The sequence below is a fragment of the Marinobacter sp. 2_MG-2023 genome, from assembly GCF_030546935.1.
Classification (GTDB): Bacteria; Pseudomonadota; Gammaproteobacteria; order Pseudomonadales; family Oleiphilaceae; genus Marinobacter.
Genome location: NZ_JAUOPH010000004.1, coordinates 574,384 through 632,054 on the forward strand (window position 1 = coordinate 574,384; position 57,671 = coordinate 632,054).

49 protein-coding genes (2 of these 49 only partly in view) are annotated in these 57,671 nt (G+C 55.1%); 21 read left to right on the forward strand and 28 right to left on the reverse strand.

Translation table 11 applies throughout. The annotated features are described in order from the left end of the window. The 9 genes from Q4501_RS13305 to Q4501_RS13345 all read right to left on the reverse strand — a co-directional run. On the reverse strand, positions 1–702 hold the 5' portion of the coding sequence (locus tag Q4501_RS13305) for an ABC transporter substrate-binding protein (protein WP_303596725.1). Its footprint begins 375 nt before the window's first position; the window shows 702 of its 1,077 coding nt (coding positions 1–702); it begins with the start codon at positions 700–702; its stop codon lies off the left edge, out of view. Positions 703–814: 112 nt separating this feature from the next. Beyond that, positions 815–1,318: an ureidoglycolate lyase gene (locus Q4501_RS13310; RefSeq protein ID WP_303596726.1), complete on the reverse strand. Its 504-nt coding sequence runs from the start codon at positions 1,316–1,318 to the stop codon at positions 815–817. Beyond that, positions 1,315–2,337 carry an allantoicase gene (gene alc, locus Q4501_RS13315; RefSeq protein WP_303596727.1) on the reverse strand — a complete coding sequence of 341 codons (1,023 nt, stop codon included), beginning with the start codon at positions 2,335–2,337 and terminating at the stop codon, positions 1,315–1,317. The genes Q4501_RS13310 and alc overlap by 4 nt, the downstream gene beginning before the upstream one ends. Then, on the reverse strand, positions 2,334–3,284 hold the full coding sequence (gene puuE, locus Q4501_RS13320) for an allantoinase PuuE (RefSeq protein WP_303596728.1): 951 nt from the start codon (positions 3,282–3,284) through the stop codon (positions 2,334–2,336). The genes alc and puuE overlap by 4 nt, the downstream gene beginning before the upstream one ends. Beyond that, positions 3,281–3,970, reverse strand: coding sequence for a TetR/AcrR family transcriptional regulator (locus Q4501_RS13325; RefSeq protein ID WP_303596729.1), 690 nt, complete (start codon positions 3,968–3,970; stop codon positions 3,281–3,283). The genes puuE and Q4501_RS13325 overlap by 4 nt, the downstream gene beginning before the upstream one ends. Before the next feature lie 69 nt (positions 3,971–4,039). Beyond that, positions 4,040–4,816 (reverse strand): outer membrane protein OmpK, encoded by a 777-nt coding sequence (locus tag Q4501_RS13330; protein ID WP_303596730.1) that lies wholly within the window; start codon positions 4,814–4,816, stop codon positions 4,040–4,042. A 62-nt stretch (positions 4,817–4,878) separates the two neighbouring features. Then, complete coding sequence (locus Q4501_RS13335) at positions 4,879–5,799, reverse strand: ABC transporter permease (RefSeq protein WP_303596731.1); 921 nt, start codon at positions 5,797–5,799, stop codon at positions 4,879–4,881. Between the two features lies 1 nt (position 5,800). Continuing rightward, entirely contained in the window at positions 5,801–6,907 is a 1,107-nt protein-coding gene (locus Q4501_RS13340; RefSeq protein ID WP_303596732.1) for an ABC transporter permease, read from the reverse strand. Beyond that, complete coding sequence (locus tag Q4501_RS13345; protein WP_303596733.1) at positions 6,894–8,429, reverse strand: ABC transporter ATP-binding protein; 1,536 nt, start codon at positions 8,427–8,429, stop codon at positions 6,894–6,896. The genes Q4501_RS13340 and Q4501_RS13345 overlap by 14 nt, the downstream gene beginning before the upstream one ends. Before the next feature lie 238 nt (positions 8,430–8,667). On the opposite strand from Q4501_RS13345, the gene xdhA reads away from it, so the two are divergent. The 7 genes from xdhA to Q4501_RS13380 are packed head-to-tail and all read left to right on the forward strand — an operon-like array spanning position 8,668 to position 16,773. Further along, positions 8,668–10,131 (forward strand): xanthine dehydrogenase small subunit, encoded by a 1,464-nt coding sequence (gene xdhA / locus Q4501_RS13350; RefSeq protein ID WP_303596734.1) that lies wholly within the window; start codon positions 8,668–8,670, stop codon positions 10,129–10,131. After that, on the forward strand, positions 10,124–12,478 hold the full coding sequence (gene xdhB / locus Q4501_RS13355) for a xanthine dehydrogenase molybdopterin binding subunit (RefSeq protein ID WP_303596735.1): 2,355 nt from the start codon (positions 10,124–10,126) through the stop codon (positions 12,476–12,478). Before xdhA ends, xdhB begins: the two co-directional genes overlap by 8 nt. Beyond that, on the forward strand, positions 12,478–13,341 hold the full coding sequence (xdhC, locus tag Q4501_RS13360) for a xanthine dehydrogenase accessory protein XdhC (protein ID WP_303596736.1): 864 nt from the start codon (positions 12,478–12,480) through the stop codon (positions 13,339–13,341). Before xdhB ends, xdhC begins: the two co-directional genes overlap by 1 nt. Further along, positions 13,338–13,838 carry a 2-oxo-4-hydroxy-4-carboxy-5-ureidoimidazoline decarboxylase gene (gene uraD, locus Q4501_RS13365; protein WP_303596737.1) on the forward strand — a complete coding sequence of 167 codons (501 nt, stop codon included), beginning with the start codon at positions 13,338–13,340 and terminating at the stop codon, positions 13,836–13,838. The genes xdhC and uraD overlap by 4 nt, the downstream gene beginning before the upstream one ends. Beyond that, a complete protein-coding gene (gene uraH, locus Q4501_RS13370; RefSeq protein ID WP_303596738.1) occupies positions 13,835–14,179 on the forward strand; it encodes a hydroxyisourate hydrolase in 345 nt (114 codons plus the stop codon). The genes uraD and uraH overlap by 4 nt, the downstream gene beginning before the upstream one ends. Positions 14,180–14,202: 23 nt before the next feature. Then, complete coding sequence (guaD, locus tag Q4501_RS13375) at positions 14,203–15,567, forward strand: guanine deaminase (protein WP_303596846.1); 1,365 nt, start codon at positions 14,203–14,205, stop codon at positions 15,565–15,567. Between the two features lie 3 nt (positions 15,568–15,570). Beyond that, positions 15,571–16,773, forward strand: a complete 1,203-nt coding sequence (locus Q4501_RS13380) for a urate hydroxylase PuuD (RefSeq protein WP_303596739.1) — start codon at positions 15,571–15,573, stop codon at positions 16,771–16,773. A 59-nt stretch (positions 16,774–16,832) separates the two neighbouring features. Here the strand turns inward: Q4501_RS13380 and Q4501_RS13385 are convergent, their stop codons facing one another. Beyond that, positions 16,833–17,870, reverse strand: a complete 1,038-nt coding sequence (locus Q4501_RS13385; protein ID WP_303596740.1) for an isopenicillin N synthase family oxygenase — start codon at positions 17,868–17,870, stop codon at positions 16,833–16,835. Positions 17,871–18,408: 538 nt separating this feature from the next. Between Q4501_RS13385 and Q4501_RS13390 the strand changes: the two genes are divergently transcribed. Further along, positions 18,409–19,770, forward strand: a complete 1,362-nt coding sequence (locus tag Q4501_RS13390; protein WP_303596741.1) for an amidohydrolase family protein — start codon at positions 18,409–18,411, stop codon at positions 19,768–19,770. 68 nt (positions 19,771–19,838) lie between these two features. Here the strand turns inward: Q4501_RS13390 and Q4501_RS13395 are convergent, their stop codons facing one another. After that, a complete protein-coding gene (locus tag Q4501_RS13395) occupies positions 19,839–20,906 on the reverse strand; it encodes a BMP family ABC transporter substrate-binding protein (protein WP_303596742.1) in 1,068 nt (355 codons plus the stop codon). Positions 20,907–21,296: 390 nt separating this feature from the next. On the opposite strand from Q4501_RS13395, the gene Q4501_RS13400 reads away from it, so the two are divergent. The 3 genes from Q4501_RS13400 to fhuF all read left to right on the forward strand — a co-directional run bounded on the left by Q4501_RS13400 (position 21,297) and on the right by fhuF (position 25,288). After that, positions 21,297–22,187 carry a helix-turn-helix domain-containing protein gene (locus Q4501_RS13400; RefSeq protein WP_303596743.1) on the forward strand — a complete coding sequence of 297 codons (891 nt, stop codon included), beginning with the start codon at positions 21,297–21,299 and terminating at the stop codon, positions 22,185–22,187. Positions 22,188–22,281: 94 nt separating this feature from the next. Next, positions 22,282–24,408, forward strand: coding sequence for a TonB-dependent siderophore receptor (locus Q4501_RS13405; protein WP_303596744.1), 2,127 nt, complete (start codon positions 22,282–22,284; stop codon positions 24,406–24,408). A gap of 130 nt (positions 24,409–24,538) precedes the next feature. Continuing rightward, positions 24,539–25,288, forward strand: a complete 750-nt coding sequence (gene fhuF / locus Q4501_RS13410; protein ID WP_303596745.1) for a siderophore-iron reductase FhuF — start codon at positions 24,539–24,541, stop codon at positions 25,286–25,288. On the opposite strand, the gene fhuB is transcribed toward fhuF, so the two are convergent. Together fhuB and Q4501_RS13420 are read right to left on the reverse strand one after the other, a co-directional pair. Beyond that, positions 25,274–27,265: a Fe(3+)-hydroxamate ABC transporter permease FhuB gene (fhuB, locus tag Q4501_RS13415; RefSeq protein WP_303596746.1), complete on the reverse strand. Its 1,992-nt coding sequence runs from the start codon at positions 27,263–27,265 to the stop codon at positions 25,274–25,276. The genes fhuF and fhuB overlap by 15 nt on opposite strands. Then, positions 27,262–28,308 carry an iron-siderophore ABC transporter substrate-binding protein gene (locus Q4501_RS13420; protein ID WP_303596747.1) on the reverse strand — a complete coding sequence of 349 codons (1,047 nt, stop codon included), beginning with the start codon at positions 28,306–28,308 and terminating at the stop codon, positions 27,262–27,264. The genes fhuB and Q4501_RS13420 overlap by 4 nt, the downstream gene beginning before the upstream one ends. Before the next feature lie 85 nt (positions 28,309–28,393). Here Q4501_RS13420 and Q4501_RS13425 point away from each other — a divergent pair, with 85 nt between their 5' ends. Then, a complete protein-coding gene (locus Q4501_RS13425) occupies positions 28,394–30,055 on the forward strand; it encodes a multidrug ABC transporter permease/ATP-binding protein (RefSeq protein WP_303596748.1) in 1,662 nt (553 codons plus the stop codon). Between the two features lie 42 nt (positions 30,056–30,097). Here the strand turns inward: Q4501_RS13425 and Q4501_RS13430 are convergent, their stop codons facing one another. Both Q4501_RS13430 and Q4501_RS13435 read right to left on the reverse strand, forming a co-directional pair. After that, complete coding sequence (locus Q4501_RS13430) at positions 30,098–30,865, reverse strand: ABC transporter ATP-binding protein (protein WP_303596749.1); 768 nt, start codon at positions 30,863–30,865, stop codon at positions 30,098–30,100. Between the two features lie 42 nt (positions 30,866–30,907). After that, a complete protein-coding gene (locus Q4501_RS13435; RefSeq protein WP_303596750.1) occupies positions 30,908–32,977 on the reverse strand; it encodes a TonB-dependent siderophore receptor in 2,070 nt (689 codons plus the stop codon). A gap of 320 nt (positions 32,978–33,297) precedes the next feature. On the opposite strand from Q4501_RS13435, the gene Q4501_RS13440 reads away from it, so the two are divergent. Together Q4501_RS13440 and Q4501_RS13445 are read left to right on the forward strand one after the other, a co-directional pair. Next, a complete protein-coding gene (locus Q4501_RS13440; protein WP_303596751.1) occupies positions 33,298–33,690 on the forward strand; it encodes a globin in 393 nt (130 codons plus the stop codon). Positions 33,691–33,774: 84 nt separating this feature from the next. Beyond that, positions 33,775–35,520, forward strand: coding sequence for a SulP family inorganic anion transporter (locus tag Q4501_RS13445; protein WP_303596752.1), 1,746 nt, complete (start codon positions 33,775–33,777; stop codon positions 35,518–35,520). 8 nt (positions 35,521–35,528) lie between these two features. On the opposite strand, the gene Q4501_RS13450 is transcribed toward Q4501_RS13445, so the two are convergent. From Q4501_RS13450 to dctP, 9 genes are all read right to left on the reverse strand, one after another. Then, positions 35,529–36,731 (reverse strand): multidrug effflux MFS transporter, encoded by a 1,203-nt coding sequence (locus tag Q4501_RS13450; protein WP_303596753.1) that lies wholly within the window; start codon positions 36,729–36,731, stop codon positions 35,529–35,531. 83 nt (positions 36,732–36,814) lie between these two features. Further along, positions 36,815–37,258 carry a DUF4124 domain-containing protein gene (locus Q4501_RS13455; RefSeq protein ID WP_303596754.1) on the reverse strand — a complete coding sequence of 148 codons (444 nt, stop codon included), beginning with the start codon at positions 37,256–37,258 and terminating at the stop codon, positions 36,815–36,817. Positions 37,259–37,366: 108 nt separating this feature from the next. Then, positions 37,367–38,575: a glycolate oxidase subunit GlcF gene (gene glcF / locus Q4501_RS13460; RefSeq protein ID WP_303596755.1), complete on the reverse strand. Its 1,209-nt coding sequence runs from the start codon at positions 38,573–38,575 to the stop codon at positions 37,367–37,369. Positions 38,576–38,737: 162 nt separating this feature from the next. Continuing rightward, positions 38,738–39,805, reverse strand: coding sequence for a glycolate oxidase subunit GlcE (glcE, locus tag Q4501_RS13465; RefSeq protein ID WP_303596756.1), 1,068 nt, complete (start codon positions 39,803–39,805; stop codon positions 38,738–38,740). Further along, positions 39,798–41,270: an FAD-linked oxidase C-terminal domain-containing protein gene (locus Q4501_RS13470; protein WP_303596757.1), complete on the reverse strand. Its 1,473-nt coding sequence runs from the start codon at positions 41,268–41,270 to the stop codon at positions 39,798–39,800. The genes glcE and Q4501_RS13470 overlap by 8 nt, the downstream gene beginning before the upstream one ends. Before the next feature lie 10 nt (positions 41,271–41,280). Beyond that, entirely contained in the window at positions 41,281–41,706 is a 426-nt protein-coding gene (locus tag Q4501_RS13475) for a heme-binding protein (protein ID WP_303596758.1), read from the reverse strand. A 19-nt stretch (positions 41,707–41,725) separates the two neighbouring features. Continuing rightward, complete coding sequence (locus Q4501_RS13480; RefSeq protein WP_303596759.1) at positions 41,726–43,261, reverse strand: TRAP transporter large permease subunit; 1,536 nt, start codon at positions 43,259–43,261, stop codon at positions 41,726–41,728. Then, entirely contained in the window at positions 43,258–43,962 is a 705-nt protein-coding gene (locus Q4501_RS13485) for a TRAP transporter small permease subunit (RefSeq protein ID WP_303596760.1), read from the reverse strand. The genes Q4501_RS13480 and Q4501_RS13485 overlap by 4 nt, the downstream gene beginning before the upstream one ends. A gap of 105 nt (positions 43,963–44,067) precedes the next feature. After that, the gene (gene dctP, locus Q4501_RS13490) at positions 44,068–45,099 is read right to left on the reverse strand and encodes a TRAP transporter substrate-binding protein DctP (protein ID WP_303596847.1); all 1,032 of its coding nucleotides are present in this window, start codon (positions 45,097–45,099) and stop codon (positions 44,068–44,070) included. Positions 45,100–45,468: 369 nt separating this feature from the next. On the opposite strand from dctP, the gene Q4501_RS13495 reads away from it, so the two are divergent. The 6 genes from Q4501_RS13495 to astE all read left to right on the forward strand — a co-directional run bounded on the left by Q4501_RS13495 (position 45,469) and on the right by astE (position 50,695). Next, the gene (locus tag Q4501_RS13495; protein WP_303596761.1) at positions 45,469–46,227 is read left to right on the forward strand and encodes an FCD domain-containing protein; all 759 of its coding nucleotides are present in this window, start codon (positions 45,469–45,471) and stop codon (positions 46,225–46,227) included. 155 nt (positions 46,228–46,382) lie between these two features. Further along, the gene (locus Q4501_RS13500) at positions 46,383–47,153 is read left to right on the forward strand and encodes an ABC transporter ATP-binding protein (RefSeq protein WP_303596762.1); all 771 of its coding nucleotides are present in this window, start codon (positions 46,383–46,385) and stop codon (positions 47,151–47,153) included. An 85-nt stretch (positions 47,154–47,238) separates the two neighbouring features. Further along, positions 47,239–47,991: a transporter substrate-binding domain-containing protein gene (locus Q4501_RS13505; RefSeq protein WP_303596763.1), complete on the forward strand. Its 753-nt coding sequence runs from the start codon at positions 47,239–47,241 to the stop codon at positions 47,989–47,991. 69 nt (positions 47,992–48,060) lie between these two features. Beyond that, positions 48,061–48,765 (forward strand): ABC transporter permease, encoded by a 705-nt coding sequence (locus Q4501_RS13510; RefSeq protein WP_303596764.1) that lies wholly within the window; start codon positions 48,061–48,063, stop codon positions 48,763–48,765. After that, positions 48,765–49,493 carry an ABC transporter permease gene (locus Q4501_RS13515; protein WP_303596765.1) on the forward strand — a complete coding sequence of 243 codons (729 nt, stop codon included), beginning with the start codon at positions 48,765–48,767 and terminating at the stop codon, positions 49,491–49,493. The genes Q4501_RS13510 and Q4501_RS13515 overlap by 1 nt, the downstream gene beginning before the upstream one ends. Before the next feature lie 164 nt (positions 49,494–49,657). Then, positions 49,658–50,695, forward strand: a complete 1,038-nt coding sequence (gene astE, locus Q4501_RS13520) for a succinylglutamate desuccinylase (RefSeq protein ID WP_303596766.1) — start codon at positions 49,658–49,660, stop codon at positions 50,693–50,695. A 21-nt stretch (positions 50,696–50,716) separates the two neighbouring features. Here the strand turns inward: astE and Q4501_RS13525 are convergent, their stop codons facing one another. Both Q4501_RS13525 and Q4501_RS13530 read right to left on the reverse strand, forming a co-directional pair. Then, positions 50,717–53,743 (reverse strand): efflux RND transporter permease subunit, encoded by a 3,027-nt coding sequence (locus Q4501_RS13525; protein ID WP_303596767.1) that lies wholly within the window; start codon positions 53,741–53,743, stop codon positions 50,717–50,719. After that, positions 53,743–54,822 carry an efflux RND transporter periplasmic adaptor subunit gene (locus tag Q4501_RS13530; RefSeq protein WP_303596768.1) on the reverse strand — a complete coding sequence of 360 codons (1,080 nt, stop codon included), beginning with the start codon at positions 54,820–54,822 and terminating at the stop codon, positions 53,743–53,745. Before Q4501_RS13530 ends, Q4501_RS13525 begins: the two co-directional genes overlap by 1 nt. 166 nt (positions 54,823–54,988) lie before the next feature. On the opposite strand from Q4501_RS13530, the gene Q4501_RS13535 reads away from it, so the two are divergent. Beyond that, entirely contained in the window at positions 54,989–55,627 is a 639-nt protein-coding gene (locus Q4501_RS13535; RefSeq protein WP_303596769.1) for a TetR/AcrR family transcriptional regulator, read from the forward strand. An 18-nt stretch (positions 55,628–55,645) separates the two neighbouring features. Here the strand turns inward: Q4501_RS13535 and astB are convergent, their stop codons facing one another. Both astB and astD read right to left on the reverse strand, forming a co-directional pair. Further along, the gene (astB, locus tag Q4501_RS13540; RefSeq protein WP_303596770.1) at positions 55,646–56,986 is read right to left on the reverse strand and encodes an N-succinylarginine dihydrolase; all 1,341 of its coding nucleotides are present in this window, start codon (positions 56,984–56,986) and stop codon (positions 55,646–55,648) included. A 50-nt stretch (positions 56,987–57,036) separates the two neighbouring features. Then, a protein-coding gene (gene astD, locus Q4501_RS13545; RefSeq protein ID WP_303596771.1) for a succinylglutamate-semialdehyde dehydrogenase crosses the window boundary here: on the reverse strand, positions 57,037–57,671 show its 3' portion. Its footprint extends 844 nt past the window's final position; 635 of the gene's 1,479 nt are visible here — the last part of the coding sequence; its start codon lies beyond the right edge, outside the window; its stop codon occupies positions 57,037–57,039.

A 57,671-nucleotide genomic window follows, 5' to 3' on the forward strand; every position in this document is an offset into this window, starting at 1 on the left:
CAGGGTTTTTTGAGTGGTGACGATCATGGTCGAGTAGGATTGCCAGCCATTGTCAGACAGCATGAAAACATTCGGCTCAATGCCAGCTTTCTGCACGACAAAGGTTTCCGAGGTAACGTAGGCCTGCTGGATAACCTCGGGATCCGCAATAAACGGCCCCATCTGGAAGGTATACGGACGGACCTGTTCATCGGTATAGCCATATTTTTGCTTCAACCATGGCCAGAATGACTGGTGCGCATCCTGGGACAGCAGGATTGCCTTGCCCTTGAGATCTTCCAGGCTGTCGTTCCCGACATCCGGGTGAGTCATGATTATCTGGGGATCTTTCTGATAGAACGAGGCCAGCGCCACCACAGGTAAACCTTCCTCGACAGCATTGAGAATCTGGCCACTGGAATGAAGCATCACGAAATCGGCCTGGCCACCCAGCAGCAGTTGCATGTTGTTGACCTGAGGGCCGCCGGGTGACATTTCCACGTCAAGCCCATAGTCCTCATAAGTACCCTGCGAATCTGCGTGGTACCAGCCACCGTGTTCGGCCTGGGGGAACCAGTTGGTGCGGAAGGTCACCTTCTCGAGGTCATCTGCCCACACGGAGCCTGGCGCTGCCAGTACGGCCAGCCCAGCTGCCATCACCATAGTCGCTACCCGACCGGGGCGTCGTGCCTTGGTCGCACATGTTACTGTCTTGGTCTTCATGCACTCTCTCCATACATAAGGTCATATGGGCGATCAGACATTCGGCGTCTCACCCATTCTTTATTTCCCTATAGTTTTTATTTGAGGGAGGACATCAGGCATTGGCAAAAATTTAGTTGGACGGCAGTACCGGTGTTATGGGCCCTGCCAGCGTGATCTCATCGCAGTTATTACCCGCTCCCTGGCGATCAACTACCAGGTAATCAGAGTTTGGATCCAACGGAAGCAATGGCGCGTGCCATGTTCCGGCCCTGTAGCTGAGCCCCTGGTTGCCACCGGCGAGAAACACCCGAACCAGGGACTCATCAAACTCACCAGGGGGTGCCACAACCGCCAGGAATGCACCATTGTTCATGGGAACGAAAGCCTGGCTGCCCAGGGGGTGCCGCTCCATGAGAGTAATCTTCAGAGGGCTAAGAGGCTGGCCACGAAATATAGATAAGATGCCTTGTGCATCCTTACCAAGCAGCTCCACTGTTGCCAACGCGTGGAACCGCTCGGTACGGCCCTGATTGATAGGGAAAGAGTCTGCACCCCCGGTATCAATCACTTCACCAAAGGGCGCAAAAGCCTCCCGGGTAAGGGGTTCCGCAACGATTGTCCGGGCGTGACTCATGATACCGGCTTCCCGAACAGCCTCACCCTGCTGACACCGCCATCCGGGATCATGTTGAAACGGATATGAGTAATCGCCCCCACATCTTTCAGTTCAGTAAACTGATGGATAGCGTCTGCGGTCAGCGGCTGCTCATCCATCAACGTGTGCCAGAACATACTCTGGGTGATGAGAGACTGGGCAGTACTCTCTCCAACCTCGACACAGGCCGCCTGTATAGAACAAGCCGCAGGGAAATTACCCTTGAAGTGCGCTGTATCCACCTCGATATGTTCGGCAACTCCTTTGTGGCCCAGAGACAGAATGCACCAGTCACTGCCAGGCTCACGGCGGCGGCGGGTTTCCCAACCATCGCCCATATTGATACCCCGGCCAGGTCGCAGAAGCTTGCGGGGTTCGCCATAGTGAGCATCACTCCAAGCCACCTGGTCACCGCCATGTTCCAGCGCAAGCAGGTTCACCGGGCCACTGGTCAGCAGAGCGGACCAGTCACAGAATGGTTTGCCGTATATGCGCAGGCGCGCCAGCCCGCCATCGGGGAATATGTGCACCCGCACATGGCTCCAAGGCTTTTCCGAGGCGATTTCGCAGAAGCGGTGGTCATTGCCTTGCAGTTCAATGGCTGGCACCAGTGTTTGCCAGTCACTGCTTTCGCCGGGCTCGCCATCCGGGCAATAACACGCCTCCAGCGAAGCCGCCGGGGGAAAGTTTCCGGTAAAGAAACTGGTATCGAAATCTACACCCATCAAAACGCCAGGTGTCGCCAGACGGATAACGCACCAGTCGTGACCGGTGGTACGGCGACGACGGGTTTCCCATCCGTCCATCCATTTGCCGTTGTCATCAAAACGGTCGGGGTAAAACACCGGTTGGTCAGGGTTCAGCATGCGCTCCCGGGACGCAAAAAACTCATCGGTCACCTGGGTCACTTCCGCTCCCAGGCTTCCATCGGCCAGGTTCAGGCCATTACGGGTAAAGTCAGGCCCTTCAATATTGGGGGCCACGATTGCGTCTGTCATTCTTTTGCTCCGATGTCAGTCTCCTGAAAGGGATGTTCTTTTTTCCAGTGGCGGGCAATATCAATACGCCGGCACACCCATACCTGCTCGTGTTCCTGGATATAATCCAGGAACCTCTGTAAAGCCCTGAAGCGGCCTGGACGGCCAACAACCCGGCAGTGCAGGCCTATGGACATCATCTTCGGAGCATCTGCACCCTCTTCGTACAACACATCAAAAGTGTCTTTCAGGTATTGAAAGAACTGCTCTCCCGAGTTGAACCCCTGAGGTGAACTGAAGCGCATATCGTTGGTTTCCAGGCTGTAAGGCACGACCAGATGGGGTTTGTGCTCCCCGTCGCGGGTTTCAACCTTCGTCCAGAAAGGAAGATCATCACCGTAGTAATCACTGTCGTATTCCAGTCCGCCATGTTCCACAGCCAGGCGGCGGGTATTGGGACTGTCGCGGCCGGTATACCAGCCCAGCGCAGGTGCTCCGGTCAAACAGGTATGCTGCTCCAGCGCCAGCTCCATATAGCGGCGCTCTTCTGCCTCTGCCATGTCCTGATAGTGGATCCAGCGCTGGCCATGGCACGCAATCTCATGGCCATCGTCGATAAAGGCCTGTACCACCTCCGGGTTTCTGGAAAGAGCCATAGTCACCCCGAAGACCGTCAGAGGTAACTTACGCTTGCGAAACTCACGCAGAATGCGCCAGACACCAGCACGGGAGCCATACTCATAGAGGGACTCCATGCTCATGTGCCGGCCTCGATAGGCTTCGGCACCAATGATGTCAGAGAGAAATGTTTCAGAGTGCTCATCCCCGTGAAGCACACAGTTCTCTCCGCCTTCTTCGTAATTCAGAACAAACTGGACAGCTATCCGAGCGTTGCCCGGCCAACTGGCATGAGGAGGGTTTTCACCATAACCCCGCATATCTCTCGGGTAGGAGACGTTCTCATTCATTTAGGACTCTCAAGGCCGCAGCCCCGCAAGATCACATCAACCAGGAAGTCAGCCGCATGATCAAAGTCACGCTTCTCATACTCGGCCTTGTTCTCGACCATCAGGATCTGCACGTGGAAGTCGGCATAATGTTGTGTGGATGACCAGATCAGGAAAATCAACTGTACCGGGTCTACAGGCGCCATACGGCCATCGTCTATCCACGACTGCATGACCTCTGCCCTACCCCGGACCCACTCACGCATATTGGTGCGCAGGTGCTCCATAAGAAACGGAGCGCCCTGGATGATTTCCATGGCGAACAGGCGGGAAGACAAGGGGTACTTTCGGGACATCTCGACTTTGGTCCGGATAAACGTGGCCAACGCCTCGGCCGGATCATCTTCTGGCCGGATTTCAGTGAACACCTTGTTCCAGCGCGCCAGAATGTCATCAAACATGGCGCTATACATTCGCTTCTTGTTACTGAAATAGTAAAGCACGTTGGATTTTGGCAGTCCGGCCCGCTCGGCAATGCTCTGGATAGTGGCGCCCTTGTAGCCGTTTAGAGCAAATTCTTCCTCCGCAGCCACCAGGATCTTCTCCCTGTTTCGCACCCGTATCCTGCCCGGCCGGTACTTCCGGCCTTTCTCATCCTTACTCGCCTTCTCTGAAACCGAAATGTCTGCAACGGTGTTCTTGGTCATGAGCCTCTCACTTGTTATCCATTTATTCAGGAGTCCGACAGTATGATTCTGCCGGACTCCTGCTCAGGATCAAAAGTGGAATTTCACCAACGCACTGACAGAGCTCTGATCGCCGATCAGGTTGTCACCCAGACCATACTTATTCTTCCAGTACTGGTACTCGATACCGGCGTACAAGACACCCGGCGCGCCCCAGAAGTTACCCATATCCAACTTGACCTGCGGGGTGAACTGGAATTCTGATTTGTGATCAGATTCGGCAGACGACCAATCAATGTAGCCATCAATGAGGAATTTGGCCGAACCAATATCGAACGGATATCCCCAAGTGACCGTCAACTGTTTGTCATCGCTGATCTGATCATTATCAACGTAGTAAACAGAGGTATTGAAGTACATGAAGCCAGGCAGGTCCCAGGAAAAGCCAAAACCGGCGAGATAGTTGTTTACCTGGGTACCGCCACCAAACTCATATTGACCCGCAAGACTTACATCCTTGACCGGACCAAAACTAAGGTCAGAGCCTGTTAGCCAGCTCCCGCTCAGGTTGGGCGCAAACTCCCCGTAGACATTATCAACGCCTTCAACATCGCCTTGACCCTGGTCACGGTCGATGAAGAAGAAGGTGCTACCCCAGTTGTGAGCGGTGGCATTCTCAAAGGTGAAATAAGTCGCCTCATATTGAAACCCGCCGTCACCGCCGGGATCGAACTCAACACCTTCATACTGGTTGCTGTGAAGTATGGAGATACTGGATCCTCCGAAGAACTTCTCAGCGTGGGCAGCCGGGGCAAAAGATGCGGCAGCCACACAGCCGGCGATCAGTGTTTTACGAAATGCATTCATGGTTAATCCTCTCAGGTTACATTTTTCATTTTTTAGGGTTGGCTAACTGCTGATCATTATTGTTAGGACCCCGGCCGGTATGGCTGGCCGAGGGAAAGCGGGGTATTCAATCGGGTTCGTGCCGGGTTCCAGGACAACAGAACCAGCATGAGAATCGTGACTACGTATGGCAGCATGGCGAGCAACTCCGTAGAGCTTTTCCAGCCCAGGCCCTGCAGCACCAGGTGCAAAATGCTGGCCGCGCCAAAAAGGTAGGCCCCCAGAATCAACCGCTCCGGCCTCCAGGTGGCAAAGACCACCAATGCCAGAGCTATCCAGCCACGACCGGCTGTCATGTTCTCGGTCCAGAGCGGGGTGTAGGCCAGGGAAAGGTAGGCACCGGCAAGCCCGGCCATGCCGCCGCCAAACGCAACGGCCAGATAACGCACCAGCAACACTTTGAGACCATTGGCGTTAGCTGCTTCGGGGTCCTCACCGATGGCGCGCAACAGCAAGCCACCGCGGCTATATCGAAGGAACAGCGCTACGACCGCGAAGGCTATAAAAGAGGTGTAGACCAACGCATCCTGGTCAAAGAACACTCGGCCCAATACTGGAATGTCGCTAAGCAGAGGTATGGCCACACGGCTGAAGCCATCGATGGAAGAGCCCACAAAACCTGCTCCGAGAAACGCGCTCAAGCCAGTGCCAAATATCGTCAGAGCCAGCCCTGCCGCGTACTGGTTCGCTGCCAGAGTCACCGCCATGAAAGCGAACAGCAGTGACATCGCAATTCCGGCCATAATGGCTGCAGCTACTCCCACAAGCAGGCTGCCACTGGACAGGGCCGCCGCAAACCCGGCTACGGCACCCATCAGCATCATGCCCTCCTGGCCCAGATTGAGAACGCCGGAGCGCTCGCAGATCAGTTCTCCCAGCGCCACGAGCAACAGCGGGGTACCGGCAACCACTGTCGCAGCCAGCACATTGGTCAACAGTTCCATCTCACACCTCCTGCGGTGCAGCCGCAACGGCCGCACTCCTGGGTTGCGGGGCCGCTTTCTTCAGCCGAATCCGGTAATGGATAAAGGCGTCGCAGGTCAGCAGATAAAACAGCAGTAGCCCTTGAAACAGTGCCGTCACAGCTTTGGGCATCTGCATGGCAATCTGCAGAATCTCCCCGCCAATGAAGGTCAGCGCCAGCAATGCACTGGCAGCAACAATACCCACCGCATGCATTCGCCCAAGAAACACAACGATGATTGCGGTATAGCCGTACCCGGGAGACACCTGTGGTACCAGCTGGCCAATGGGTCCCGTTACTTCCGAGGCTCCGGCCAGGCCCGCTGTCGCACCACCAACAAGAAAGGCAAACCAGGTCAACTGGCGAACGCGAAACCCGGCGAATGCAGCCGCCCGGTGGTCCTGACCGATCACGCTTAACTGAAATCCAATGAAGCTGCGAGCAAACAGTACCCAGACCGCCACCGCAGCCAACAAACCGAAAGCAAGGCCCAGGTGTAAACGGGTGCCCTCAATCAATGCCGGCAGCAGCGCCGACTCGGCGAACATGATCGACTGCGGAAAGCCGAAACCATAAGGGTCCTTGAGCGGCCCGTGCACGACATACAACAACAGGTTCAGGGCGATGTAATTGAGCATGATGGTGGTGAGAATCTCATTGCAGTGCAGGTGGGTTTTCAGGCCCGCAGCAATAGCGGCCCAGAACATGCCACCCAGCACACCCGTCAGAAGCACCACCGGCAGCACCCAGAATCCACTCACAGCCGAGAGCTGCACAGCCATCACACTGGCGCCCAGGGCCCCCATCAGGAAATGACCTTCAGCACCGATGTTCCACAACTTGGCCTTGTAACAAACGGTCAGACCAGCAGCACACAACAGCAGAGGCGCCATTTTCAGACCCAGCTCTGCCAATCCCGGCAGATCGCTGATTGGTGTTATAAAGAAAAACTTCAGACCTTCTACCGGGTCTTTACCGATCACCAGGAACAGAATGAACCCGGTGATAACAGTCAGAACCAGTGCCAGGAGTGGTGATGCCCAGCGCATCACAGACGAAGCAACAGGGCGACGCTCAAGCAACAGCATGAGCCACCTCCGTGGATTCAAATTCCCCAGCCATCCATTGACCCAACTGCTCTATGTGCAATTCGGACGTGGGGGCCAGTGGGGACAACCGGCCATCACAAAGTGCGCCCAGGCGATTACACAGTTGGTAGAGTTCATCCAGGTCTTCAGAGATCAACAGGATTGCCGCGCCCTCATCCCGAAGCTTTACGAGAGACTCGTGGATAGCCACGGCTGACCCCACATCAACACCCCAGGTCGGGTGTGAAGCCACGAGAAGGCGAGGGTTTTGCAGGGCTTCACGGCCGATAATGTATTTTTGCAGGTTGCCGCCTGACAGGCTCCCTGCAGTACTGTTTTCACCGGTGCAACGAACGCCAAAACGGCGAATCACCTCACGGGAGAACTCTCGTACGCGGCGAGACCGTATCAGGCCACGCTCGACCAGCCCCTGCCCGGAGGCAGTCAGCAGGGCGTTATCCGCCAGGGACATATCAGGCACGGCGCCGCGCCCAAGGCGCTCCTCCGGAACAATCGCCACACCCAGCTTCCTGCGCTGATCGGGGAACAGGGTTTGAATATTCTGGCCACTCAGACTGATCGTCCCGGCGTCAGCTCGAATCTCGCCGGACAAAGCTTTGAGCAGTTCATCCTGGCCATTACCGGCAACCCCGGCAATGCCGACAATCTCCCCCTTGTGCAGATCCAGATTCACATTATCGAGACTGGTTCCGAAGGGATCCTTGCTTTTCCAGTCAAGACTTCTGACTTCCAGTAAGGTCTCGCCCGGTTCCGCAGCAGTCACCTGAGTTGAAATCGGAGTGTCGTCACCCACCATCAGGCGTGCGATTTCAGAAGCGGAGATCTCTGCAGGCTGACAGTCACCACTGACCCGCCCCTGACGTAAAACCGTAGCGGTGTGGCAAAGGCTGCGAACCTCCTCCAGTTTGTGGCTGATAAATAGGATGCTGCAGCCCTCTTTCGACAATGTTCTCAACGTCGCAAAGAGTGAGGTGACTTCCTGGGGCGTAAGAACGGATGTTGGCTCATCCAGTATCAGCAGGGTGGTCTCCTGAATCAGGCAGCGAACAATTTCCACACGCTGCCGCTCACCCACCGACAAAGTGCTGATATATCGCCTTGGGTCCAACTCCATGCCATATCGCTCAGAGACTTCGCTGATGCGCTGGTTCAGCTGGCTTCGGTTACGAGCTTCATCCGGTGGCAAGCTAAGCGCAATATTCTCGGCCACCGTCAGGGTCTCGAACAGGGAGAAATGCTGAAACACCATGCCAATACCCATGCGTCGGGCCTGGGCAGGGTTATCGACATGCACGGCATGGCCATTCCAGACGATCCGCCCCTGGTCGGGCTGAACCACCCCATAGATCACTTTCATCAGGGTGCTTTTGCCAGCGCCGTTTTCGCCCAGAAGCGCGTGGATCTCCCCTGCTTCCACAGTGAGATCAATACCGTCATTCGCCCGGCACCCCGGGTATTCCTTGACGATGTTTTCAAGCTTCAGACGTATCGCCGCAGTCATACACAGCCCCATGTTCATCCAAATGTATTTGGCCTCTGAATTCATAAACTGACCAAACAATCAACATTTGAGGTACCAGCAATATGCTTGCCAAAAATTAATACTCCGCAAAAAACGACTAATTAAACCAATTGGTCAGCTTTTTGCAGAAACCCTGTCAGAAACATTGAAGCGCCGGCCTGAAGCCAAGGGCAGTGCACCCCGGAACACCGCAAATAGACTGCTAGCGGAGAGAGCTGTGATCGAATTCCTTATGAACGGTCAAATTGAAAAACTTGACCATATCGACCCAAATTTGAGCATTCTGGAATGGTTGCGCACCAAAATGCGACTTACCGGCACCAAAGAGGGATGCGCCTCAGGTGACTGTGGCGCCTGTACAGTGATTACCGGAACCCCTGATGAAAGCGGGGCGATGAGTTATCAGGCGATCAACAGCTGCATTACTTTGATGGCAAGCCTGCACGGTAAGGAACTGATCACCATCGAGGCTTTTCAACAAGAGCCGGGGCATCCTGTACAAAGCAACATGGTCAAACACCACGGGGCCCAATGCGGCTTCTGCACACCCGGCATAGTGATGTCATTAACAGCGCTGCACGCCAACCGCAAAAAGGGAGGCACCAGTAACGACCAGATCCTTGAAGCCTTATCCGGCAACCTTTGCCGCTGCACCGGTTACCGCCCCATTATTGAGGCCAGCCACCAGGCCATGGTCGAGGAATGGCAACCGGAATCAGGGCACCCAGCTGCGGGAATAGCCCATAAAGCCCCTGCCAGCTCCCTTACAGGCATGCACAAGAACAGCTATACACTGAGCTCGCCAGAAGGCTGCCGTTATGACTCACCTGTGAACCTTGACCAGCTCCGTGCACTACGCCGCGAGGCCCCCGCGTCACGCCTGGTGGCCGGCGGCACAGACCTGATGCTGGAGATAACTCAGCAACTCAGCACCCTGGGCCACCTGATCAGTGTGGAACGAATACCCGAATTGCAGGGCTGCGTGCTGGATGGAAGCGAACTGGTGATCGGCGCGGCCACAACTTATCAACAACTAAGAACGCCTTTGAGCGAACACTGGCCGGCCTTCGATGCCATGCTGGAGCGACTGGGGTCACTGCAGATCCGCAACCGCGGTACCTTGGGAGGCAACATCGCCAACGCATCGCCGATTGGCGATATGCCACCGCCGCTGATCGCCCTCGGCGCCACACTGGTGCTGGATGGTCCTGATGGCGAGCGCCGCCTGCCACTGGACGAGTTTTTCCAGGGCTATAAACAGACCAGCCTCCAGCCTGGGGAGTTTGTTCACTCCGTGCGGGTGCCGGTACCTTCAGCCAATGAAGCCCTATACATCCACAAGGTGTCGAAACGCCTGGATGATGATATCTCGGCGGTTCTGGGAGCCTTCCGGCTGACGATCGACAAGGGCGTTGTCCTTGCCTGTCGTCTCGCCTTCGGTGGTATGGCCGCCGTTCCTGCGCGAGCCCTCCATGCAGAAGCGGCCCTGACCGGTCAGCCCTGGAACGAAGAATCCGTGCAAGCTGCAATAACAGCCCTGACCAGTGATTTCTCGCCTCTCAGCGATGCCCGCGCCTCCTCCGGCTATCGCCTGCAGGTTGCTGGCAACCTGTTGCGACGCACTCTACTGGCGTCTACCTCCCTGTACGGCGAACAACTGATGGTGACAGATTATGCGTAAACTCCCCCTGAACTCACCTGCTCCGGCACACAGCGCCCGTGGTCTGGCAGGGCACAGCGTCAAACACGACAGTGCCTGGAAGCACGTCAGTGGCCAGGCCCGCTATATTGATGATATGCCCACACCTGAAGGCATCCTCCATGCAGCCGTGGGCCACAGCGAACAGGCTCATGCCCGCGTAATATCGATGGATCTGGATGCGGTTCGTCAATACCCCGGGGTGGTAGCCGTGATCACGGCCAAAGACGTGCCAGGTCATCTGGACATAGGTCCGGTTTTTCCGGGCGATCTGGTTCTGGCTGACGACACCGTTGAATGCATCGGGCAGCCGATATTCGCGGTAGCAGCCACCACTCACGAAGCCGCCCGTAAGGCAGCAAAGCTGGCGAAGGTCGAATACGAAATCCTGGAAGCGGTAGTCACCGTCACCCAGGCACTTAATGAGGAACTTTTTGTTCGCCCCAGCCAGACGCAACAGCGGGGGCAACCGGACCAGGCTCTGGCACAGGCGCCGAACCGCCTCAGCGGAGAACAGTTTGTCGGTGGTCAGGAGCACTTCTACCTGGAGGGCCAGGCGTCGCTGGCCGAGCCAACCGAAGACAGAGGCATGTTTGTCCATACCTCCAGTCAGCACCCTTCTGAAGTGCAAAAGCTGGTAGCAGAAGTACTGGGGCTGCCCATCCACGAAGTTCATGCAGAAGTTCGCAGAATGGGCGGAGGCTTTGGCGGCAAGGAAACCCAGGCGGCCCCCGTAGCCTGCATCGCAGCGTTGCTGGCCAACGCCACCAACCGGCCGGTGAAATACCGCCTGTCCCGCCCGGACGACATGATCCAGACTGGCAAACGACACGATTTTTACAACACCTACGACATAGGCTTCGACGACAACGGCCTGATCCTCGGGGCAGACCTCATGGTTGCCGGGCGCTGCGGCAACTCTCCGGACCTGTCCGATGCCATCGTCGACCGGGCCATGTTCCACGCCGACAACGCCTATTACCTGGACCAGGCTCGGGTAACCGGTCACCGCTGCAAGACCCACACGGTGTCCAACACAGCATTCCGGGGATTCGGCGGCCCTCAGGGCATGATGATCATCGAGCACGCCATGGACGATATTGCCCGCCATCTTGGCCAGGACCCGCTCGACATCCGCAAGCTCAACCTATACCGGCCCGGGCGGGACACCACCCACTACGACCAGACAATTGAGCAGCATGTCCTTCCACAACTTCTCAATAAACTCGAAACCAGTTCCGACTACCGTCAGCGGCGCAGTGACATCACGGCCTTTAACCAGTCCAGCCCGATACTTAAGCGCGGCCTGGCCCTGACACCGGTTAAATTCGGTATATCTTTCACCGCCAAACACCTCAACCAGGCGGGTGCCCTCGTAAACATTTACACAGACGGCAGCATCGAGGTAAATCACGGCGGCACCGAAATGGGGCAAGGGCTTTACATCAAGATAGCCCAGGTTGTCGCATCAGCCTTCCAGGTCGACATTGAGCGCGTCAAGGTATCCGCAACCCGTACCGACAAGGTGCCCAATACTTCACCTACCGCTGCATCATCCGGCTCGGATCTGAACGGCATGGCGGCGCTGGACGCCTGTGAAAAAATCATGGCCGGCCTGACAGAATTTGCGGCCAGTCACTGGTCCGCAGCACAGGAAGACGTGACTTTCACCGACAACCAGGTGCAAATCAACGATCTGACGATACCTTGGGCAAAGTTTGTCCAGACGGCATACATGAACCGGGTCCCCTTATCCTCATCGGGTTTCTACGCCACTCCGAAGATCCACTACGACCCCAAGACAGGCACAGGTCATCCCTTTCTTTACTACTCGAATTGCGCAGCCTGTTCCGAAGTGGTGGTGGACACCCTGACCGGGGAGTACCGGGTAATGCGCACCGACATCCTTTTTGATGCCGGACGCTCACTGAATCCCGAGATCGATATTGGCCAGATAGAAGGCGGCTTCGTTCAGGGTATGGGCTGGCTGACGACCGAAGAACTGGTCTACAGCGACGCTGGCAAACTGCTGACCACCGGCCCCGCCACCTACAAGATTCCTGCAGTGTCGGATTGCCCTCCGGATCTGCGCGTCGCCTTGCTAGAAAACAGCCCGAACCGCGAGGCCACGGTTTTTCATTCCAAAGCCGTGGGCGAACCACCCCTGATGCTCGGCATCTCTGTATGGAGCGCCCTTCGTGACGCGGTTTCCAGCATCACCGACTATCGTTTCAGCCCAGCTCTGGATACACCTGCGACGCCAGAACGGGTTCTGACCGCGGTTACAGCCAGCCAGGCCTGGCACAACCGGCAAAAGGAGACCGCCTGATGGAGAACCGGCTTAACTGGTACCAGGCGGTCGCCCGATGTGAACACCACGGCGAACCCTATGTTCTGGTAACGGTTCTTGGAGTAACAGGCTCAGTACCCCGTGAGCCTGCGAGCAAGATGGTGGTCACCGGCGAGCAAAGCTACGACACCATTGGCGGCGGACACCTGGAATACCGTATCTGCCAGCGGGCCAGGGAGCACCTGGCCAAACAGGATTTCATCAGCGAAATGGCCAATTTCCCTCTGGGGGCCAGCCTTGGCCAATGCTGCGGCGGCAGCGTCTCGGTTCTTCTGGAGGCTCACCCGGGGTGCGAACAGGAACTGGTTATTTTTGGCGCTGGCCATGTCGCCAAGGCTCTGGTGACCATTCTTGGCGGATTACCCTGGCGCGTGACCTGGGTGGATGAGCGCGCCGACCAGTTTCCTGCAGACTGCCCGGGTAACGTTCGCATGCACCACACGGACGATCCGGCAGGCGATGCGCCCGCCCTGTGTGCGGGCAAACAAGTACTGATCCTGACCCACAATCACCAATTGGACTTCGAACTCTGCCGCACCTTGTTAACTGAAGGGAGCTGCACTGGCATTGGCCTGATCGGTTCAGACACCAAAGCAGAGCGATTCCGCCAACGGTTGGACCACAGAGGCTTCAGCGCAGCCAACATTGGCAGCATCCGCTGCCCCGTCGGACGTACCGATGTGCCTGGAAAACGGCCCATGGAAGTCGCCGTTTCCATCAGTGCCGAACTCCTGAGCCTGGCCAACTCACCTGCCCAGGACGCACCTGCTCGCCGAGGCCTGCCCTGGAAGGAACTCAAGGGGCTGATCAAAAACACCGAGACAGGAGACATACCCGAATGACCGCCGAGACAATCAACACCCTGCCCCGGGATGAAGCCGAAAGCCAACTAAGAAACTGCTGCGCCGCTGAAACCTGGGTGCAGGGTATGCTGCGAGGCCTGCCCTACTCCAACCAAGAAGCGCTGCTCAGCCAGAGCCGGAAACTCTGGCCAAAACTGAGTGAACAGGATTGGCTTCAAGCGTTCACCGCTCACCCGAAGATAGGCGATATCAACAGTTTGCGCGCCAAATACGCCAGTACCCGGGCGATGGCCAGCGGCGAACAGGCCGGCGCCCGACAAGCACCTGAAGAGATTTTGCAACGCCTGAAAACCGGCAACGACGCCTATCTGGAGAAATTCGGGTTCATCTTCATCGTGTGTGCTACCGGCAAATCTGCTGCGGAAATGCTGGAGCTTCTGGAAGCACGCCTGCCGCGTACCCGAGCCCAGGAAGTAGAAACCGCGGCAGCCGAACAGGCAAAAATTACAGAACTGCGACTGGAGAAACTGCTATGAGCCAGAAGAGCCCCGTGACCACTCACATTCTTGATCTGGGAGGCGGTAAACCCGCGGCAGGAGTGAGTGTTTCTCTGTATCGAGTCACTGAACAAGGCGAAAAATGCCTCGCCAAAGGCATTACCGATGACGACGGGCGCGTGATGAGTTGGTTCGATACACCGATTGAAACCGGTCACTACCGCATCCGCTTTGCCACCGGCGCCTGGTACCAGTCCCGTGGGCTGGAAACCTTCTTCCCCGAGGTCTGCCTGGATTTCCGCGTCACTGATCCGGACAGCCACTACCATGTCCCTCTGCTGCTGAATCAGTGGGGCTTCTCAACCTACCGGGGAAGCTGATGACTACCGATCTGGATACCCAACTGCCCAAAGGCTGCGAAGCGCATCGCGGTGCGGTGCTTCATTTCCTGCAAGACCCCGGGGATGACCCCGAGCCCAGACCAAACAGCCTGGAATATTTCGAGGACGGCCTGCTTATCCTGAATCAGGGCAAGGTAGTGGCAACAGGACCGGCCAACGTATGGCTACCCAAACTGCCTGCTGATGCAAAGGTTACCCACTGGCAGGACGGCCTGATTGTTCCCGGCTTTATCGACACCCACGTTCACATGCCGCAACTCGGCGTCATGGCCAGCTATGGCACCCAGCTTCTGGATTGGCTGGAAACCTATACATTCCCTCACGAGGCGCGTTTCAGTGATGGCGACTGGGCACGAACAGAAGCCCGGCGATTCACAGACCTGCTGCTGCGACACGGCACCACATCTGCACTGGTGTTCTGTACCTCGCACCCGGAGTCGGTTAACGCTTTATTCGAGGCTGCGGAAGCCCATGGCATGGGACTCAGCGCCGGCAAGGTGATGATGGACAGGTACGCGCCGGAGAACCTGAAAGATACAACCGCCGAAAGCTACAGCGACAGCCTGGCACTGTTGCAAAAGTGGCACCGCCGCGGGCGCCAGCGCTACGCCATCACACCTCGCTTTGCCGCAACCTCCACCCCGGAACAGCTGACTCTGGCCGGGAAGCTGGCTGCCGAACACCCGGATGCCATGGTGCAAACCCACTGGGCCGAGAATATCGGAGAGATCACCTGGGTTCGTGAGCTATTCCCCGAACGCACGAGTTACCTTGATGTATACGATCATTACGGGCTGCTTGGCGACCATACCGTGCTGGCTCACGGCATCCATATCAATGATGAAGACCGGCAGCGCCTGGCAGACACAGGGAGCAGCATTGCTTTTTGCCCCACATCCAACACCTTTCTCGGTAGCGGATTGTTCGATTTCCGCGCTACCCGCGATGCAGACGTATCCGTTGGCCTCGCCTCGGATGTCGGCGGAGGCACCAGCCTTTCAATGCTTGCCACCATGGCGGAAGCCTACAAGGTATGCCGTCTCCGCGGGCAAACAATGACGCCCTGGCAAGCGTTTTACCTGGCCACACTGGGTAACGCCAGGGTTCTGCACAGGGAGGAAGAGTGCGGCAACTTCGAGCGAGGGAAGATCGCTGACTTTGTCGTACTAGATCACCGCGCCTCGCCGATGCTTACCATGAAGGAGCCCTTCATCAACAACCTTTCGGAAACGCTCTTCAATCTGATGATCCTCGGAGATGACCGTGCCGTGGCCGCAACCATCGTCGCGGGCCAGATTCGATACCAGCGGCCAGCCCTGACCGGGCCCGGAACATCGTCCACCCATTTTCAAACGCAAGGAGCCTGACCCATGGAAGCTTATCTGAGCGAATGGCTATCCCTTCTCGTTCGCTGGTTTCACGTTATTGCCGGAGTCGCCTGGATCGGTGCCTCATTCTACTTTGTCTGGCTGGACAACCATCTCCGTGAACCGCCGGAGTGGAAAAAGAAGGAAGGCATCAAAGGTGATCTCTGGGCTATCCATGGCGGTGGCATTTATGAAATAGCCAAGTACAAACTCAGCCCCAGGGAAATGCCCAAGGAACTCCACTGGTTCAAATGGGAAGCCTACTCGACCCTCCTTAGCGGCCTGGCTCTGTTGTTCGTTGTCTACTACATGGGTTCACCGGGCTACCTGATTGATCCGTCGAAAGCCGACATCAGCATTGGCACCGCCATTGCGATCGGCCTGAGCACTATTGTCGTAGTGCTGGCCATATACGAAGCACTGATTCGCAGCCCGCTGGCAGACAACGGCAAGGCTTTTGGTCTGACTCTGTTCGCCATTCTGCTAGTGGCAGACTGGGGCCTGTTCCAGGTATTCACCGGGCGCGGTGCTTACATTCATGTCGGCGCGATCATCGGCACCATCATGGTAGCCAACGTCTTCCTCGGGATCGTCCCCTCCCAACGAGCGCTGGTAAAAGCCATCGAGAAAGGCGGCGATCCGGGCGCGAGGGTTGCCCGCCTGGCCATGCTTGCCAAGCTACGATCGACTCACAACAATTACCTGACCTTGCCGATCCTGTTGATCATGATCAGCAACCATTACCCGTTACTGTATGGCCACCCCCATGGTTGGGCCGTTCTTGCAGCCATTGGGTTCATCGCCGCGTTTGCCAGGCATTACTTCAATTTGCGCCACAGGGATATTAACCAGCCATGGATACTGGTGGTCGCCGCCCTGCTCATCGCAGCTTTGATCTGGGCTATCGCCCCGGCACCGGTTACATCCGAGGCGACCGATGGCCAGGCCGTGAGCGACGAAACAGCAAGCACCATCATCAGCACTCATTGTGTGGCCTGCCACGCCAGCGCCCCGAGCCATCCGGCATTCCAGTCGCCACCAGCAGGTTTCATGTTCGAGGAGCTCTCCCAGCTAACAAGCCACGCGGGCAAGGTTCGCCAGGTTGCTGTTGACTCCCAATACATGCCGCTGGGTAATGTTACCGGCATGTCTGATGAAGAACGCCAGCAGCTTGGGCAATGGCTTATGAATAACCAACCGGAGTAAACGAGCAAACAAAAGGCCTCCAACAGGAGGCCTCTTTAGTCAGTACTTTTACTTCATGGCTATTGCTGTTTTTTCGCTTTGACCGCTTCTTCTGCCGCATCGAAATTCGCCTGGATACGTTGCAGAAGGTAGTCACGAGCGGTAATCGGCGGGTATTTCTTCTCAGGGCCCTGAATGACCTGATCCTTATTAGCCTGACAGAAGAACGCCATGCTGTAGCGAGGGCCATTGTAGTCACCCGGCTTGGGCATCCGTACCCGGTGCAGGGTGGACTTCAAGCGATCATCACTCCAACGCATCAGCATGTCACCAATATTGCAGGTAATGCGATCTTCCTTCGGAGTAACGGTAAACCATTCGCGCTCATCACCCTTGCCTTCAGCATCCTTACCCGGACTCACCTGCAACCCGCCCTGTTTCTCCTGCTGAAATACCATTGTCAGGCAGTCAAAATCAGTGTGCGCTCCCGCTCGCCAGATCGACGCATCGGGGATCGTACCTTCCGGCAGCGGCAGGTAATGCAGCAGGCGCAGTGTGCTCTGATACTCTTCCGAACTACGGTCATGGGCATGGGTAAAAAACTCCCGATCGAAACCCAGACGCTCGGCAAAGCAAGACAATACTTTCATACCCAGCAGCCAGGCTTTGTGCTCGAAATCCAGCATAACCCGATGAAACTCGGGCACTACTGTCTGGTTAGGCCAGAGGTCATCCATATGCGGCAGGGTGATCTGATAAGACTCTTTGTCGTCCGCCGTTCCGGTGGACGGCCGCACTTGTGATTTGAACTCCCAACCGGAGTTGAGTCCCTTTTTAAGAGGGAAACGCTGTTTCTCAGACTCCGGCAACGCAAAGAAGCGCTCCGACAGACCAAAAGCCTGCTTGATCAGCGCCAGGTCCAGGCCATGTTCCGAGAGCTGGAAAAAGCCGACTTCCGTCGCGGCCTTCCACAGCTGATCAGTAATTTCTTCTCGGCGCAGGTCGAAGTCTGTCAGGTCGATCACGGGGACATCACACTCAATTTCCTTACCCATACCACCGAAAGTGGTTTCCAGGTTCAGCTCTTTGAGGGCGTACTTTTCTTGCGGGTTGTTCATGGGGCCTCCGGGGCATAATGTCAGCAGATAAACAGTGTTCGGAGGCAAACTGGCATGAAAACAGGGCGATCAGGCAAACTCAGAGCCCTAGCCACCAATCACGCCTGTTGCGCATCCGATCAGCGACTGAGCAATGACCCGAAACCCCTTTTCATCAGAGGATCCCTGACAGCTTCTACTCAGGAGGGCGGGCCATCAATCGGTGACCTGCCCCATACGTCGAACGCAGCAGATTTCATGCCAGCATCCTTTGGCAGAAAAACCCTGTCATTTCCTGCCTCAACCGACTTGTCCATCATCGTTCGCACATCCGAAACGAACCAATTCGATGCAAGGGTCAAATTTTTGCCCCATTTCAGCACTCAATTTCAAAGGGTTTCTGGCCTGAAATACTGAGCTGACCATACGGTCAATAAATGGAAGGGTTCTTGCATTCGGTTCAACACCAAACACCAGCCAAAGAGTAGAAGCTGTCAGAGGCGCAGCAGATCAACGCCAGCCTCGGGACATTGCTCTCATTAAAATGAAGGAGCAAGCATTGAACTACCTCATCCAGAACGCCCATGCCGTAGCATCCGACGCAGATCCGGAGGCCCGGGATATTCGCATTCGTGGTGGCCGCATTGCCGAAATGGGTCGCAACCTCAAGCAGACGCCAGAGGACCCGGAAACCCTGATAGACGCTTCCGGCTGTGTCATCTGGCCCGGTCTGGTGAATACTCATCACCATCTCGCCCAGTCGATCATGAAAGGGGTCCCCGCGGGGCTCAATCACAACCTTGGCGAATGGCTGAGCAGTGTGCCTTATCGCTTCTGGCCCAAGGTAACACCAGACATCATGTACCACGCCGCGCGGCTGGGCCTGTACGAGCTGATCCGGTCCGGAGCCACAACCTGTGCGGATCACCATTACCTTTATCACAGCAGCACCAGCCCCGAGCTTGAGGAGGCTGTCTGGCAGGCCGCAGAAGAACTTGGAATTCGTATGGTGCTCTGCCGGGGCAGCGCGACGGAGACAGGGTCCCACGAAGGCATGATTGAACACGGCATAGCGCCGGAGAGCATTGAACAGATCATCGACCGTCTGGATGTGACCCGGAAGAAGCATCACCAGCCTGGGCCTGATGCCATGAAAAAGCTGGTGGTAGCACCCACCAGCCTGATTCATTCGAGTTCGCCGGAAGGGCTGAAAGCCCAGGCTCGGTGGGCCAGAGAGAACAACTTGAAAATGCATTCGCACCTGCTCGAAGTCGACTTTGATGAGAGTCAGGCCCACAGCAAATATGGCATGAGTGCTATCGATTACGCGGAGTCCTGTGAATGGCTCGGGCCGGATGTCTGGTATGCCCACCTTGTTTACAGTGACCCGCACGCCATCAGGCGCCTGGCAGCTACAGGCACCGGCATTGCCCACTGCCCCACCTCGAATTGCCGACTGGGCAGCGGCATCGCCCCGGTGATTGATATGGAAGAGGCCGGCGTGCAGATATCCCTGGGCGTCGACGGCTCTGCGTCGGCGGAATCTGGCTCAATGCTTCAGGAGCTCAACCTCGCCTGGCTGATTCACCGTGCAGTGAAAGGCCCCAAAGCCACCACCCTGGAGCAGGTTCTGCAATGGGGCAGCCGCAATGGTGCTGAAATGTTGGGATTGCAAGACACGGGCAACCTGGAGGTTGGCAAAGCCGCCGATCTGGTCCTGTATGACATCGACCAGCCCCGGTTCGCCGGTGTCCACAGTCCCCTGACGGCACCATTGATGTGCGGCGAACCCGTGCACGTGCGGGACAGCTTTGTTCAAGGCCGCCAGATCGTGAAAAACGGCCATATCAATGGGCTGGACGAAGCCGAACTGACGCGGAATGTTCAGGAAAGTGTTTCCCGGCTGCTACGCGAAGCCTGAGGATTAAAACGCAAAAAGCCGGCAGGATTCGCTCCTGCCGGCCCAACTAGCCTGTAAAGCAACCGGCCTTAATCCGACAAGGTTGCCGTCATACCTTCTACGTACCAGTCCATGCCTGCCAGTTCCCCATTCGTCATGGAAACACCTTCAGGCACCCGCACTTCACCTGATTGATCTTTCAATGGGCCGGTGAACGGATGGAGCTCGTCGTTTTTCAAGGCATCAATCACCGAATTAACCTTGTCTTTCTGCTCATCTGAAAGTCGGTCACTCAAGCCAACAACCTGAACGGTGTCCTCAGACATACCACCCCAATAATCCGCAGGCTCCCAGGTGCCATCCATCACCGATTGCACAGTCTCTATATAGTAAGGGCCCCAATCATTAACAACCGACAACAGGTGCGCATCGCCACCAAAACTGCGCATATCGGAAGCCTGACCTACACCCCAGTTACCGCGTTTGCCGGCCGCGATAAGAGGCGCCGGGCTATCCGTATGCTGAACGATGACGTCTGCACCCTGATCCATCAGAGCATTCGCAGCATCAGCCTCTTTGGCAGGATCAAACCATGTATTAACCCACACAACTTTAAGCTCAATATCCGGATTCACTTCCTTGGCACCAAGATAGACAGCGTTGATATCACGGATAACTTCAGGAATCGGGAAAGACGCAATATAGCCAAGGGTATCGCTCTCTGTTACCAGGCCTGCAGCGACGCCCGTTACGTAACGGCCTTCATAAGTTACCGACAGATAGGTACCCAGGTTCTCGCTTGTCTTGTACCCGGTAGCGTGCAGGAACGTGATATCCGGATACTCTTCTGCTACCCGGGCAGTCGGATTCATGAAACCGAAAGATGTTGTAAAGATAATGTCGTTACCTGCCTGCGCAAGCCGTCTTATCGTACGCTCGGCATCCGCGCCCTCACTGACATTTTCGACGTAGGTGGTTGCAACCTTTTCCCCGAAATGTTCCTGCAGCGCAAGGCGCCCCTGATCATGCTGGTAGCTCCAGCCATGATCCCCGATAGGACCAACATAGACAAAGCCAACTTTCGTTGGGTCCTCTGCCAAAGCGGCTGTGGGCAGTGTCAGTATCGCAGCGAGCACTAGGCCAGACTTGAGTGTCATCAAACTTCTCCTTGCTGATTGCATCTCAGATAAATTCTGAAGTAAAAGGCTTCACATGATGTTTTGCAAAAAGCTGGCCAAGAGTTCAGTTTTTCGTTGCCCCTCTGATACCGGTAACAAAGAGTACATAAAGCAGACAGTTCGATGATCCGAGCCTTGCACCTGGCCCTGAAATGTAACAATTCAAACAGGTATTGCACCGTAACTGTGCCGAGGATACGAACCAGATCAGAATCGCACGCTGGATAAGAACCATTCGTTTTTGTGTGTTAGAGGAAAACCGTGCAATATCGCTGGGACTGGCTGATCACTGCATCGGACACATTCAGGTCTTGAAATACTCCGCAAAGCAAATAACGAGGTTAGATGGGAAGCGCCCGGCTATTACAGTTGTCCAGAATCCAACAGGTTCTGGACCATGTCCATCAAAATCTGGACAAGCCCTTGGCAGTGCCAGAGCTGGCAGAACGGTGTGGGCTATCACGCTGGCAATTCAATCGTATTTTTTCCCGGCAAACGGGGCTCTCACTGGGTCGTTATGTTAGGGAACTGCGCTTGAGTCGGGCGGCTGAAATGCTGCTTTTCACCAACCGGCGGATGATCGATATTGCTTTGGCCTGCGGTTTCAACTCCGACATCAGCTTCAGTCGGAGCTTCAAACAACATTTTGGTTGTGCCCCTGTCAAATACCGCCAGCGCGGCTTGCCGTGTCTGTTAAAAACCCCAATGTCCTGCCATCCGGACCTCTTGCCTCCAGAGTCACTGCGTTCGCGAGTACCCGGGATTCGGCTAGATTCCAGGCCAACATTCACCGTGGCGGGTGTTACGGACCAGGTGAACGGCCTGTTTTCAGAGAACCCTGATTTTTATGAAAAGCTACCACAGCTGTGGCAAGAGTTTACTGGCATGACCAGCGCAGACACTGACTGCACCAGAGTTGGCGTGTTAGACGTTACCCGTGGCTCTGAAGAACCTATAACCTACCTCGCCGGCGCAGAAGCTCAGGAAGTGCCAGATGCACACACGCTGAGTTGTATTACAGTGCCGGAGAGAAACTACGTCGTTATTGCGTTTCATGGCCCGCTGGCTTCCCTGGCAGACGTCCTGAAGTGGTTTTTCCGGGCCTGGCTTCCAAACTCCGGATGCGAAGCGCTCAACGCCCAGGATCTGGAAATCTACCCGCCAGGGCTAAACCCCTCTGCATCAGAAGTGTCTATGGAATATTGGATACCGGTTAAGCTTTGCCAACCAATAATTTCATGGAATGCACCAAACTGTTAAGTACCGCCCCGAAAATAAAAATACAATGATAATGATTCGCATTATTTTAGTGGCAGGCGCGTCTGTCCGACTCTGAACACAATGGGGCTTTACCATGAAAAGATCCTTTCTAAAACCTTCGATACTGGTTTTAGCGGCCAGTAGCCAGATAGCGTTTGCCAACGAGGTTACCGAGTTGGACGAATTGGCAGTTTACGGCGACACCTACCGCAATACCGCAACCAAAACTTCTCTACGCCCCGAAGAAACACCACAAAGCATATCCGTGCTGGACGAGCAGGCTCTGGAGATGCGGGATGCGGACTCTGTCGCGGCAGCGCTCCGGTACTCGCCCGGCGTCAACACAGAACTTCGCGGCGGGGCCGTTGGCCGTCTGGATCTGTTCAGCATTCGCGGTTTTATCAACTACCAGAATTACTACGACGGCATGCAGTTGCTTTACAACGACTGGAACCTTCAACCACAAATTGACCTGTTAGCGGTGGAGCAGGTTGAAGTGTTTCGTGGCCCTACCTCAACCCTGTACGGTTCCATGCCACCGGGAGGCATGATCAATCTGATCAGCAAGGAGCCTACGCTCGGGGCATCCAACAAGTTTGAGCTGGCCACAGGGTCGCGCAACCTGAAAGAAGCCTCGATTGAAAGCAGCGGCCAATTGGGAGACTCGGACTTATCCTACAGCCTGGTCGGGCTGGCCCGCAGCCGCGACGGCCAGGCCGAAACCTCGGAAGAAGAGCGTTACATGGTCGCGCCATCTGTGGACTGGCAGGTCAGTGATGACACACTGATCAATTTCAACCTGTACTATCAGAAAGACCCGGAAATGGGTATTTACACATCTCTGCCCGCCTCCGGCCTGTTTCTGCCGAGCCCGAACGGCGAGTTGGATACCGACGCCTTTTCTGGCGACGCTAACTGGAACCAGTTTGACAAAGAAGTTCTTCTGGCAGGCTATAAAATCAACCACAACATCAATAACAACTGGAATTTCCTGCAGAATTTTCGCTACACCGATGCCAGTGCGTTCCAAACCAATACATACAGTGACGGGCTGGCCGCTGACGGGCGAACCCTGGCACGGCAAGCCTATCTGACCGACGAAGCAACCACCGGATTTACAATCGACAACCAGATTTCCGGACGCTTCCAAACCGGCGCGGCCGAACACAATCTACTGGTGGGCTTCGATTATCTCAGCCTGGACTCAGACGTCATCTATGAAGATACGACTGGCGGTAGCGGCGCGCCGTCCATTGATCTGTTTAATCCGAATTACTACCAGATATCAAACTCGACAATCGACATTACCGACACTCTGTATTCCTCTGACTTCAACATCGAGAAAAAACAACTGGGCGTCTATCTACAGGATCAGATCAGAATCGGCCGGTTTGTGATGATAGGTGGGGTACGTTGGGATGATTTTACCGGCACGGAAAAGGGCAAGCAGTACGGGGCACCAGTAGACTCAAAGCTCGACCAGGATAATGTTTCAACACGGGCCGGAATTATGTACCAGGCGGCAAATGGCCTGTCGCCTTACCTCAACTTCGCTGAGAGTTTCGAACCACAGACAGGACGTGACCGGAATGGCAATGAGTTTGACCCATCCACAGGCGACCAGTGGGAACTGGGCGTTAAGTATCAGACACCGGACCAACGCACCACAGCCAACCTGGCGTTCTACCAGATCACCAAAGAAAACGTACCCACCCGTGATCCACAAGGTGGCCCTTACGACAAGATCCAGGCCGGAGCCGTTCGCTCACAGGGCCTGGAGCTGGAAGCCCTGGCTCAGCCTCTGGACAACCTCCTGCTAACCCTGAGCTACACGCTACAGGACGTAGAGATTACAAAGGACAACTCCGGCCTGAAAGGAAAAACCCCGGTATGGGTGCCGGAACACCTGCTGTCAGGCTGGGCTGACTACAGCTTTGACCAGGGCGTTCTGGATGGGCTGGTTGCCGGCATAGGTGCCCGATATATCGGAGAAGCTGAATACGACGCGACCACCAATTCCGGGCACGTGCCCGACGTTACTCTTCTGGACATTGCCCTTCGCTATGACCTGGGCAACCTGGCGCACACCCTCAAAGGCGCCGAGATCGGGTTGTCAGTGAACAACCTCACCAACGAACGCTATTACAGCTGTTTCGACATTTCGAACTGCTGGTTTGGGGAAGAAAGGACTCTGGAGACATCCGTCTCTTACTCTTTCTGATCTAAGTTTTTATTCTGCCAGTTAAACAGCATGCGTGTTTGAACTTATCAATTGCCTGGCCCACCGGTATTGCAATTGATAAGCGTTATTATTAAGATTAAAAATCAAGCAAACCGAACGCCGGAGCCCTATGAGCACAGCACTGGAGAGCCTCTATTCTGGCCCTTTGGAGAAACTCACTCCCCCCGGAGTGGGTAAACCATCCGCACAAAGCTCTATCCTGCGAGCCATAGATCTGCTTGACCCCGATAAGTTGGCCGCTCAGCTGACACGCTTTTCAACTCAATATGCCCAAAGCGATCCACGTGCGGTCGCTTCTTTATGGTCAAAGTGGCATTTCAGTGCACTGATTTCCTCGACGCTGGTCGCTAACCTGTTACTTGAGTACGACCTGCCTGTCGGGCTAGACGAAGCGAACATCGAAGTTGGCCCTGAAGGGCAAACCCGACGCCTGTGGGTTACCGACACCGGGCGACCACTGGGCTGCCAAAGTGCCTTCGGCCGCTTCAGTACACTGATCGACAGTCATCTTGTACCACTGATTACAGCATTAGCCGAGTATTCAGGCGCCTCGCCAAAAGTATTCTGGAGCAACGCAGGCAACCTGTTTGAATACTTTACCGAAGCACTGCATGCCCACCCTATGGCGAAATCCCGCTCGATTGAGCCCGCGAGGCAACTGCTCGCCAGCCGTCACCTGCCAGACGGCCGGCGTAACCCGCTTTTCCAGCCGGTATACTACGGGTCCGCTGCAGACGGGGGTAGCTGTGAGCGTCGCCGGCGCCTTTGTTGTATCCGCTACCTTAATCCGGAGCTGGAGTACTGCAGCAATTGCCCGCTGATTCGTGAATCCCGACAGGCCGAGTCAGTACTTTCTTAACCCCCACATAAAATAAGCGCCCCCCAGAAGCGCGGCTACGAGCCCCGCCGGGATTTCCTGAGGGAACAACATCTGACGCCCCAGCCAATCGGCACTTATCATCAATAAAGCGCCTACCATCGCTGAACCTACAAGATGAGGCAGCGCCTTGGAGAAGCCCAGCATTCGGGCAACATGAGGCGCCAGCAAACCTGCAAAACTCAAAGGCCCGACAATCAACGTTGCGAATGCAGTCAGTATGGCCACCACACCAAGCAGAATAAGCCTGACCTTATCCACACTCAGCCCCAGGCCCAAGGCGACGTTGCGTCCAAGGGGTAATACGTCCAACCACCGGGCGACCAGCGGAGTTAACGCCACCATCATGACAGCAATCAAAAGCGCACTCAGACCCGTTGAGAAATCAACGTAATAGGTTGAACCTGACATCCATGCGATTACCTGCTGGATGCGAGGGTCACCATTGGCAAGAAAGATACTTCTCAGCGGGTCAAATAAAGCTGCAATTGCTATTCCTGTAAGAAGCAGGCGTTCGGACTGAAACCCGGTGCGCCGATTCAACAAGATCAAAACTGCCAGCGTTATAATGGCACTCACTGAGCCCGCCAGGATGAGCAGCGGCGCGGTGACATGCGCAGAAAAGTAGATAGTCACGATCAAGCCGATAGCTGTGCCAGAGCTAATCCCCAACACCTCTGGACTCGCCATGGGGTTGCCCGTCATCCGCTGAATGGTTGCACCTGCCAGAGCCAGCAGAATCCCGGCGCCCGCAGCAGCCAGAACACGTGGAAGCCGCCAGTTGGCAATGGACGCCCATTGCGCGGTGTCATTGAGTACCCAGCCTCCAGGGGATTGTGTCACGAACAACGCTGCAACTATTGAAACCAGCAACAAGACAAAAAGCCAAAGAAACGTTCGGGAGGTGGGCTTACCGGCTGATTGTAGCGTCGTTTTATTAGCGCTTGCCGACGTGTCTTTAAGAGCCAGTCGCGGGATAAGCCAGAGTAACAGTGGTGCCCCCAACAGTCCGGTCATGGCACCGGTTGGGACCACTGAAGGCAGCTGCGCGGAATACTGGATCAATAAGAGATCAGTAGTGAGTAGAAGCAAACCTCCAAACACTGGTGCCCAAAGCAACCGTTGCATCAGGGTTCGCGCACCCATCAGCTTTACAATAACGGGTGCAGCCAGGCCTACGAAGCCCACGACACCTACCAGACTGACTGCCGATGCAGTAATAAAAACAGAAAGCCCGAGGCTGACCAACCGGAGCTTACGTATGGATATACCTAAACTGCTGGCACTGGATTCATCCAGTTCCAGCAAGGCCAGGGGCCGGGCAATGAGTCCGGCTATGACCGCTGCGACAATCAGGCGGGGCAACAAATTTAAAGTGTCGCTCCAACTATTCTGGGCAAGGGAGCCCGCAGCCCAGATCATCAGGCCGCGAAACTCCTCCTGATGAAACAGAATCAAAACCGTGCTCAGGGCCCCGATATACAAATTAACCACTAAACCTGCCAAAACCACCGCAACCGGCGCAAGGCCACGATGCCAGGATAACGAGAGCACAATCAGAAGTGATATTGCTCCCCCTGCGAGTGCCACCCATTCACCACCAAAGGTCAGGAGGCCGGGCGCAAAAAGCGTGGCCAGCAAAAGACCAAGCTGTGCGCCACTGGCAACACCCAATGTCGTTGGCGAGGCAATAGGGTTCCGCAAAACCTGTTGCATCAAGACGCCAGCCAAACCTAGTGCAGCACCAACCAGCAGGGCGATAGCCACCCGGGGCAACACGCTGAACTGGAGCACAACCGTAGACATCGCCTTGACGTCAGATGCAGCAGAAAAATCAAAACCACCCAGACTCAGCTCTGGCAACGTTTGCCTCAACAAATTGAAGCAGAGAAGGACGCAAAGGATAATGAGTGGCAAACAGATATAGGCCGGAGAGGCCGGCCTGCGTATCGAGATCATAAATCGCTCAAACCTGAATGAGTGCCGGCGTGACCAGTCACTGCCTGGTACAACTCATCGGCAAAGCGGACAGCTGAAGGAAGTGCACCAAAGCTCCAGACCGCCGGTAAGGATAGAACCCGGTCATGTCGCACGGCCGGCAGTGTTTGCCAGATCCTGTTGTTGTCAAAAACCCCCTCTGCGCTCATAGGAACCGGGTCCACTACAATCAGGTAGCCGTCGGTAGTCAGCTCCTCTATACCGACGGTGGTATAACCCCACATATTCGTTTCGCCTTTCCAGGCGTTTTGCAGTCCGAGGCGACGGATGACCATGTCATACAAGCTGCCTTTGCCATAGGCACGCACGTGACGGTCATCGATAAACTGCACCACCAACAGCGGAGGTGTATCTGCCGGCATTTCTTCTTTCAGCTGTTCAATTCGCGCACGATGTCGATCTATAACAGCCTCCGCCTCTGCGGAGCGGTTAGTCATCTCGCCCACCCGTCTCGTAGTCTCGACAAGGTTTTGCCAAAAATCGTTATCGGGATTGTAGGTAGTCAGGGTCTGAACCGGTGCTATCTGTGAAAAAGTTGGTTCAATTGCGCTGAACAGAGGAGATATCAGAATTAAATCAAGCTGCAGGGAAGCAGCCAATTCTCTGTTGGGCTGGGCACGCAGGCCAATATCCACAACCTGTTCAGGAAGTGGCGGTTCTCCAACCCAAGTCTGATAGTCCTTGATCTGAGCCGCAGCAACCGGCACCACTCCCAAGGACAGGAGAGTTTCGACCAACGTCCAATCAATGGTCGCCACTCTGGGGGGAGCAGCATTTTGAGACTGGCCCGGACTGGATACTGCAGCTCCGACGCTCAGAGACACCAGCATAAGAGAGAAAAGCAGCAGTACCAGAAGACCCAGAACAAGAACCTTTTGATAACAAGAGTAGCGAGCGGACAACAACGAATTATCCAGAAAAGACAACATAGCTGGAAAACTGAACCTCCAGCACTTCGCCACAGACACCAATGCGAGCCAGATACCCGCTTGGCCGGTTTGCATACAAAGCACTTTTAAGAGAACATAAATACGACTGATTATTATTGCATATCAGGCCAGCAATTCCAGCCACTATTCAGGAGTTTTGATGGAGTTACTCGCCATCGTTTTCCGCCAGTACCGCACCCCTTTTATAACAATCATGCTTCTAAGCCTCATCAGTGCAGGCGTTGGCATTGGCGTAATCGCGTTCATCAACCAACAGCTGATTGAATCTGCGGGGGCACCCTGGCACGTGCTGCCAACCTTTTTCGGGCTGGTTATGCTCATGCTGGCAGTAACGCTGGCAGCCCAACTGGCACTCACCACGCTGGGGCATCACTTCGTTTATGATTTGCGCGGCCGGCTGATCAAGCAGATTCTGGACACAGATATTGAAACCCTGGAACGCATCGGCAGCGCGGGCTTGCTGGCAAGCCTCTCTGTCGACATACGAAACATAACCTTTGCCTTTGTTCGTTTGCCGGAATTAGTCCAGGGTGTCGTTATTACTCTATGCGCTGCCGCATATCTTGCATGGCTTTCACCCGGCATGCTTGTCGTGACCACTTTGTGGGTCGCTGTTACGATAATTGGCGGCTGGCTGCTGGTTCAAAGGGTATATCACCACCTGGCGCAAGTCCGGGAAACCGAAGATGCGCTCTACCGTGACTATGAGTCCTTTATCGACGGGCGGAAGGAGCTTGCACTAAACCGCAGCAGAGCTCGTCAGCTATATGACGTCGACTATGAACGCCATGCTCGCAGCTATCTCTGGCATATAATCCGATCGGATACCTTCCACCTTTCAGCGGTAAACTGGTCCAATATCATGATGGTTGGTGCGATCGGCCTGGTCTTTTTTCTGGCCAATGGTCTGGGCTGGGCCAACACCAATATCGCAGCAACCTTCTCGCTTACGCTGCTGTTTATCCGCACGCCTCTGATCCAGGCTATAGGCGCGCTGCCTACGCTACTGAACGCACAGGTTGCATTCCGCAAACTGGAAAGTCTTGAGCTGGCAGCTTACGCGCCTGAGTTTAATGTGACGTCTCCCTCTCCCGACTGGAATACCATTGAACTGCGGGGTGTTACCTACCAATACCCTGGCCAGGGCGGCCGAGGGTTCTCCGTGGGACCAATTGATATCACGTTACGACGCGGTGAACTGGTCTTCCTGATTGGGGGAAATGGAAGTGGAAAATCCACTCTGGCCCGCCTTCTCACCGGCTTGTACCGGCCCCGGAGTGGTGAAATCCTGGTAGACGGACAGCCGTTGACTACCGATCAGGACTGGCAGAACTTTCGTCAGCGATTCTCTTCTGTATTTACAGACTTCCATCAATTTGACCGACTTCTCGGCCCGGACGGTGAAAAGGCTGAATCAGAACTGTTGAGTGAGTGGCTCAAAAAACTGCAAATGAACAAAAAGCTGGAGATAGACGCCGGTCGAGTAACAAATCCCCAGCTATCGCAGGGACAACGAAAGCGACTTGCTTTGCTATTGGCTGTCGCCGAGCAGCGAGGCTTTATGCTTCTGGATGAGTGGGCTGCGGACCAGGATCCCCAATTCCGGCGGTACTTTTACCGGGAGCTACTGGGCCACCTGCATGAGATGGGCGTTACCATATTCGCAATCAGCCACGATGATCATTACTTCGAGCATGCCGATCGCTTACTGGAGATGAAAGAGGGGCTTATGCATGAGCTGACAGGCACACAGCGCGATCTTGCAACACAGGATGCCGTCACCAGGGTGAGTGAGGTTTAATCCTGCAGGAGCCCATGTGAACCGGCCGACAGCATCCTTGTGTCAAGCTACAGCTATAGCTCCCCCCTCTACGCGAGGGTGAGGTATAACGGACATATTGATGCCATAAATCGCTTCAAGAGCCTCCGGCCTCATGATTTCTTTCGGGCTACCCTGAGTTAAAAGGTGACCACTGTGCAACGCAATAAGATGGTCACAGTAGGTGGCTGCCATGTTGATATCATGCAACACCACCACCACTCCCATCTCCAGATCCCGACCCAGCTTTCGGATCAGTGCCAGCACTTCAATCTGGTGGGCAATATCCAGCGCCGATGTAGGCTCATCCAATAGCAGGTAACGGGCGTTTTGCGCAATCAACATGGCAATCCACACCCGCTGACGCTCGCCCCCGGAGAGCTCATCAACATTTCGATCAGCGAACTTGCTGGTCCCCGTCAGCTCCATGGCTCGCTCGACCTGGGCCTGATCTTCTCTGGTAAAGCGACCCAGAGCACCGTGCCAAGGGTACCTGCCGAGACGAACCAGGTCGGCGGCGGTGAACCCTTCGGTCGCGGGTAATTGTTGTGGCAGATAAGCAATCTGCTGAGCAAGGAGCCGGTCACGCCATTTAGCCAGAGGCTTACTGTTCAGCAAGACGCAACCGCTGCTCGGCGTGTATTGCCGGGCCAACAACTTCAACAGCGTTGATTTTCCTGAACCGTTATGACCAATCAGCCCTATCACTTTCCCTGGATCAATAGCCAGATCAACGGGATGCAACAACACTTTACCATTGACCTGCCAACTGACCGATTGCAACTCGAACATAAAACCTCGGGTAAGGGGTAAACGCCTCTGACTATTAATGGCTTACCAGTGGTAACTCACACTCGCAGTCGCGCGTCTTGCTTCGCCGTAATAACACCAGTAATCACAACTGGCGACATATTCTTTATCAGCTACGTTGTTGATGTTGAGTTGCGCACGCCAATTCTTCGCAAAGTCATAGCTCGCCATGACATCAAAGACTGTGTAGGAAGGAACCTCGTAGCCATAGGTCTCATCCTTGGTTTCACCAACAAAGCGTGCCCCCGCCCCTACCTTCAAACCAGGCACGGCTTGTGAAAACGCGTAGTCCAGCCAGGCCGAGGCCATATGGCGCGGTATCAGCGCAGCTCGAACCTCATCAGCGCCAATCGCCCGGTTTTGCGTAGTGGAATCACTGTAGGTGTATGCCGCTGTCACCTGCAGGTCGTTAGTCAGGTAGGCGACCCCTTCCAGCTCAAAGCCATTGGTATTGCGCTCGCCCTCTTGCACCTGAACAGCGCCATCAGTCACCAGTGAGTTTTTCTCTTCGATCTGGTACACCGAGGTATTCAAATAACCATCAATGCTTTCTGGCGCATACTTGATGCCTGCTTCCAGCTGCTTTCCTTCCCTGGGCTTATACAAATCACCATTGGTATCGGTACCCACAATGGGCTGAAATGACTCGGTATAACTGATGTAGGGCGAAACACCATTGTTCATGACATACATGATGCCACCGGATAACGAGACCTCGTTGTCGTCGGCACGTTCTTTGGTACCGCCAGCCAGATTATCCGTTTCAGCTTTGTCATACCGCGCGCCCGCCAAAAAGATCCACTGATCATCCAGGCGGAGTTGGTTTTGAAGATAAATACCCGTTTGCTGTTTTTTGATGGTTCGTTGCGTCAGATCGCTTTCAGCCACAGGCGTGTAGTTGCCATATTGGGGTTCGAACAGATCTACCGTCCCGAAAGGAAATGGATCCGCCTCTTTTCCTGAATTTTTCAGATCCTGGTAGTCCACTCCTACCAGTAACGTATTTTCGGTGCGATCCGTGAACCATTTACCAACCACACGGTTATCAATCGTCCAGGAGGTGATATCGCCATCACGGTATACCAGGCCTCGGGTACCTTCTCTCGGTGCACTCTGGAAGAAGATGTAGGTACTGCGTAGCAGCATGTCTAGCTTGCTGTAACGCAAATCCTGCTCAAAACGCCAGGTATCGTTAAGCTGATGCGAGAACTGATAGCCCAGTGACGTCTGCTCGCGCTCATTCACATCGTAGTCAGGCTCACCGTAATTCACCTCGGGGTCGACTTTACCGAAGGGCGTGTCCTCAATAGTGCCATAGGGCAGCTTGAAGCCATTGTAGGGCACCGCGTCATCCTTCTGGAAACTACCCAGAAGTGTCAGCGTGGTGTCATCGCTAATGTCCCATTCCAGACTTGGAGCAAGGTAGTAACGCTTATTTTCCGAGTCATCGATATCACCTTCAGCGTCCTGGTAAAGACCGACCATGCGATAACGTACTTCACCACTGTCATTAACCGGGCCAGAGCTATCAAACCCAATCCGCTGGTGGTTATTGGTCCCACCTTCGATAACAACCTCCCCCTGACGGTCTTCTGTAGGGCGTTTGCTGATGGCGTTTATAACGCCGCCTGGAGGCGCTTCACCGTAGAGAACGGAAGCCGGCCCCTTCAACAATTCTACCTGCTCAAGCCCATAGGGTTCCGGTAGCCATTGATAGAAGCCTGCGCGGTATATACGTAAACCATCCTGATAGGTCGACTGATCATAACCCCGCACTTTAAACCAGTCGGTATCGTTATCGCTGCCATATTGGCCACTTAAAACACCTGCGCGATAGCGAAAGCTTTCGTCGAGGGACTGCACGTTGCGTTCTTCCAGTTCATCACGGGTGACGAGAGAGGCCGGACGTGGCGTTTCAACAATAGGAGCCTCCACTTTGAGTGCCGTTCCGGTTACAACAAGCGGGCTGAGTAACTCGGCCTGGTTATCGGAGGTCTGCGCCATTGCAACAGGCACGGCACCCAGACAGGCTATGGATACGGCGTACCCTATACCGTTGAGACGTAAGCGAAGTGGGAAAGTGCTGGGAAACATAGTGTGAACTCGAACGAAGTATTGACGCCTTGCAGTACCAGGCTGAATATATAGTAATGATAATCGTAATGAGTAGCATTTAAAAGCCGTTATTGATCGGAAGACTCGACCCGCACCAACGAAGCAGGACAGTAACCAGTTCAGTTTGTCCTGGTAATTGGATGGATGACCTCAACGCTCAGGTGGGCATCACCGGGCCTCTCACCGGCGGCAGTAGCGGATGGTATTGTTTACAAAATTCAACAGAAGGCGTTACATACAACCACTATCCTTCGCACCCTATCCATCTACCCCATGTATCCCAAGGACACTTACTGCATATGAATAACACAGACCTGGTTTTCCAAAGCTATGGAAGGTGCTGTAACCGCGATGAGTTCTTCGTCGATTTCTACGACCATTTCATGTCGAGCTCAGAAGCCATCAAAAACCGTTTTGTGAACACCGATATGACCGCACAACGCCACCTTTTGCGCAACGGCGTTCTGCAGCTGATTCTGACCGCACGCGGCATGCCGGACCGCAAACTCAAAGCACTTGGTGAGAGCCATAACCGTTCCAACTACAATATCCAGCCGGAGTGGTATTCACTGTGGCTGGATTCACTGATGAAAACCGTGCGCCGTCACGACCCTGAGTACACAAAGGATCTCGAAAATGCATGGAAAGAAGTTCTGACACCGGGAATTGATCTGATTCGCGGGGCCTACTAACGGCCCGCCGGGCTGATACCTCTTGATTCGGCTCATTGATTTACACACACTTGAACCCCAGCTCCCCAGCGAATAACTGCGTATATGCTCTACAAATTACTGCCTGGCTTACTTTGGCTGCAGGGATATACGGCCCATACGCTAAGACAGGATGTGGTATCGGGCCTAGCTATTGGCGTCATGCTGATTCCGCAAAGCATGGGCTACGCGGTGCTCGCCGGGTTGCCACCGGAACTCGGGTTGTACGCCTCGATTTTCCCTCCGCTGCTTTACGCCCTGCTCGGAACCTCCAACAAGATTTCCATTGGGCCGGTAGCTCTGGATGCGATCCTTATCCTCTCCGGCCTGAGCGTGCTTGCAGAACCGGGCACAGATCAGTACCTGCAACTTGCGGTTGAGCTCACACTGCTGGTTGGCTTGATTCAGTTTGCCTTCGGGCTTTTGCGCTTCGGTTTTATAGTCAACTTTCTCTCCTATCCGGTTATCGTCGGTTACACTTCCGCCGCAGCGGTTATCATCATAGGTAGCCAGCTCCAGAGCCTTGCAGGTGTTCATGTAGACAGCGCCAATGTGCTGGACCTTTCCTGGCAATTACTGACGCACATCAGCGATTGGCACGGCGTTACGCTGGGAATCTCGGTGGCGAGTCTGTTGTTTATATTTTTGTGCAAACGTTTCCTGCCAAAACTACCCAACGCACTGCTTCTGCTGGTTGGCAGCATGCTTTTATCTGGGCTGTTTCATGCGGGACTGGCCGGTGTAGAAGTCATCAACTCCGTGCCGCGAGGTTTTCCACCGCTGCAGATCCCGGATATCGATTTCGCAAAACTCGCCGAGTTGTTGCCGGTAGCCTTTACCGTGGCCCTGATGGGGTTCGTGGGCACCATGTCGATATGCAAGTCTCAGGAATCACCGAAGGACAAGCACACAGTACAGCCAAATCAGGAACTGATCGCACTTGGGCTGGCCAATGCTCTGGGTGCCATGTTTCGCAGCTTCCCGGTGTCCGCCAGTTTTTCACGCAGTGCCGCTTTCCGGGAGGCGGGCGGTTTGACTCAGGTGTCTGCAATCGTTTCTTCCGCTCTGATTGCCATCACCGTCGTTTTTCTTACGCCATTGTTCGCTGACTACCCCCTGCCTAAAGCTGTGCTGGCGGCAATCATCGTGATGTCGGTGTTGGGGCTCTTCAAGTACAAAGAAATGAAAGTTCTGTTCCGACAGGATAGAAAGGAGTTTGTGATCCTGCTGGTCACCTTCCTCATCACACTATTACTGGGCGTTCAGCAGGGGTTACTGGTAGGTGTGGCAGTGTCGCTGTTACTGGTTATTTACAACAGCACAACACCCCACATCACAGAGTTGGGCAAGATCGACGGAGAGGATCTTTACCGCAATATTCACCGGTTCGAAAGCATCAGCGTGCGGAAAGACCTGTTGGTTTTCCGCTTCGATGCGCCACTGTATTTCGCCAATAAGGATTATTTCAAATCGCGGCTGTACGGCATGATGAAGCGACGCCCCGAAGGGTCATTGAAAGCCGTGATACTGGATGCACAAGCCGTCAGCAGCATCGACAGTACCTCGTTGATCATGCTGGAAAGCGTGATCGAAAACCTGCGGGAGCAAGGTATCCAGCTTTACCTTGTAAGCCTGATAGGCCCGGTTCGCGACACCCTCACGCACTCTGCCGCCTTACGGGAGTACGTTCTGGATGAGCATATGTTCCCCCAGATAACCGATGCTGTGCTGTACATTGACCAGGGCATCAGCTCTCGTGCGTCGATAGCCAGACAAAGCAATACCACAAAAACCCGGCGGCGCCGGACATAGTAGTTTGACTAAGCCCGGGTTTCCCGCTCAACGGCGCCCGGGCCGCCAGCCGCCAATATGGCAGCCCCGAACACACAAACCGCCATAACCATCACAATAGGCAACAGAGTTCCACCAGCCAGTGCAGTCGATAACGCGCTTATGGCACCGGCGATGGTGAACTGCGCTGCGCCAAGCATGGCAGCAGCCGTGCCACCCAAATGCGGGAAGAACTCCAGAGCGTTGGCCATGTTGTTGGGAATGATCGCCCCCATGAAGCCAACGGAGGAGATAATGCAGGCGGCGACCACCCAATAGGGTGCGCCTGCCCAGGCGCTGATCACCAATAAGCTGACCGCAATAGCCTGGAGAAATACACAGGCTCTGAGTATCCGCACCGATTTATACCGGTTAAGTAAGCGCCGATTGAGCAGATTAAGGCTTGCCATAGCGACGATATTCGCAGCGAACAGTGCAGAGAATGTGGCGTTGGAGAGCCCGAACCATTCCTGATAGATGAACGATGCGTGGGTTATAAACACGAGCATGGCACTGAAGCAAAGCGCCTGTAAACCAACAAACCGCATGGTGACGCGATGGCGAAGCACCAAACCATAGTTGGTAACCAGCGTAGCCACAGGGGTCTGACTTTTTTGCCTCGAAGGCAGCCGCCGGAAAAGAACAAAATGAAGAACAATGGCCAACAGCGCACCATAACCCGCTAACGCCAGAAAGATCGAATGCCACTCACTCAGGTACAGCAGAAGACTACCGATCGACGGTGCCGCCGCCGGGGCTATGAACATTACAAGACCAATCAGCCCGAACAGGCGTGCCGCATCCTGCCCGTGGGTCTGGTCCCGGACAATGGCCGGGACGGATACCGCACAGAAGGCTCCGCCAATGCCTTGAACAATCCGCCAACCCAGCATCTCCGGCAGCGTTTGCGCCTGTGCAATCATGAATGCCGCACAGGAGAAGACTGCAAGCCCGGTAAAAAGCACCTGCTGCCGACCATAGCGATCAGATAGCGGGCCGCCCAACAACTGGGCCAGCCCGAGGGCTCCCACATAAGCGCTGAGCGTCAGCCCGACACTTCCATGGCCAACGCCCAGCTCATCGACAATTGCCGGGAATGCCGGCAAGTATGCATCAAGCGCCAGGGGGCCCAGGGCAACGGTCATGCCGAGAAGAATGGCTAGCTGAAGATGGGATAAAGCAGATGGTTTCAAACCGGCATCCAACAAAGAGTGACCAGACAGAACATGAAAAACCTTAGATTATTAGGGTGCTTACTACACAAGAGTCTACACCATCAGCGCAAAATACACTCCCTGCTCAACGCCTGACTGACATTACGGCGCTTGTGCCTAAGGCTATTCCCTTTACTGTTTCCATAGCCGGACCGAAGCTGCGCCTGAATCTTCGCCAGCTCGCGCCGATAGCTAGCGCAGGTTTTATTCTGCTGTGCCAACATCTTTTCCTTCGACTTGTTACGCGCTGAGTCCTCTTTGCGATCAGACGAAAGCATGCCCTGCACCTGTTCACGGATCGCCGAAATACGCCGGTGCTGCTGAAGGTTCTCCACCATTGGCACTGTCACGGGGGCAACCACTTCAACCGGCCGGTGAGGTCTGTCAGGCGGAGGGGTATCCGTGAAATGAACAACGCCAAAGGCGTCTGTCCAGGTATAGATATCGGCGCACACCGATGATGAGAAAACCAGCGTCAGCACCGCAACTGCCATCATCCCTGGCATAACAATCCACTCCCTGTGGTTAGGTTAATTGCCGGGGCAGTATAACGGTTACCACAGGGTGTGTAATGCAGGGCACAATGGAGAGTGAAATACGGCTCCGGCCAGCACTTATTGGTCGAGCAACTCCACCCAGTGCTGCACGGGCACACTGGCCTTGGTCTCAAGATGCATCTGGCAGCCAATATTGGCCGTTACGATACGGTCAGGGCTGTCTACGGTCAGCGCCTTGAGCTTGTTGCTCAGCAATTTCTGGCTGAGTTCCGGCTGCAGTACCGAGTAGGTGCCCGCCGATCCACAACACAGATGCTTCTCTTTGGTGATGGCCAGATCAACTCCGGCTTTGGTGAGCACCTGTTCCACGACACCGCTTTGCTTCATGGCATGCTGCAGTGTACAGGGGCAATGAAACGCAACCTTGCCAGCGCTCTGCTGAACTTTTAAAGCTTCAAGGTCCTGCTTCAGCAGATACGCACCAAGATCAGTGCAGAGTTCGCTGACTTTTTGTGCCTTCGCAGCGTACACAGGGTCGTCCTTGAGCAAGTGCCCATAATCCTGAACCATGGCGCCACAGCCAGATGCTGTCATTACCAGGGCTTCTGCTCCGGACTCGATAGCAGGCCACCAGGCATCAATGTTCTGGCGCATGCGCTCCAGGCCTTTCTCATGCTCCGAAAGATGGTAGTTCACAGCGCCACAGCACCCGGCTTCCGGAGCTTCGACCATAGTAATGCCGAGCTTGTCCAATACACGAGCTGCTGCTGCGTTGGTGTTCGGTGTTGCTGATGGCTGCACACAGCCTGCCAGGGCCAGAACAACTCGATTATGGCTCGCGGCCGGCCAGGGGCTGGCCTGCTTTCTGGGTGGTACTTTGGCGCGCAGCTTACCCGGCAGCACAGGGGCGAAGGTCTGCCCAAGACGCAACATGAACCCGAACAACACACGATTGGGAAGAACCCGCGCCAGAGCCCAACGCATCCATTTGTCTTTCGGAGCCCGGGGCAGCTCTTTATCGATGAGGTTCCGGCTGATGTCCACCAGACGGCCGTATTGCACTCCAGACGGACAGGTGGTTTCGCAGCTGCGACAGGTGAGGCAACGATCAAGATGCTCCCGGGTTTTTTCAGTCACTTCGGCGCCTTCAAGGAACATTTTCATGAGGTAAATGCGACCACGGGGGCCGTCTCGCTCATCGTTCAGCTCCTGATAGGTCGGGCAGGTTGCGGTGCAGAAGCCGCAGTGAACGCAGGCTCTGAGGATAGATTCTGCCTCCTGCCCTTCCGTTGTATTGGCAAATTGTTGAACCAGGTTAGTTTGCATGTTTTACCTGCTTTGAACTCTCATTCGGTAGTGTAGCGACCAAGCCATACCCCTTCTGAAACACGCTGTGAATACTTCCCTGTACGCTTGGCTGCGCCATCCATGGCTTCGCACAGTTTCAGAAGGGGTATGGCTCGGCCGCTTGTCTGGCCTTGGTAGATCTTACATCCAGCTATACAGTCGTCCGGGGTTAAATAGTCCATCTGGATCAAACGAGCTTTTCACTCGCTGCTGGATCGTTTTAAGGGCGTTGGGTTGGCTGTGCATTACCTCACCGGTGCGATCGCCACCACGGAACAGGCTCACCTGACCGCCGGCGGCGCGAGCCTGAGTCTCCATGTCGCTGAGTTCTCCAGCACCACGAAACCAGCGCTGGGAGCCGGCCCAGTCGATAAACCAATCACCCTCCAGGACCGGGTTGTCGGCCGTGGAGCCAACAGAGAAGCGCCAGAGCGGTGCGTCTTTGCCAGCAAAGAATTCGTGTTGCATGTCCTGCACTGAACGCCAGAAAGCCTGGCCATCATTCATGACATCGCCGCTCCACTTTTCAGCGGTGGCTTCAACTGCCGATTTGGCGCCAGAGAGCCGAAGATAAACCTTGCCGTCGACCCAGCAGGCTGCAGTGATCGGCTTGGGCTCTGCTGCTCGGCTATTCATGTAGTGCAGCACCTCATCCATTGCCATGTCCTGAACCAGCGTCAAACTTGCGGCCGGATGCGGCATAACTTTCAGGCTGATTTCAGTAATAACCCCGAGGGTGCCAAGAGCCCCTGCCTGAAGCCGGGAAACATCGTAACCCGCGACGTTCTTCATCACTTCGCCGCCAAAACGCAAATGCTCACCTTTCCCGTTGAGCAGGCGTATACCCAGCACCTGATCCCGCACAGACCCGGCCCAGGGCCTTGATGGGCCGGAGAGGTTGCAGGCCAGCGTCCCACCAATGGTGGATTCAGGGCCGAAATGAGGTGGTTCAAAGTGCAGCGCCTGGCCTTGCTCGGCAAGCACAGCCTCGATCTCACGCAGAGGTGTCCCGGCGCGAACCGTCATCACCAGTTCTACCGGATGATAGTCGACAATCCCGGTATGCCCGCCGACATTGAGGTCGCTGGCATCGCGGCTTGGTTCCCGACCAATGAAGGCTTTTGTGCCACCGCCGATAATATTGAGCTTCTCCCCGCCAGAGCGGGCCTGGAGCACTTGCTCCTGCAATTGTTGAGAGATATCAGCCATGGGCGGCTTCCGTATGTTCATGCTTGTGTTGTTTATGTTCGAGCGAGCGGTATTCCTGGCAGAACTTCAGCGCGGGTACACCTTTACCCGGGTTTAGAATGCCCGAAGGGTCAAAGGCTGCTTTTACATCATGAAACTGCTGCAATTCCAGATCGTTGAACTGTACGGCCATCTGGCGAATTTTTTCCACGCCTACGCCGTGCTCACCGGTAATACAGCCGCCGACATCAACACACATTTCCAGAATTGCGGCACCGAAGGCCTCGGTTCTCTCGAATTCACCCGGTACGTTCGCATCAAAAAGGATCAGCGGGTGAAGGTTGCCATCACCCGCATGAAAGACGTTTGCAACACGCAAACCGAACTCTTCAGACAATGCCTGCATGTCTGTCAGCACCTTAGCGATGTGACGACGGGGGATGGTGCCGTCCATGCAATAGTAGTCCGGAGAAATGCGGCCAACAGCGGGGAACGCGGACTTGCGGCCCAGCCAGAGCAATGCCCTCTCCTGCTCACTTTGGGAGGTACGAACCGACGTAGCACCGAGCTTTCGGAAAACCGCCTCGGCCTCGGCTATGTGTTCGTGTACTTCTTCTTCAGTGCCGTCCACTTCGCAAAGAAGCAGCGCTTTGGCTTCGCGGGGGTAACCGGCACCGGAAAAGTCATCAGCCGCTACAATGGCGTGGCCGTCCATCATCTCCAAACCGCCCGGTATAATGCCGTGGGAGATAATCCCGCCCACCGCATCGCCAGCTTTCTGAACGCTGTCAAAACCGGCCATCACGACCTGTGCGACTTCAGGCTTGGGCAATAGCTTCACCTTCACTTCGGTTACCACACCCAGCAACCCTTCAGAGCCGGTCAGTAGGGCAAGCAGATCCATGCCACAACTATCCAGCCCGCTGCTGCCGACGTTCACCACATCGCCTTCCGCGGTCACCATCTCCACACTAAGAATGTTATGCACCGTCAAACCGTATTTCAGGCAGTGCACTCCACCCGAGTTTTCCGCAACGTTGCCACCAATGGTGCAGGCAATCTGGGACGAAGGATCTGGTCCGTAATAAAGGCCGTACTGAGCAGCCTCCTCACTGATGGCGAGGTTACGCACACCTGGCTGAAGGCAGGCTGTTCGTTCCAGCGGATCGATATGCAGGATACGATTGAACTTGGCCAACGAAAGTACCACGCCCTCTTTGTTGGGCATGGCTCCAGCACTGAGCCCGGTTCCTGCTCCCCGGGCAACGACCGGAATACCGTGTTCGTGACAGATGCGCATTATCCGCTGCACCTGAGTAACGGTTTCCGGCAACACCACCAGCAACGGCATTTCGCAATACATCGACATGCCATCGCATTCGTAGGGTTTTATCGTTTCGTCATCTGTAATGACGTATTCCGGCTCAATAAAAGTCCGGAACTGATCAGCCAGTTCCGCCTTGCTGATCTTTGGTTTAGTTGCCATAACGCCTCTCTCAACCACGCTGGGCTTCGAAGTAGTCTAATCCGGCTTGAGCACAATCCATGTCTTGTTGTGGCGTACCAGAGCTAATCCCGATACCTCCAACAACCTCGCCATCAATAATCACAGGTAAACCGCCGCCAACGGAGCTTATGCGTCCGCCCACCTCGGTATGAATACCGAACGCCAGGCTACCCGGCACATTGACAGCGTTGTAATCATGGGTGGCTTTTTTTGCAGCAGCAGCTGTAAACGCTTTGTCCTGCGCAATGGTTACACTCGTAATTTTGCCACCATCCATACGCTCAAAAGCAACCAGGTTTCCGGATTCGTCCACAATGGCGATGCACATCGGAATGCCTATTTCCCGGGCCTTTACGGCCGCGCCTTCAATCAGCAAACGCGCTTCAGCCAAATCCAGTCTCTTTATCGTCAACATAAAACCCCTCTCCTTTTAATCAACCGTATACAAGCCCTGGCAGCCAGGTCACAACACCCGGAACCGCAATACAAACCATCAGACCGAAAGCCTGAATGGCGAGGAACACCAGGGCAGATTTGAAAATCGTTCCCATGGAAATTTCCGGCGGGCACACACCACGGATATAAAATAACGCGTAACCGAAGGGTGGACTGAGAAACGACATTTGCATATTGACCAGATACAACACCCCGAACCAGAGCACCACATCATTCCCCTCTACCGGCGGCAAACCGAAGAGCCCTTCAAACGTAAGCGCTTTCACGATTGGAATGAAGATGGGAACCGCCAGTAACAGAATACCGACCCAGTCCAGGAACATCCCCAGCACCACCAATAACACCATAAGCAAGAACAGAATACCGTAAGAGGACATGCCCGTGCCCAGGATGGCATCAGTCACAAACTGCTGGCCACCCTGCAGGATATAAAACCCGACAAATACCGAAGCCCCGAACATGATCCACAGCACCATGGCAGAAGCTTTAGCCGTGGTGATTGAAGCCTCACGCAAGCCCCCGATAGTGAACTTTCCGTGCATCAAGGCGACGACGATGGCGCCGAATGAACCTATACCTGCCGCTTCAACCGGTGTTGCAATACCACCGAACAACAAGCCAAGAACCAGACCCACGAGAATCAAGGGTGCAATAAGGCCTTTGAGTAGCGAGAGTTTCTCGCGCAAAGAAATGCGTTCCTCAACCGGAACGGGGGGCCCAAGGCTGGGGTTCAGCCAGCTGCGAATTAACACATAAGCGATATACAGGCTTGAAAGCATCAGCCCCGGAATCACCGACCCCAGGTAGAGCTCTCCCACCGATTGCTGGGCCACAACCGCATACAGAATGGCCAGAATAGACGGCGGGATAAGGATACCCAAGGTACCGCCAGCCATAATGGAACCTATGGCAATCTGATGGTCATAACCCCGTTTAAGCATGGCAGGCAGGGCAATAATGCCCATGGTTACAACGGCCGCACCGATAACCCCGACCATCGCGGCCAAAAGCGTAGAAGCCAGGATGGTTGCTGTTGCCAGACCACCGCTAAGCCCACCCATCCATTTGTAGACCACACTGAACATTTCTTCGATCAGCCCTGCACGCTCCAGCATGGATGCCATGAATATGAACAGAGGTATCGCAGCCAGATCAGAGTTGGTCATCATCGGGAAAATCCGGCTGGGCACGATGTTCAGCATCATCGAATCACCCACCAGATAAACAAACAGCACCCCCAGGCCACCCGTTACGAAGGCCAGCGGCAAGCCCATCATCAAGGCAACAAAAAGAGAGCCAAACATCAGGTACGTCAGCGGGCCAATTTCAACACTGGCAAGGCTGCCGGCAAACTTGAACAGGAATTTCTCATCGCTGAACGGGTCATAGAAGAGGATGTTGATCATCTCTACACAGATGACGAAAGCGAACCCTACTGTCGCCAGAATCATCAACCAGGTGCCGAGTTTACCTGTGAGGTTCGGACCCGGCGCAGCCGTTGTATTAGTGGTCATGCGACACGCTCCTTACCGAGGCGAACGAACAGAACAATATCCTTGATGAGCTTGGATACACCGGCGAGCAGCAGCAAAGTAGAGCCGAGTAACATCATGCCCTTGACTGGCCAGTACTGTATGCCCCAGGTTTCCACCGTGGTCTCATTCATGGCGTAGGAGTTCTCGAAAAAGGTCCAGGAGGTGATCATCAGGACCATCGCAAACAGAAAGAAAAACATGGAAGTAAATATATCCATGCCAACCCTGCCGCGCACCGGCAAAAAGTTATACACGACATCAACCCGCACATGGGCGCCATGTAGCATTGCAAACGAGCCTGCGAGCAAATACTGCATCCCCAGAAGAAGGAAGCTGGCCTCGTGCACCCAGACGGTTGGCTGATTGAACAGGTAACGCATCACCACTTCAAAAAAGTAAAAAACGACCGCATTGATCGTCCAGAAAGAAACAAACTCGCCGGACTTGTCGCTGATCCAGTCAATAGAACGGGTAAACCAGTTGCCTTCAAATTGAAGAAAAACCAGAGGGTCATCTGATTCTGCCTGTAACTCAGCAGGGGTTAATTCAGGCTCTACAGGCTCAGCACCCCGGGCAGTGGCCCATCGATACCACGCCATCATGATCAGCGGCATTACCGCCAGCCACCCCCAGTACAACCAGTGCGGCATTACAAATCCGAAGCCTTCTAGGTCAGACATTTTGTTACTACCTCAGCCATAAAACAGGGAAGGAGGACGGCTCTTTTCCCGAAGCAGTCCCTGCCCTTCCCCACTAGGTTTTTATTGTTGTCAGATAACGCGGGCTTACTTGCCTTCTACGCCTTCCAGATCAGCTTCGGTCACATAACCAACTGTGTCGTTCATCATGTACTTCAGCTGCATATCAAAAATGGCACGGGCATCTTCATCTTTATTTGCCCACTTGTACCAGATCGGAATCGCTTTGCGACGGAACTCTGAAAGGTCGGTCTGGCTAAGCCGGGTCACCGTATCGCCATCTGCCTTGAACTTCTCCATGGCTTCAATGTTGCGCTTCTGAATGGTGAGGTAGTGAACCTGGGAGTAATTGCGAACTTCATCTTCAACCAGCTTCTGTAGCTTGGGATCCAGGTTGTTCCAGTTCCGCAAGTTGACAGTAAGGTCCATCAAATCCACCGGCTGATAGATAGACATAACACCTGGAGGCCCGAACATGATGTAGTCGGTAACCTGGGAGAAACCCAGTTCGTAGTTCACAGCAGGGCCAACATAGTCAGCTGCATCGATGGTGCCTTTTTCCAGAGCCGGAAAGATATCCGAGCCAGGCAGGCTGACCGTGGATACACCAAACTCCTGAAATACTTCCGCTACCATCCCGCCGGGCACGCGCATTTTCATACCTTTCAGGTCGGCCAGACTGTTAACCGCCTTCTTGGAGTGGATGATGTTGGCGTCGTGCTGGATCGGGCCTACGTAAAACAGCCCAAACTTCTTGTAGATTTCACGTGTTTTCTCAAGCATTCCCAGCGAATAGAACATGGTGTCCCACTGGTGCGGTTGGTCCGGTCCCGCAGGATAGGAAGACAGGAAGACCGACGCGGGGATTTTACCAGACCAATAAAGAGTGAACGGGTTCATGCCCTGCAACACACCGTTGCGCACGGCTTCAAAAAGGGCGTTGTTATCGGCGGCCACCGCTTTGGCAGGGAAAGGCTTGAAAATAAGCTCCCCACCGCTTTTTTCCTCGATGCTCTCACACCACTCTTCAAAGAGGTCGTAGCCGACGGTACCGGCATCCCAGACGGACTGGATTTTCCAGGTTGTCGCAGCGTATGCCTGGCCGGCCCCCATCATCATCGCGCCAGCGAAAGCGGTACCAAGAGCGGCGGTTTTCAGAAAGCTTCTGCGCGGCGAAGGTGAGCTGGTCTCACAGCTATTCGAATTGGTTTTGCTCGGTTTCATCGAAACGTCTCCACTGAAATTGTTTTTATAGAGTTCAGAGCAACACGGGCAAAAAGCCCAGTATCGAAGATGATATTCGTGCGCCATCCCGGTTTAGTCCAGCGGGTACCGCACTGGTCAGACCAGTTTTTAAATTCGCAAAAATGGACGAACCTTGCCGAATCGTCCATATTTGCAGGGCTCAAGCGTATTTTATGAGCAAGGCCAACTAACAATAATTACCGGAAACGCTGGTCAGACCAGTGCACCCCTACAGGCACCCTGATGGCAATTTCACAGGAAATCTCATACCGGCTGGAACGGATGATCCTCGACGGAGGGCTGGCGCCAGAACAAAAAATACCCTCGGAACGGCAACTTGCCGAGCGCTTACGGGTGTCTCGATCGGTTATCCGTGAGGCTCTCCATGAATTGCAGGGTCGCGGCGTTATCGAAACCCGTCACGGGAAAGGCTCCTTCGTTTCCAGCATGGTCCCGGGGTCTGGTGACATCAGTACTCAGGGCCCTCTGATGCACCTGTTCGAAGGTCACCCGCGAACACTTTATGACTTGCTCGAGGTAAGAGAGCAGCTGGAGGGGCAAGCCGCCTTTCTTGCGGCGCAGCGGGCCACCAGCCTCGATCGCCACCGGATAGCCAAAGCCTTCCGCGCTCTGGAAGAAACCGACCCTCTTAGCAATGCACGCCCGGATCATGGCTTCCACCAGGCGATTGTCGAGGCATCTCACAATCCGATTCTGGTTCACGTACTCAACAGCCTGAAAAACATGATGCTGATGACCGTACAGGCTTCGGTTGCCAACCTTAACCCGCGCGCAGAGATGCGTAAGAAGATTGTTCTCCAGCACCGGCAGCTTTACGAGGCTGTCATTTCAGGCAGGCCCGCGAGCGCCCAGAAGGTTGCCATGGCCCATGTGCGCTTCGTCAGTAAAGCCATGCGCGATATGGAAAAAGAGGGGAGCACACTCATCCGTGTTCCAATTGAACAAGAGGGCCAGAACAGCCATCAGGGTACACGCGACTGAAACCAGCAAAATGCTTGCATTGAATACTCATTCCGCCACAATAAGTTGCTGGCATCAACGCTGAAAAATCGTAAAACTGTGTGGATAAGGTGTTGATTTCCACCTTCACAGTCCGTAAAACAAACGCCTTTGAATTACAGCTTCAGGAGCCACGCATGGCGGACCAAGCGCCTTTGATCTGCAGGGATATACACAAAACCTTTGCCCAGCTTGAAGTGCTCAAAGGTATTTCACTGGAGACCCGCAAAGGCGATGTTGTTTCCCTCATCGGTAGCTCCGGTTCCGGTAAAAGCACCTTCCTGCGCTGCATCAATCTGCTGGAGACTCCCACATCTGGCGATATCATCGTGCACGGCGACCCTATCCGGTTTACCAACAACCGCAAAGGCGAGCGAGTTCCTGCAGACAACAAGCAGGTGGAATTAATCCGCGCCAAGCTTTCCATGGTGTTTCAGGGCTTTAACCTCTGGTCCCACATGACGGTGCTGGAGAACATAATTGAAGCCCCGATCAACGTGCTCAAAGTGCCTAAAAAGGAAGCCATTGAACGCGCCGAGGCCTACCTGAACAAGGTCGGCATTTACGAGCGCAAGGATTACTATCCGGCACAGATGTCCGGCGGCCAGCAACAACGGGCAGCTATTGCCAGAGCCCTGGCCATGGAGCCGGAGGTCATGCTTTTCGACGAGCCCACGTCCGCGCTGGACCCGGAACTGGTTGGAGAAGTGTTAAAAGTTATGCAGAGCCTGGCCGAGGAAGGCCGCACCATGATCGTGGTAACACACGAGATGGCGTTTGCAAGGGATGTGTCGACGCAGGTGCTGTTTTTGCACCAAGGCGTTATCGAGGAGCAGGGAACACCCGAGAAGGTGTTCGACCACCCCGACTCGGAGCGCATGAAGCAGTTCCTGGCTCCCAAGTTCTGACAGGCGGTGCTATCGTAACCGGTGTTGGACTTAAAACTTCCATAAAAAATAACGCCCAAAAGGCGACCCACTGGAGAAGTGACACATGAAAAAACTGATTATTGCAGCGAGTTGTGCACTGGCAATGTTCGCCAGCGGTACCCAGGCAGAAGAGCGCAATCTTCGAATTGCTTTCGACGTACCTTACGAGCCATTCGAATACAAAGATGAAAACGGTGAGCTGACCGGTTTTGAAGTGGATCTGGCATCGGCCATGTGTGAAGAAATGAACGCTGACTGCGAATTCGTAATCCAGGCGTGGGACGGAATGATCCCTGGTCTGGTGGCTCGTAAATTCGATCTGATCATGTCCTCCATGTCGATCACCGCCGAACGTGCAGAGCGTGTTCTCTTCTCCGAACCTTACTACAACACCCCGGGCGGCTGGTTTGGTGCTGACAGCTTTAACACCGACGTTACCGACATGGACGCCATGAAAGGCAAAACCGTGGGCGTTCAGCGTGGCACCACGATGGACACTTTTGTAACCGAAGAAATGAGCGGCGTAGTAACGATCAAGCGTTACACCACTGCAGATGACATGGTTCTTGACCTGGAAGGCCAGCGTCTGGATGCGGTATTTGTTGACTACCCGGTTGGCGAACAAACCGTTCTGACCAAAGACGGCTTCAAGGAAGTCGGCGAACCCGTCAAGCTGGGTGAAGGCGTGGGTGTTGCTATGCGCAAGCGCGACAAGGACATTGCCGACGAAGTGAACGCGGCCCTGCGTAAGCTGAAGGAAGATGGCACCTACGACGCCATCATGAAGAAATACTTCGCTTATGACGTAAAGGTCTGATCGTTCAGATCTGACACTACTAGCCTCAGGGGAAGCCATAACGGCTTCCCCTGACTACCGGACATTCCCATGTTTGATCTGAAAGGCTATGGTCCGGCCCTGTTGAACGGGGCGGTTGTTACCATCGAACTCGCCTTCCTGTCTCTTGCCCTCGCATTAGCGCTCGGGTTGATTGGCGCGGCGGCAAAGCTGTCAAACAGCCGCATCGCTGTTGGAGCTGCCACCGCCTACACCACTCTGATTCGCGGTGTGCCAGACCTGGTAATGATGCTGTTGTTCTATTATGGCGGCCAGGTAGCCGTGAACATGCTCTCGGACTACGCATGGGAAGCTTACGAAATCGACTTTTTCTTTCAGTTCGATCCGTTCATTTCCGGTGTGGTCACAATCGGGCTGATTTTCGGCGCCTACATGACAGAAACCTTCCGTGGCGCTTTTCTGGCCGTAGAAACCGGCCAGATTGAAGCGGCGCGAGCCTATGGTTTTAGCAGCTGGCATACCTTTCGCCGCGTAATGGTTCCGCAAATGTTGCGCCATGCACTGCCGGGTATAGGTAACAACTGGCAGGTGCTGCTTAAAACCACAGCACTGGTTTCCATTATTGGTCTTACTGACATGGTTCGTGTGGCCGAGGAGGCGGCGAAAGCAGAACGTATGCCGTTTCACTTTTTTATTCCCGTGGCGTTTGTATACCTCGCCCTCACAGCAGGCTCGGAGCTTTTCATTAAGTGGCTCGATAAACGAGCGAATGCCGGCGTGATTCAGGAGAATTAATGATGCCTCCCGACTTCCTCGCCGCCTGGCTCAACAAGAACGATATTTTTACTGCCATGACCATCATGGAATACTGGGATGGCGCGGTTACGACTGTTCAACTGGTATTCCTGAGTCTGATTATCGGGCTTGTATGTGCGGTTCCGCTGGCCATACTGCGCACAGTGAGAAATCCATTTATATCAGGCCCTGTGTGGCTCTATACCTATCTATTCCGTGGCACGCCGCTGCTGATTCAGCTCTATATCATTTACTATGGCGTAGCCCAGATTCCCGGCATTCAGGAGACTTTCTGGTGGGAGATTTTCCGGGAGCCTTTCTACCCTGCCCTGCTGGCGTTTACTCTGAACACTTGCGCCTACACCACTGAGATTATTCGTGGTGCGATTATTTCGACCCCTCACGGTGAGATTGAGGCGGCGAAAGCCTATGGCATGAACTGGTTTATGCGGATGCGGCGCATTGTTCTGCCAAGTGCAGCGCGGCGGGCGGTTCAGGCGTATTCCAATGAGGTTATTTTCATGCTGCACTCGAGTGCGATTGCGAGTGTGGTAACCATTGTGGATCTGACGGGTGCGGCGAGGAATATTTACTCGCGGTTCTATGCGCCGTTTGATGCGTTTATTTTTGTGGCACTTTGCTACATGGTGCTGACGTTTATTCTGGTGTTTGCGTTCCGCAAACTTGAAAATCATTTGTTGCGGCATCAGCGGCCTGTGGGTTCCTGAACGGTAAAACAGCCACTCGACTTTAGTGCCTGGGCAGGCGGTTATAGCCTTTCCGGGAGACGCTGCGAGCACATCCTTGTGCGCTTGACTGAAGCCATCCATGGCTTCAGACACTCCCGGAAAGGCTATAACCGCCTGCCCTCCGACCTTTTTGGGGAGCCTTCATGACAAAGAACGCACCAAAACACTTATTTGATGCCAATCCTGATTGGCTGTCGCACACGCTTGCCAACGCCACGTCGAACCTCGCGGAATCCAACATCACGCTTTCTGACGGAACTCGCATAAGCCGCCAAGCTGTTGGCGTTCTAAACCTGACCCCACCGGCCGGCCGCGCCAACCCTAATCAGGAGGCGCTCATTGTCTCCGCCGGTATTCATGGCAATGAAACCGCACCTATTGAAGTTCTGAACGCGCTGGTTAGCGAACTGTTGAACGAGGAGTGGCAGTTGGCGTGCCCCCTGCTGCTGATTCTGGGGAACCCACCGGCGATGGTGGCAGGACAACGGTTTCTGGAGGTAAATCTCAACCGCTTGTTCAACGGTGCTCATGCCTACCCGGAGTATGATGAGCTGTCGGAAGCAGCGCGGGCGCAGTTTCTTGAAGAGGCTTGTCGTCAGTTTGCCATGGCGCATCCGCAGGCCTTGTCCCATTACGATTTGCATACGGCCATAAGGCCATCCAGGCGGGAGAAGTTTGCACTGTATCCGTTTGTTTCTGGCCGGCAGGTGCCGCAGGCGCAGTGCGATTTTCTGCTGGAAGCTGAGGTGGAAACACTGTTGCTTCAGCACAAGGCGGGCACTACGTTTTCGTCGTTTTCATCCTCTGTGCTGGGCGCCGAGAGCTTTACCGTAGAACTGGGCAAGGTCAGGCCTTTTGGCGAGAATGAGCTCACGCGTTTCGCGGGAATCAAGAAGGCTTTGCGACGGCGTTTTCGTGGTGAGACATGCCCGGAAAAACAACCGCAGCCGGAAAGCTTAACAGTCTTTGAGGTGGTACATGAAATTCTGAATACCGGGAAAAACTTCCGGTTTCATATTCCGGATGATGTGGCGAACTTTACCGAATATCCGCCAGGCACCGTCATCTGGGAGAATGATATCACCCGTTATAAGGTAGAGGCTTCGCCTCAGGCAATTGTGTTTCCAAACCGGGATGTGCCGGTTGGTCAGCGGGTGGGCCTGATGATCAGGCCCCGGTAAACCGGCTGGCACAGGAGGCCTCTAGGCCGGAGCGTTTTCAGGTTCTGCAACTTTCACTGTAATCAACTGAGTGCAAACTGCCGGGATGACCAATAGAGTCAGTACCGTTGAAGCCAGAAGCCCTGAGATAATGGCCCAGGCCATGGGCGGCCAGAGTGTGGAGCTGGAGAACGCCAATGGCAGCAGGCCGGCTACGGTGGTTGCGGTAGTCAGCAGGATGGGGCGGGTTCTCTGGATAACAGCTTTGCGCATGGCTTCGTGGATGCTTTCACCATTTTCCAGCTCCCTGTCCATCACGTCGAGCAACACTATGGCGTTATTCACCACAATGCCCACCAGGGCGATGACGCCAAGCAGCGATTGAAACCCGAAAGGCGATCCCGAAAGCACCAGCCCGGGAAATATGCCTACAGTGGCTAGCGGGACGGTCAACAGGATAATGCCCACGCGCCGGAACGAATTGAACTGAAGCAACAGGAAGAAGAGCAGCAAGAGTACCCCGATTGGTGCGGCTGTTAAGAGCGCGCCGTTGGCATCACCAGAACCTTCAGCATCACCGCCCATTTCCAGGCGCGTGCCATCAGGCAGGGGGTTGTCTGCCAATGCAAGTTGGAGCCCATCCAGCGCCTGGCTGAAGCTGTAGTCTGTCAACAGGTTAGACGTCACCGTATTGAGCCGGATGCCGTTTCGCAAATAGCGCGCCGCAGGCTCCCAGGTCGTTTCTACAGTGGCAACAGCGGAAAGCGGAACCGCTTGCCCAAGATCGTTGTAGACGTTCACCGAAAGCAGACGTTCCAGAGGCAAGGATGTGCCTTCCTGTGACCGCAGTACGAGCGGAATCGGGTCTTTTTCCTGCCGGTACCGTTCAGCGACAACGCCGAAGCTCTGGCCGTAAAGGCTCTGGGCCACATCGGCCCGGGTAAGCCCGTACCTTGCAGCGGTGGCATCGTCTACGTTGATCGCAATGCTCGGTACGCCAATGTCCAGATCGTGCCTCACATCCACGGTGCCCTCCACCTGGCGTAAAGCGCTGAACAACTGCTCTACAGCATGAGTGCGCTCCTGATCATCCGGGTGGTAAACGCGGACTTCCACCGGTGCGATGCTGGGTGGCCCCTGCCCGAGAACACCAACGCCTACGTTCAGTTCGGGCATCTGCTCATTCACATGGGTTCGAATCCAGTGAATCATTTCAGTCGTGTCTTCCAGGGTCGGCGTTGTTACCACCAACCTGCCCCTGTTCGGCGCCTGGGGCGCACGCTGGAGATTGTAGTAGAACGAAGGGCCGGTATAGCCGACAAAACGATGAATTTGCAGCGCGTTCGGCCGTGTGCGTATAGCTTGTTCCAGATCCGCAGCGGCTTCAGCCGTGCGCGATTGTTCTGTGCCTTCAGGCATGAAGAGTTCAACGATCACCTGAGGCCGGTCGGCATTGGGGAAGAACTGCTGCGCCATAAACGGCGTCACGGCCAGGCTCATCACAACTAATAAGGTTCCGGCTGCGATCAGTCGGCGGGGGTGGCGGTAAACAAGACCACCGAGGAACCTGGCCAGACCCGTCAACCGGTCAGCCTCCGCATTGCGGCGAGGCTTCAGGAACCGGGCTGCCAGCAGGGGTACCACGGAAATCGCCAGTAAATAACTGACAGATAGAGTCAGCATGATCATTACCGGGACGCCCCGGGTAAAATCTGCCGCACCACCTTTGGCAAGTAAAAGAGGCGCAAAGGCTGCAAGTGTGGTGCCGGTGGAAGCGCCAAGCGGCCCGGCGAGTTCGCTAACAGCTTTGCGCAGGGCATCCAGGCGGCGCATACCCTCATCCAGATGCCCCTGAATGTTTTCTACAATCACTATGGCGTTATCGATCAGAATACCCAGAGAAATCACCATGCCGATAACCGCAATCTGATGCAGCACGCCGCCGCCAAGGTCGTAGAGGCCAACGCTTATCAAAGCCACCATCGGAAGAATGGAAGCCACCAGCAGACCCATTCGAATACCCATGCCGGTGAACACGACGGCCACAATAATCAACACGGACAGCACAAGGCTCAAGGCCAGATTATCCAGACGGTCCGAGACCTTATCAGGCTGAAAAAACATCTCACGGATTTCGTAGGGCTCGAAATCAGGGCGGATCTGCGTAACCCGCTCTCGCACACGCTCCCCAAAACGGATCGCGTCCGTAGTACCTTCTTCCATAATCAGCGACAGCAATACAACCCGCTCACCATCAAACCAGGTCTCCGGTTGTCTTGGTTCAGCAGGGCCGCGCCACACATCCGCGGCCGCCGCCAGCGGCACCTGGGAACCATCAGGTAGTTCAATGGGGGTTGCACGAATGGCATCAATGTCGGCAAATTCGGTGTTAGGAAGCACCGATAAACGGCGCCCGTCCACGACCACAAAACCGCCAGGGGTCGTCTGATTGCGCTGTGCGAGGGTTTGCAGAATCCGCGCCGGTGAAATGCCCAATCGATACAGTGCAGCATCATCCAGAGCCAAAGTAATCTGCTCGTCGGCATCCCCTTCCAGTTCAATGCGGGACACTCCGCTAAGGTCGGCGAGGTTTTGTTTAAGCCGCTCGGCCACATCCGACAGCTCACTAACCGAAGGTGCACCCCCAATCGCCAACACAATGGCCGGGTTGTCTATCAGCCGGTCATCCAGCGCCATCTGGCCAACGTCATCCGGGAAATCCTGCTTTGCACGTTCCATTGCTTGCCGGATTCGGTCCCAGGCCGGGTCCGTGTCGTAGATATCATCATTGAGACGAATCCTTACCAGCGCCACCCCTGTGCGGGCTGTGCCTTGTGAGATATCAACTTCCTCGACCTGCCGAAGCTCATCAGTCAGCGGTCTTAGCACCAGCCGCTCAACCGCATCGGCACTGGCTCCGGGGTAGTTCACCGAGATCAGCCCGGCCCGATACGGAAATGAGGGGTCTTCCTGGCGCGGCATGGTGCTGTATGCCGCGATTCCCAACAGACAAAGCATGGTAACCACCATGCCCAATAATCGCTGGAAGTTGAGCAGCCGGCGCGTCATCAACGCACCTCCACGGCATCACCGTCTGCAAGGCGGGTTATACCCGCATAAACCACCTGGTCGCCTGGCTTCAACTCACCTGCACGCACTACAACGCGCTCGCCCACCACACGTTCAACCTGTATCGGCACGCGCCGGGCCACACCGTCTTGCACCCGGAATACCATCATGCCGTCCTCGCTGCGGACAACCGACAAAAGTGGAACGGTGATGGCGGATTCAGAATTCGGAGTGATGCCCACCTCAACTGGCTCCCCCGTATCCAACGAATTAATCGGTAGACTGATCAGAACCGGGTGCAGTTCGCCACGGATTGCACCGGCCTGGGCAATCTCAACAACAGAACCAACAACCGGAGCCTCACTGCGGTTCTGCACTGACCACACAGGTAGCTCCTGTTCCAGAGACACATGTCCAAGGAGGTATGCCGGCACCCGAACCTCAACCTCCTTGCCTTCAGGTGAGGACATGCGCACAACCGGTTGGCCAGCCGCTACAAATTCGTCCCTTTCGACCAACAGAGCTTCAACACGCCCGGCAAACGGTGCCCGCAAGGTGCTTTCTTGTAACAATTGAGTTGCCTCAGCAAGTGCAGCCTGAGCGGTGGCTACGCTGGCCCTCAACGAATCCCGGCGAGCCGCAATCTGTTCAAGGTTTTGCTCGGAAACCACACCACGCTCGTGTAACCGGCTCGAACGCTCCCACTCACGCTTGGCCTGATCGTACCCGGTGTTCAGCTCTTCCAGCTTGGCTTTTGCTGAATCCCGCGCAGGTTCCAGCGCCGGGTTGTAGGCCCGGGCAAGCACATCGCCGGCAGCGACAGTCTGGCCCAACTCTACCTCACGCTCTTTCAGAGTGCCGCTAATCTGGAACGTAAGAGTTGCCCTTTGGGTTGACCGGACAATGCCGGAGAAACGCAGGGTTATGTCCTGGGCCTCACCTCCGGTAACTTCTGAAACACGCACCGACACCCGGTGCTCGTCAGGTAAATCCGGTGCATCAGCGGCATTACAACCCGAAAGTAAAAGACCGGAGGCAGCAAGAAAAATAAAGCCGAAAGAAATACGAATTGGTGTCATAAGGTGTCCTTTCTTCCCTGCTCATGTTGATGCCGATGCCGCTTGCTGCGGAAATCCAGTTTGTTGATCGCGACATAATGTCATTCTTTGACATTATGTCAATAATCAGTTTTCATTCATGCTCTACTGGCAACCAGCCGATAGAATGCCCCGACGAGAGAACCTGATGACTGAACCGCTGAAAACACGCCGCGAACGGGAGAAGCAAGCCCGCTACGACGCCATTCTGGACGCCGCAGAGCGGGCCTTTTCGGATAAGGGTTATGAGCGGACGTCCATGGATGACATTGCACGCACCGCCAGCCTGAGCCGGGCACTGCTCTATGTTTACTTCAAGGATAAGGCCGCCATTCAGCGCGGGATTATGCTGCGGGCCGGGCAGAGCCTGTCTGAACGCTTCCGGAACGCGAGACAGACCGCCGATACGGGGCTGGCACAAATACGAGCCATGGGAGAATCCTACTACCGTTTCTACCTGGACGAACCGGACTATTTTTCGGCGCTCACCAAAGCCTCAACCGCCATGGCTGAAGCAGACGAAGCCCAGGCCATGGAAATGCTCTGCTCGAAATCCGAGCTCATGGCGTTGATGATAGAGGCCATCGAGCTGGGGCTTGAAGACGGCACCATGAGCCGCCAGCGCATCCAGAATCCGGAGCAAACAGCGCTTTACCTGCGGGGCGCCCTGCACGGCACCATTCTGCTATGCCAGTCGGAAGCCAGCGAGAGCGATGGCAACTTCCCTGCTGAGAACCTGATCCGGCACACCATGGACATGCTCACTTCATCGATCGCCGTCTCCTGATGAGGCACTGAAAAACTTCTAGAGCTGGAAGTCGTAGATTGACCCCAGCCCCAGAATACCTGTCAGCTCATCCAGTGCTTTGCGCACCTCATCCAGCAGCATGGGATCCGCCAGATCTTCCCGCTCAAGTTGATCACGGTAGTGCGCTGCAACCCAGGTCGTCAGCCGTTCATAGAGATCGTCGGTCAAAATCACACCGCGATGCATGGCCTGCAATTCGTCGTCATTCAGAACCACACGTAAGCGCAGACACGCAGGACCGCCGCCGTTGCGCATGGATTGTTTCACATCAAACACTTCCACCGCCGTGATTGGCCCGCCCGCGGCCAGCAACCTATCCAGATACTGGCTGACAGTTCCGACCTCCCGGCATTCGCCCGGAACCGCAAGCAACATGCCGTCGGGCGTATTCAGCAGCTGGCTGTTGAACAGATACGAGGCTACTGCATCCTCCAATGGCACCTCCTCACTGCTCACCCGAACCGCTTCCAGATCTGCTCCAATGAGGCGTGCACGGATCTCTGATAACACTTGCTCTTCATGCAGGAATGCCATGTCGTGATAAAACAAGGTGTTGCCGTTGCCTACCGCAATAACGTCGTTATGAAATACGCCGGCGTCAATGGCTGCAGGGTTCTGCTGGGCAAACACCCGATTCGCATCTTTTAATCCATGCAGGCGAGCGACAGCCTGAGAGGCTTCGAGGGTCTGCCGGGCCGGGTATTTTTGCGGAGCCGGGGCCTGCTCATTAAAGGCCGCCTGGCCATACACGAACAGCTCCACCCCAGGCTCACCGTAACGCCCGCAAAGCCGGGTATGGTTGGCCGCACCCTCATCGCCAAAATGGCTGACTGACGGCAGTGCCGGATGATGGGCAAAATAGCCATCATCCGCGAAGATAGACTTCAGCATTCGACCGGTCACGCTATGCTCAATGGAGCGGTGGAACTTGGCGCTCAGGTTGGCAGGGGTGAAGTGTACCCGGTGATCGGTGGTATCGGCACTGGGTGAAATCGTAGCCGCATTGGCTGTCCACATTGACGATGCAGAAGATACGGCAGCCAGAATGGACGGGCTGGATTTTGCGGCCTGCTCCAGAATCTGTGCATCCGTGCCACTGAATCCGAGGGCTCTCAGCGATGGAATATGCGGACGTTCGTGGGGCGGCAGAATGCCCTGAACATATCCGCGGTCAGCCAGGCGCTTCATCTTTGCCAACCCTTGCAGCGCCGCCTCCCGGGGGTTGGACACCGCATTCACATTGGACTTGGACGCCACGTTACCCCAGGACAGCCCCGCGTAATTGTGGGTAGGGCCTACCAGGCCATCAAAATTTGCTTCTACCGCATGCTTTTTCATGATTTGAGATTCCGTCCGGATTCAGGGTACCAAGGCTCAGGAACTGCTATTCACGAATCAAAACTCAGGCCTGGCGACAGTTTTTCCGGCACCTCGCTTTTGCCTGCCTCAAGAGACGCCATGGGCCAGGCACAATAATCCGCAGCATAGTAGGCGCTGGCTCGGTGATTACCACTGGCCCCCACGCCACCAAAAGGTGCTGCACTGCTCGCTCCGGTCAATGGGCGATTCCAGTTGACGATACCGGCCCTGGCCTCCTCAACCAAACGTTCGTAGAGCTTACGGTCGTCGGTGAGGATGCCGGCGGAAAGTCCAAAACGAGTATTGTTGGCCAGCTCAAGGGCATCATCAAAGCTCTTGTACCTATAGACTGTTAACAACGGCCCGAAAAACTCTTCATCCGGCAACTCCAGCCCTGTTACATCCACAATGCCGGGCGAAAGAAGACCAGTATCCGGTTGCACCTGCTTCATTTCCAGCAGGGACTTCCCACCTTTCTCCAACATATTGGCCTGGGCAGCCAGAAGCTTTTCCGCCGCTTGTACTGAAATAACCGAACCCATAAATGGTTGCGGGCTGGCATCAAATTCCCCCACCTGAATGCGGGCTGACACCGCCACCAGGCGATCCAGGAACTCATCGCCTTTTTTGCCTTTGGGCACCAGTAATCTGCGGGCACAAGTGC

What these genes read in the sequence shown, in the direction of transcription:
- Q4501_RS13310 (WP_303596726.1), bottom strand. Translation starts at nt 1,318, where the DNA reads ATGAGTCACGCCCGGACAATCGTTGCGGAACCCCTTACCCGGGAGGCT.
- alc (WP_303596727.1), bottom strand. Translation starts at nt 2,337, where the DNA reads ATGACAGACGCAATCGTGGCCCCCAATATTGAAGGGCCTGACTTTACC.
- puuE (WP_303596728.1), bottom strand. Translation starts at nt 3,284, where the DNA reads ATGAATGAGAACGTCTCCTACCCGAGAGATATGCGGGGTTATGGTGAA.
- Q4501_RS13325 (WP_303596729.1), bottom strand. Translation starts at nt 3,970, where the DNA reads ATGACCAAGAACACCGTTGCAGACATTTCGGTTTCAGAGAAGGCGAGT.
- Q4501_RS13330 (WP_303596730.1), bottom strand. Translation starts at nt 4,816, where the DNA reads ATGAATGCATTTCGTAAAACACTGATCGCCGGCTGTGTGGCTGCCGCA.
- Q4501_RS13335 (WP_303596731.1), bottom strand. Translation starts at nt 5,799, where the DNA reads ATGGAACTGTTGACCAATGTGCTGGCTGCGACAGTGGTTGCCGGTACC.
- Q4501_RS13340 (WP_303596732.1), bottom strand. Translation starts at nt 6,907, where the DNA reads ATGCTGTTGCTTGAGCGTCGCCCTGTTGCTTCGTCTGTGATGCGCTGG.
- Q4501_RS13345 (WP_303596733.1), bottom strand. Translation starts at nt 8,429, where the DNA reads ATGACTGCGGCGATACGTCTGAAGCTTGAAAACATCGTCAAGGAATAC.
- xdhB (WP_303596735.1), top strand. Translation starts at nt 10,124, where the DNA reads ATGCGTAAACTCCCCCTGAACTCACCTGCTCCGGCACACAGCGCCCGT.
- xdhC (WP_303596736.1), top strand. Translation starts at nt 12,478, where the DNA reads ATGGAGAACCGGCTTAACTGGTACCAGGCGGTCGCCCGATGTGAACAC.
- uraD (WP_303596737.1), top strand. Translation starts at nt 13,338, where the DNA reads ATGACCGCCGAGACAATCAACACCCTGCCCCGGGATGAAGCCGAAAGC.
- uraH (WP_303596738.1), top strand. Translation starts at nt 13,835, where the DNA reads ATGAGCCAGAAGAGCCCCGTGACCACTCACATTCTTGATCTGGGAGGC.
- Q4501_RS13380 (WP_303596739.1), top strand. Translation starts at nt 15,571, where the DNA reads ATGGAAGCTTATCTGAGCGAATGGCTATCCCTTCTCGTTCGCTGGTTT.
- Q4501_RS13385 (WP_303596740.1), bottom strand. Translation starts at nt 17,870, where the DNA reads ATGAACAACCCGCAAGAAAAGTACGCCCTCAAAGAGCTGAACCTGGAA.
- Q4501_RS13395 (WP_303596742.1), bottom strand. Translation starts at nt 20,906, where the DNA reads ATGACACTCAAGTCTGGCCTAGTGCTCGCTGCGATACTGACACTGCCC.
- Q4501_RS13405 (WP_303596744.1), top strand. Translation starts at nt 22,282, where the DNA reads ATGAAAAGATCCTTTCTAAAACCTTCGATACTGGTTTTAGCGGCCAGT.
- fhuF (WP_303596745.1), top strand. Translation starts at nt 24,539, where the DNA reads ATGAGCACAGCACTGGAGAGCCTCTATTCTGGCCCTTTGGAGAAACTC.
- fhuB (WP_303596746.1), bottom strand. Translation starts at nt 27,265, where the DNA reads ATGATCTCGATACGCAGGCCGGCCTCTCCGGCCTATATCTGTTTGCCA.
- Q4501_RS13420 (WP_303596747.1), bottom strand. Translation starts at nt 28,308, where the DNA reads ATGCAAACCGGCCAAGCGGGTATCTGGCTCGCATTGGTGTCTGTGGCG.
- Q4501_RS13425 (WP_303596748.1), top strand. Translation starts at nt 28,394, where the DNA reads ATGGAGTTACTCGCCATCGTTTTCCGCCAGTACCGCACCCCTTTTATA.
- Q4501_RS13430 (WP_303596749.1), bottom strand. Translation starts at nt 30,865, where the DNA reads ATGTTCGAGTTGCAATCGGTCAGTTGGCAGGTCAATGGTAAAGTGTTG.
- Q4501_RS13435 (WP_303596750.1), bottom strand. Translation starts at nt 32,977, where the DNA reads ATGTTTCCCAGCACTTTCCCACTTCGCTTACGTCTCAACGGTATAGGG.
- Q4501_RS13440 (WP_303596751.1), top strand. Translation starts at nt 33,298, where the DNA reads ATGAATAACACAGACCTGGTTTTCCAAAGCTATGGAAGGTGCTGTAAC.
- Q4501_RS13445 (WP_303596752.1), top strand. Translation starts at nt 33,775, where the DNA reads ATGCTCTACAAATTACTGCCTGGCTTACTTTGGCTGCAGGGATATACG.
- Q4501_RS13455 (WP_303596754.1), bottom strand. Translation starts at nt 37,258, where the DNA reads ATGCCAGGGATGATGGCAGTTGCGGTGCTGACGCTGGTTTTCTCATCA.
- glcF (WP_303596755.1), bottom strand. Translation starts at nt 38,575, where the DNA reads ATGCAAACTAACCTGGTTCAACAATTTGCCAATACAACGGAAGGGCAG.
- glcE (WP_303596756.1), bottom strand. Translation starts at nt 39,805, where the DNA reads ATGGCTGATATCTCTCAACAATTGCAGGAGCAAGTGCTCCAGGCCCGC.
- Q4501_RS13470 (WP_303596757.1), bottom strand. Translation starts at nt 41,270, where the DNA reads ATGGCAACTAAACCAAAGATCAGCAAGGCGGAACTGGCTGATCAGTTC.
- Q4501_RS13475 (WP_303596758.1), bottom strand. Translation starts at nt 41,706, where the DNA reads ATGTTGACGATAAAGAGACTGGATTTGGCTGAAGCGCGTTTGCTGATT.
- Q4501_RS13480 (WP_303596759.1), bottom strand. Translation starts at nt 43,261, where the DNA reads ATGACCACTAATACAACGGCTGCGCCGGGTCCGAACCTCACAGGTAAA.
- Q4501_RS13485 (WP_303596760.1), bottom strand. Translation starts at nt 43,962, where the DNA reads ATGTCTGACCTAGAAGGCTTCGGATTTGTAATGCCGCACTGGTTGTAC.
- dctP (WP_303596847.1), bottom strand. Translation starts at nt 45,099, where the DNA reads ATGATGATGGGGGCCGGCCAGGCATACGCTGCGACAACCTGGAAAATC.
- Q4501_RS13495 (WP_303596761.1), top strand. Translation starts at nt 45,469, where the DNA reads ATGGCAATTTCACAGGAAATCTCATACCGGCTGGAACGGATGATCCTC.
- Q4501_RS13500 (WP_303596762.1), top strand. Translation starts at nt 46,383, where the DNA reads ATGGCGGACCAAGCGCCTTTGATCTGCAGGGATATACACAAAACCTTT.
- Q4501_RS13505 (WP_303596763.1), top strand. Translation starts at nt 47,239, where the DNA reads ATGAAAAAACTGATTATTGCAGCGAGTTGTGCACTGGCAATGTTCGCC.
- Q4501_RS13510 (WP_303596764.1), top strand. Translation starts at nt 48,061, where the DNA reads ATGTTTGATCTGAAAGGCTATGGTCCGGCCCTGTTGAACGGGGCGGTT.
- Q4501_RS13515 (WP_303596765.1), top strand. Translation starts at nt 48,765, where the DNA reads ATGATGCCTCCCGACTTCCTCGCCGCCTGGCTCAACAAGAACGATATT.
- astE (WP_303596766.1), top strand. Translation starts at nt 49,658, where the DNA reads ATGACAAAGAACGCACCAAAACACTTATTTGATGCCAATCCTGATTGG.
- Q4501_RS13525 (WP_303596767.1), bottom strand. Translation starts at nt 53,743, where the DNA reads ATGACGCGCCGGCTGCTCAACTTCCAGCGATTATTGGGCATGGTGGTT.
- Q4501_RS13530 (WP_303596768.1), bottom strand. Translation starts at nt 54,822, where the DNA reads ATGACACCAATTCGTATTTCTTTCGGCTTTATTTTTCTTGCTGCCTCC.
- Q4501_RS13535 (WP_303596769.1), top strand. Translation starts at nt 54,989, where the DNA reads ATGACTGAACCGCTGAAAACACGCCGCGAACGGGAGAAGCAAGCCCGC.
- astB (WP_303596770.1), bottom strand. Translation starts at nt 56,986, where the DNA reads ATGAAAAAGCATGCGGTAGAAGCAAATTTTGATGGCCTGGTAGGCCCT.